The sequence below is a fragment of the Seonamhaeicola sp. ABD4_175 genome, assembly GCF_056160885.1.
In genome coordinates this window covers 240,172-297,842 of the sequence record NZ_JBSWYC010000001.1, presented here as the reverse complement: position 1 = coordinate 297,842, position 57,671 = coordinate 240,172, and the positions used below count along the sequence as shown (strand labels likewise).

The following is a 57,671-nucleotide window of genomic DNA, read 5'->3' as shown; positions in this document are numbered from 1 at the left end:
GCCGATAAAAAAGCACGTTATGACCAATTTGGCCACCAAGCGTTTGAAAACGGCGGCGGCTTTGGCGGTGGCGGCATGAATATGGACGACATCTTTAGCCAATTTGGTGATATTTTTGGAGGTGCCTTTGGTGGCGGATTCTCTGGTTTTGGCGGTGGCGGTGGCCAACGCAGAGTTAAGGGTAGTAACCTTAGAATTAGAGTAAAACTTACTTTAGAAGAAATTGCCAACGGTGTTGAAAAGAAAATTAAAGTAAAACGTAAAATACAAGCACCTGGTACCACATACAAAACATGTTCAACATGTAACGGTACAGGGCAAGTTACACGTATTGCAAACACTATTTTAGGTAGAATGCAAACAGCATCTCCGTGTAATGTTTGTGGTGGCGCAGGACAAGTTATTGACAAAAAACCAGCTGATGCAGATGCACAAGGTTTAAAAATAGTTGAAGAAACCGTAGCCATTAAAATTCCTGCAGGTGTTGTAGAAGGTATGCAATTAAAAGTTTCTGGTAAAGGAAACGAAGCTCCAGGAAATGGAATTGCCGGCGATATTTTAGTGGTTATTGAAGAAGAAACTCACGATAAATTACAACGCGAAGGTGATAATTTACATTATGATTTATATGTAAGTTTCCCCGATGCGGTTTTAGGTACATCAAAAGAAATAGACACTGTAACAGGTAAAGTACGCATTAAAGTTGAAGCAGGAGTACAGTCTGGTAAAATTTTGCGCTTACGCGGAAAAGGTATACCAAGTATAAATGGTTATGGTAAAGGAGATTTATTGGTACATGTAAATGTTTGGACACCTAAAACGCTTAATAAACAACAAAAAGAGTTTTTTGAAAGCATGCGTGAAGACGAGCATTTTGACCCAAAACCCGAAAAATCTGATAAATCTTTCTTTGAAAAAGTTAAAGATATGTTTTCATAAAAAAGCATTACTTTTTTAAGTGAAAACACATTAATTACTGGCATTTAAACCATTAAATTGTAAGTTATATGCCATAATTGTAAAAAAGTATTGAAAAAAGAATTATATTTGGACTATCACTAATTTATATTAGTGGTAATTTTTCTTTTTCATAGCAATTTTTTTCCCATCCTTAATTTTTTTAAGGGTGGGTTTTGTTTTTTTTAGCCATTAATTTCTTCTTTTTATAACAGTTATTACCAAAACTGTTATACAAACTTTTTATATTTACAATCTATCACTACAGATAAATAAAATATGAGTAACTTATTAGAAGTTAACCAAGTTTCAAAAAGTTTTGGAGATTATAAAGCACTCAATAACGTATCGCTTAATGTGCCAAAAGGTAGTATTTTTGGTCTGTTAGGGCCCAATGGTGCAGGTAAAACAACGCTAATTCGTATTATAAACCAAATTACCATGCCCGATGCAGGAGTGGTACATTTAGATGGTGTTCCATTAAACCCTTCGCATATTAAAGATATTGGTTATTTACCTGAAGAACGTGGTTTATATAAATCTATGAAAGTAGGTGAGCAAGCCTTGTATTTAGCGCAATTAAAAGGTTTGAGTAAAACTGAAGCTAAAAACCGATTAAAATATTGGTTTGATAGACTAGAAATTGGCGATTGGTGGAACAAAAAAATTCAAGAACTATCAAAAGGAATGGCACAAAAAATACAGTTTGTTGTAACCGTATTGCATAATCCTAAATTATTAATTTTTGATGAACCTTTTTCTGGCTTCGACCCCATAAATGCAAATTTAATTAAAGACGAAATTTTAAATTTAAGAGATAACGGAGCCACCGTTATTTTTTCAACACACCGTATGGAATCTGTTGAAGAGTTATGTGATGATATAGCACTTATAAACAAATCTAACAAGCTAATTGAAGGCAAGCTCATTGATATTAAAAGGCAGTATAAAACCAATACCTTTGAGGTAGGTTTAGAAGCCGAAAATAAAGAAAATTTAAAAACTTTATTAGCTGAAAAGTTTAGTGTTTCAAACGCAAATTTTAAATCTTTAAACGATGATTTAAAGCTTAATATTAAACTTTCTGAAAATGAAAAAGCCCAAGATTTAATAGCCTTTTTAAATAACCAAGCGTACATTAATCATTTTGTTGAGGTTATACCTAGCGCTAATGATATTTTTATTCAAACGGTACAGAATAATAGTTAAAAAATGAATCATTTACCACTAATAATAAAGCGTGAATATTTAACCAAGGTTAAAAATAAATCATTTATTGTAATGACTATTTTAAGTCCTATAATAATGATTGCGCTAATTGCTGTAATTGCCTATTTAACCAATTTAAATAATGAGAAAGTTAAAACCATTTCAGTGTTAGATGAGTCTGGTTTGGTAAAAGAAATATTTCAAAATACAACCCAAACACATTATGATGTTTTAGAAAATGTGTCTCTAGCAGTTGCAAAAGAAATTGTAAGCACTACATCAAACTACGGCTTGCTTCATATTGAAAAAATAAACAGTTTAAATGAAGTTTCAAAACATATAAAATTTTATTCTGAAGAGTCGCCTTCGCTTTCAGTTATTTCAGATTTAGAACGAAAACTAGAAAAAAAGTTAACCAATTTAAAATTACAAGAAGCAGGTTTAAATGTGGCGCAAATTGAAGCTTCAAAAGTACGCATTGATATTGGGCAAGAAAATTTCACGGGCCAAGAATCATCAAAAATTGATAGTGTTATTAAGCTTGTTTTTGGTTGTGCTGCAGGTTATTTACTTTTTATGTTTATTATAATTTATGGTAACATGATAATGCGTAGCGTTATTGAAGAAAAAACTAGCAGAATTATAGAGGTTATTATTTCTTCTGTAAAACCAGTACAGTTAATGTTAGGTAAAATTATAGGTACATCATTAGCAGGTATTACGCAGTTTGTAATTTGGGTTGTTTTTGGCGGTGTTTTAATGACAATAGTATCATTAGTTTTAGGTATAAATTTAATGGAAGCTACTCCGCAGCAAGAAATTGCAGCAATGGCAGCACAAAGTAGTGATGTTGAGTTTTATTTTGAATCGTTTAAACAAGCCTTAAGCCATATGCCATTAATAAATTTAATTGTGGCATTTGTGTTTTTCTTTATAGGTGGCTATCTGTTATACAGTTCTTTATATGCCGCCATTGGTGCAGCAGTTGATAATGAAACAGATACCCAACAGTTTATGCTACCTATTTTAATGCCGTTAATTTTGGCGGTTTATATTGGTATTTTTACGGTAATTGAAGATCCGCATGGAACCGTATCAACTGTTTTTTCGTATATTCCATTAACATCACCGGTAGTTATGCTTATGCGTATACCTTTTGGTGTACCTATATGGCAACAGTTGTTAGCATTACTAATTTTAATAGGTTCGTTTATGCTCACTGTTTGGTTTGCAGCAAAAATATATAGGGTTGGTATTTTAATGTACGGTAAAAAACCAAGTTATAAAGAGTTAATTAAATGGCTTAAATATTAAATATGCCTCAAAGTTTAGAACATATTGAAGAGTCTATTGCACAAAGTTCATTATGGACTTCCATTAAAAAATTTTTAAATTTACATATAGATTTCACCGATAAAATAAGTGTTTCTATTCTAGATTTCTTAGTAGTAATAACTGCTATTTTTTTAACAACCATTGTTTTGCGTGTGTTGTTAAGGCTTATAACAAGAAATCTTCCGCAAGATGATAAAACTAAATTTAATGTAGTTTACGGTTATTTTAGGTGGCTTATTTACATTGTTATTTTATTAATTACGTTACATTCTGTAGGTGTTAATGTTACAGCGGTATTTGCAGCTTCGGCAGCCTTGTTAATTGGTATTGGTTTGGCTTTGCAAACCTTATTTCAAGATATAATTTCGGGTGTTTTTATATTAATAGACCAAAGCGTTCATGTAGGCGACATTATTGAAATTGATGGCAAAATAGGGCGTGTTGAAGAAATAAAATTACGCACAACCAGAGCTGTTACTATAGATAATAAAGTACTTGTTATTCCAAATCATTTGTATTTAGAAAACAGTTTGTTTAACTGGACACAAAATGGTACAACAACCCGAGAATCTGTAAGTGTTGGTGTTGCTTATGGTAGTGATGTACAACTGGTTAAAAAATTGTTGTTGCAAGCTGCAAGCACACATCCTGATGTAATTAGTGAACCAGAACCAAGTGTTATTTTTGCCGATTTTGGTGATAGCGCCCTAAATTTTAAACTAGTTTTTACGTTAAACGATAGTTTTAAAGCTACATTTCCAAAAAGTGATATTCGTTTTGAAATTGATAAATTGTTTAGAGAGCACAATATTAGCATACCGTTTCCGCAAAGAGATATTCATATTATTAACAAATAAAATCAATATTATTTTTCACAACATAAAAAAATTATCAAAGCAATCTGGCATAGTAACTATGTTTCTGTGTTTGTGTTTTCAATTATGCAACGCCCAATTAACAGATTTGGCACGTTTAGAGTATTCTTTTATACCTAAAAGTAAATCGCCCAATCAATACACAAAAATTAAAGCGTTATTTAATTATCCTATAAAATTAAAACCGCATACCTACTTAGTTTTAGGGGCAGAATACAATAATATTTTTTTAAATATTGAAGCAGATTACCCTTTTGATACTTCGGCATTAAACACCATTCATATTATAGATTTAAACATAGGATACACTTTTAAATGGAATGATAATTGGCGTTTGGGCATTAAATTTAATCCTAGAATTGCCTCAAATTTAGAACAGTCCTTAACATCCAATGATTTTTTTATAAATGGAGGTGTTTACACGGTTAATGATCGTTTAAAAGACCAAACACTTAAACGCCCATATAGGTTGGTATTGGGTTTAACGTATAATGCCACTACAGGCTTGCCATTTCCGTTACCATTTGTTAGTTATTACAGAGAAATTAATAACCATTGGAGCTTTAATTTGGGCGTACCAAAATCTAATTTAAAATATGCCATAAATACTCAAAATAAAGTGCAAACTTTTGTAGGTTTAGATGGGTATTTGGCACATTTACAAGGTGGTATAAATGTAAATGGTGAAATTGCAAACAACGTGTCTCTCTCTGTAATTGTGGGTGGTTTAGGTTATGAATATTTGTTTACAAAACATTTGGTAGGGTATTTGTATACAGGTTATACATTTAGATTAAATAATGTATTACGAAACAATAATAGAGATGAAATTTTTAAATTAGACGACGTAAATGCGTTTTATTTAAGAACGGGGCTCAAATTTAAAATATAATTATGCCAAAAATATTAATAATTGAAGACGAAGCCGCTATTAGGCGAGTATTAGTTAAAATACTATCTGAAGAAAGCGATACTTATACGGTTGAAGAGGCCGAAGACGGTTTAGTAGGTATTGAAAAAGTAAAAAATGACGATTATGATTTAATACTTTGTGATATTAAAATGCCTAAAATGGATGGTGTTGAAGTATTAGAAGCCGTAAAAAAAATAAAACCGGAAATTCCTATGGTTATGATTTCTGGTCATGGCGATTTAGATACCGCTGTAAATACCATGCGTTTAGGAGCTTTTGATTATATTTCGAAACCGCCTGATTTAAACAGATTATTAAATACTGTACGCAATGCTTTAGATAGAAAAGAACTTGTTGTTGAAAATAAAATTCTAAAGAAAAAAGTTAGCAAAAAATACGAAATGGTTGGTGAAAGTGCTGCAATTTCTCAAATTAAAGAAATTATAGAAAAAGTAGCACCAACTGATGCGCGCGTTTTAATTACAGGTCCCAACGGAACAGGTAAAGAAATTGTGGCGCATTGGTTACACGAAAAAAGTGATAGAGCCAAAGCTAACATGATAGAAGTAAATTGCGCAGCAATACCAAGTGAACTTATTGAAAGTGAGTTGTTTGGTCATGTTAAAGGCGCTTTTACTAGTGCAAATAAAGACAGAGCTGGTAAGTTTGAAGCAGCAAATGGAGGTACTATTTTTTTAGATGAAATAGGCGATATGAGCCTATCGGCTCAAGCAAAAGTACTTAGAGCATTACAAGAAAATAAAATACAGCGCGTTGGTAGTGATAAAGATATTAAGGTGAATGTGCGTGTTATTGCAGCTACCAATAAAGATTTAAAAAAGGAAATTGCCGATGGTAAATTTCGTGAAGATTTATACCACAGGTTAGCCGTTATTTTAATTAAAGTGCCTGCTTTAAATGATAGACGTGATGATATTCCGTTGTTAATAAACCACTTTACAGATAAAATTGCAGGCGAGCAAGGTACTGCTAAAAAAACATTTTCAGATAAGGCTATTAAATTACTACAAGATTATGACTGGACGGGTAATATACGTGAATTACGTAACGTTATTGAGCGTTTAATAATTCTTGGTGGCAGTCAAGTAAGCGAAGAAGATGTAAAGCTTTTTGCTGCTAAATAAATAATTATTTAAACATCATCCTATAATTTTTATAGGATGATGTTTTTTTAAATATCGTTTAATTCGGCCAAATAATTCTGTGTTACTTTTTTAGTGTTTTCAATAAAATAGGCCTTAATATCTTCGGTGTTTTTTTGTAGTAATTCTGCGTTATTTACACTATTAATACTAAGTGAAGTATTACTGCCAAAAGCTTTTAAAAGGTTGTTGTAAGTTTCAATATTAACAGTAAGTGCCTTATGGTATTTGTTAATAAGCGCTTCTTTTTCTAATGTGGCAGCTTTTGCTTTTTGAGCCTCTAATTGCTTAGTTATTTCGGCTTCTTTTTGTTTTAAAGTCAAACGTTGTTGCTCTAAACGTTGTTGTTCAGCTTGTAAATCATCAATAGCACCTGTAGCATTACTGTTTGTAGTAACTGCGGTAGTTTCTTCAACATAATTATTAGCTGTAAATTGGTTTAAAGCCGTAATGCTATTTTGTGCAATTTCCTTGGCTCTTTTTACAAAAAAGCGGCCATCTTCAAAAGTTTCTTGGTTTTCAACCTTTTCAAGTAAATCTGCAGCATCAATAGCTAAATTATAAGCACTTTCACAACCACAATTTTTTAGGTTTGTTTGGGCTTTTATAAAAGATTTTAATGATCTATCGGCATAATATTTTAAATGGTCTATGTTGTTAGACTCATAAGAATCTTTCACATTTGAATACGCATAAATTAAATTAGAGTCGGCTTCGGCACAGTAATCTTGCGCTATCAGTATATTAAAAGCAAAAAAGCTTAATAGAAAAAAGGTAGTTTTTTTCATCTTCAATTTGGGGTTAATTAGTAATTGTAGGTGTTTCAAAAATATCAAAAACATATTTAATGCGCTTGCATTTCATCGAAATTATGGTTTTACTATATTTATAAAGAATTTAAACGTTAATTTATGGAAGCATACAAGGTAACTTCAAACGTTACATTAAAAAATAGACCAACTAAAGTAGTAATTGATGATGCAGAAAAAGAACTTAGAAAGGTTAGAAAAAAATTAGGTAAATTACAAGATACACTTTATGCGCATGGTAAATATGCCGTTTTAGTGTGTTTGCAAGGTATGGATACCGCCGGAAAAGATAGCTTAATACGCGAAGTTTTTAAAGATTTTAATGCTCGTGGCGTAGTGGTACACAGTTTTAAAACGCCCACTAGTTTAGAGCTTAAACATGATTATTTGTGGCGCCATTACATTGCCTTACCTGCTAGAGGTAAATTTGGGGTTTTTAACCGTACGCATTATGAAAATGTGTTGGTTACAAAAGTGCACCCAGAATATATTTTAGGTGAAAATATACCGCATATTAATAGTGTTGATGATATTGATGAAAATTTTTGGGATACCCGCTTTCAACAGATAAATGATTTTGAAAAACACATAGCGCAAAATGGTACTATTATTTTTAAATTCTTTTTACACCTATCAAAAAGTGAACAAAAACACCGGTTGTTAAGGCGTTTAAATAAACCCGAAAAAAATTGGAAGTTCTCACCCGGAGATTTGGAAGAACGTAAACTATGGGACCACTACCAAGAGTGTTATGAAACCGCAATTAACAAAACATCAAAACCACATGCGCCATGGTACACAATTCCTGCCGATGATAAACCAACAGCAAGACTAATAGTAGCGCAAACGTTATTAGATACCTTAAAAACTTATACCGATATTAAAGAACCCGAAATTGGTGATGATGTTAAAAACAATATTGAATATTACAAACAACAATTACAAAATGAATAAACATATATTACTGTTTTTAATAGCGCTTTTTTTTATTGGTACAACGGGTTTTTCGCAAAGCGAAACACAAAAATTACCGTTTTATGAAATAGATGAGTATCCTGAAACTTACAATGATAATTTATTAGTAGCGCGAATGATTGATGGTTTAGGTTTTAGGTATTATTGGGCTACCGAAGGTTTAACACCTGAAGATTTAGCTTATAAACCAAGTGAAAGCGGACGTACAGCACAGGAAACAATTGTTCATTTATACGGACTTTCAAAATTTGTAAGAAATAGTGTTTTAGAAGATAATAAAGATGAAACTGAAATTACTTCAGATTTTGAAGCATTACGAAAACAAACACTGCACAATTTAAAAATAGTATCTGATGTGTTTAAAAATGCTAAAGAACCGTTTAAGTTTGAAGAAACTTCAGTGCCTTTTTGGAATATTATTAATGGCCCAGTTGCAGATGCTTTATGGCATTGTGGACAAGTAGTTATGTTGCGCAGAGCTTCTGGAAATCCGTTTAATTCTAAAGTAAGCGTTTTTAGCGGTAAAGTTAGAGAGTAATTATAAATAACTTAACCACCATTTTTGTTTGTTATTAGCTTTGTAAATCATGTATTTTTTACTTGGAAAATAAAGCAGTACAATTACGGCAACCCAAACCAAGTAAACCACAAATAATGAGTAGCCATAGTTAGCTAATTTAGCATTCATAAAAACATCTTTAGTTAAAATCATGTTCTGCCAATTTCCGCCAAAAATAATGATACCTAAAATAGCCAACACGTGAATTAATAAAACGTGTAAGAAGTAATAAAATAGCGGTACACGGCCAAATACTAACAGAAAATTAGTTATTTTGTTTTTTATGTTTTCAATAGCGTATAAAAATAAAATAGCTGGACCCATTGTAATAAGTAAATAGGCTAATGATGGCGGATATTTAGTGACTTTGAAAAACGACATTATTGTTTTGGCTGTAGTGTTTTGCGTGGTCCATGGTGTTAAATCTCCATAAACGTTTAATCCGCGTAATATGAAGAATGCTATAATTGCCGAAAATCCAATAATTACTAAATATTTTTTTCTAAGTTTTGGGTTAATATTCGTTTTGTATAACGTACCAAAACAATAGCCCAAACTTATTAACCCAAACCACGGAATTATAGGATATGCAAAGGCGTAAAACCTGTTTCCAATTAATAAAAATTGCTGTTGGTGCAAAATGTACCAAACAATAGACTTAAAACTACTGCCTTCTGTGGTAATGCTATCTAAGGCATTATGCCCAATAACCAAAATAGCACCTATGGCCAATATGTATTTAATAGGTAAATACACTGTTACAGATAATAAAATCATGCATAAACCAATAGCCCAAATTACTTGTAGAATTATAAAACCATAAGTAACATCAAATTTCCAAAGAAAATTATTTACAAAAACAGCTAGAAAAATAAGCCAAAAACCACGTGTAATTAAAAATTTAAACAATTGATTTTTGGTTTTTTTTTGTCCGTACAAAAAAGCCGAAGTTCCAGCTAAAAAAATAAAAACGGGTGCGCAATAATGGGTTATAAACCTGGTGAAAAACAGAAAGGGCGTTGTGGTTTCTAAATTTGTAGGGTCGGAAAAAAAAGAGCCATAATGAAAATAATCTCTAACATGGTCTAAGGCCATTAAAACCATTACAAGTCCTCTTAAAATATCTATAGATTCAATTCTATATGTCTTTAGTTTTTCCATATAATTAATTTATCTATTGAAATATAGTGTTTTATAAATAAAAAATGCCCAACAAATGTTGAGCAATTTTTAACTAAGATTTAAACATGATTTATTTAACCAATTCTTTTTTATTTTTTGGCGCAAAATCTACTTCAATTTGATTTCGCGTAATATCTTCAAACGTTTCTCTTTTTCTAATTAAATGTGCTTTGTTATTGTACCATAAAACTTCGGCTGGTCTTAACCTTGAGTTGTAGTTGCTTGCCATAGAAAAACAGTAAGCACCTGCATTTTTAAAACAAAGTACATCACCTTCATTAATTTCATTGATACGGCGGTTGCTACCAAAGGTATCGGTTTCACAAATGTAACCAACAACAGTGTAAAAACGTTCTTTTCCGTTAGGGTTAGAAATATTTACAATATCATGGTGCGAACCGTAAAACATTGGGCGAATTAAGTGGTTTAAACCAGAATCTATTTGTGCAAAAACTGTTGAGGTTGTTTGCTTAACTGCGTTAACTTTTACTAAAAAGCTTCCGGCTTCACTAACTAAAAACTTACCAGGTTCAAAAGCTAAGGTTAAATCTTTACCATATTCTTTACAAAAGTCATTAAACCTTGCGCTTAATTTTTTACCTAATTCTTCAATATTAGTTTCAATATCACCTGCTTTATAGGGTACTTTAAAGCCAGAGCCAAAATCAATAAAATCTAAATTTTTAAATTGTTTGGCAGTTTCAAATAAAATTTCGCTAGCGTATAAAAATACTTCAATATCTAAAATATCACTACCGGTATGCATGTGAATACCGTTAATAGTCATTTTAGTATTTTCAACTATACGTAAAATATGTGGTATTTGGTGAATTGAAATTCCGAATTTAGAATCTATATGACCTACAGAAATGTTGCTATTTCCACCAGCCATAACATGAGGATTTATACGAATACAAACCGGTGTTTTAGGGTATTTAGTACCAAATTGTTCTAATATTGAAAGGTTATCAATATTAATTTTTACACCAAGTTTTGCCGCAGCTTCAATTTCATCTAAAGAAACACCATTTGGTGTGTAAATAATTTGATCTGGGCTAAAACCGGCAGCCAAACCTAATTTTACTTCTTGTATAGAAACGGTATCAATGCCAGAACCTAAGCTGTTTAAAAGTTTTAAAATAGAAATGTTAGACAGTGCTTTTACCGCATAACTAATTTTTAAACTTTTAACACTTTTAAATGCGTTTGTAAGCCTTTTGTACTGATTTTCAATTTTTTCAGCATCATAAACATACACTGGGCTACCAAAATCTTGCGCTATTTTAAGCAATTGATTTTCCGTCATAATTCTAAATTTTTGCCAAAGATATTTTATTCAACCGAAAAAAAAATAAATAACTAAAAAATTATTAAAATTAAACATTGTGTTAATTATTTAACATGTTAAAAATAAAATACGTTTTAGTAATCAAATATTAGGGTAAGTTATAGCTATTATTTACATTTGCTTTTCTTAAAAACATTGAGCAAATTATGAATCTACACGAATATCAAGGCAAAGAGATTTTAAGCAGTTTTGGCGTACGTATCCAACGTGGTATAGTTGCCCAAAATGCTCAGGAAGCAGTAACTGCAGCAAAACAATTAACCGATGAAACCGGAACCAGTTGGCACGTAATAAAAGCACAAGTGCATGCTGGCGGGCGTGGTAAAGGTGGCGGTGTAAAACTTGCTAAAAATTTAGAAGAAGTTGAAGCATTAGCCGGCCAAATAATAGGCATGAACCTAATTACACCACAAACATCTGCTGAAGGAAAAAAAGTACACCAAGTATTAGTTGCTGAAGATGTTTATTATCCAGGAGAAAGCGAAACAGAAGAGTATTACATGTCTGTTTTACTAAATAGAGGAACCGGTAGAAACATGATTATGTATTCTACAGAAGGAGGAATGGATATTGAAACAGTTGCCGAAGAAACACCACATTTAATTTTTACTGAAGAAGTTGATCCTGCTGTTGGTTTATTGCCATTTCAAGCAAGACGTATAGCCTTTAATTTAGGTTTAAGCGGTACTGCTTTTAAAGAAATGACCAAATTTGTTATGGCTCTTTATACAGCTTATGTAAAATCTGATTCTTCTTTATTTGAAATAAATCCAGTATTAAAAACTAGCGACGATAAAATTCTAGCGGTTGATGCTAAAGTAACTATTGATGATAACGCACTATATCGCCATAAAGACTACGAAGCTTTAAGAGATTTACGTGAAGAAAACCCAATAGAAGTTGAAGCTAAAGAAGTTGGTTTAAACTATGTAGATTTAGATGGTAACGTAGGGTGTATGGTTAACGGTGCTGGTTTAGCAATGGGAACTATGGATTTAATTAAACAAGCTGGTGGAGAACCTGCTAACTTTTTAGATGTTGGTGGAACTGCCGATGCTGCACGTGTTGAAGCGGCGTTTAAAATAATATTAAAAGACCCTGCAGTAAAAGCTATTTTAATAAACATTTTTGGAGGTATTGTACGTTGTGATCGTGTGGCACAAGGTGTTATTGATGCTTACAAAAATATGGGTAACATTGAAGTACCAATTATTGTACGTTTACAAGGAACAAATGCAGATATTGCCAAAGAATTAATTGATAACTCAGGTTTAGCGGTTTTAAGTGCTACAGAGTTTCAAGAAGCTGCAGATAAAGTACAAGAAGTTTTAGCATAAGCAACAAACTTTTTAAAAATATAACAAAAAGAGCAACTGTATAAGTTGCTCTTTTTTTATGTATGCATTTCATCGATTTTTAATTTTAAGCGTCTCTAAATTGACGTTTTACGGGAATACCGTAGAGTTCTTTTTTTTAAATACACAATATTTTCTGTTTTAAGGTATTGTTAATTATTGTAATGTGTTGGTATTCAATTGTTTGTTGCATGTAAAAAGTATTGTGGTTACTAAAGCTTGTTTATGTTTAAGTGCTTATTTTGTAGTTGAGTAGTTTAGGTGTTTAGTTGAAACTTATAAAATACACGATTAACAGTATGTTGTTTTTCGATAAGCTACAATATAAATTGGATAACAACTTTATTCTTATTCTTAAATTTATATTGTAATTAATTAATCCCTACAGAAAATGATAAATAGAGTTGAAAAATTAAGTCTGCTCTCCGAAATGATTGCTTTTGCAAAGTATGACAAGGATATACAAGAATTAGAATATAATTTTTTACTAGGTGTAGCTAAGCAATTAGATATTTCAAGAGAAGATTTTGAGTATTTAATAGAACACCCAATAAACTATACGCATTTAAAATCACATAGTGAGCGCATTGTACAGTTTCACAGATTAGTGTTACTAATGAATATAGAACAGGAGGAAGGTGAAGAAACCAGAAAAGGTGTAATAAAACTATATAATTTTGGTTTACGCATGGGTTTAAGCCATGAGTCTATATCAAAAGTGTTATACTTAATGGAAAGTTTTCCTAATAAAATTGTACCACCAGATGTATTAATAGATATTTTTAAAACACAGTATAATTAAATAATCTGCTAAGTATTTTAATTATATTTTAAAACTAAAGATTGGTTTTTAAAAAAGCTAAAAGGTTACACTTTTAGCTTTTCTAGTTTTTCTTGGTAAGCTTTTATTTCATCGCGTAGTTTAGCAGCCACAATAAAATCTAAAGCTTTGGCGGCCGCTTCCATTTGTTTTCGTTTTTCTTTTATTTTTTTCTCTAATTGTGGCTTACTTAAATATTCACTTTCTGGTTCTGCAGCTTTAAGCGCATCCATTTCATATTTATAAGTGCTAACAGAGTTTTTAGCCAACACATTATCTAAACTTTTATTTAAAGCTCTTGGTTTTACATTGTTTTTTGTATTGTAAGCAATTTGTTTTTCGCGTCTGTAATTAGTTTCATCAATAGTTTTTTGCATACTATTGGTAATTTTATCTGCATACATAATAGCTTTACCGTTAATGTTTCTAGCAGCTCTACCAACAGTTTGGGTTAAAGATCTTGTTGAACGTAAAAAGCCTTCTTTATCAGCATCTAAAATGGCTACTAAAGAAACTTCAGGTAAATCTAAACCTTCACGCAAAAGGTTTACACCAACTAAAACATCAAATAGGCCTTTGCGTAAATCTTGCATAATTTCTACACGTTCTAAGGTGTCAACATCACTGTGTATGTAACGGCATCTAATTTGAATGCGTTCTAAATATTTAGTTAATTCTTCGGCCATACGTTTGGTGAGTGTTGTTACCAATGTACGCTCATCTTTTTCAACACGTTGCTGGATTTCTTCAATTAAGTCATCAATTTGGTTTAGGCTGGGCCTAACTTCAATTATGGGGTCTAATAAGCCGGTTGGCCTTATAACTTGTTCTACATAAATACCTTCGGTTTTTTGCAACTCATAATCAGCGGGTGTTGCAGATACGTAGATAACTTGATTTTGAAGCGCTTCAAACTCTTCAAATTTTAACGGACGATTATCCATTGCAGCTGGTAGCCTAAAACCATATTCAACTAAATTTTCTTTTCGGCTTCTATCGCCACCATACATGGCATGCACTTGCGAAATGGTTACATGGCTTTCATCAACAACCATTAAATAATCATCAGGAAAATAGTCTAATAAGCAGAAAGGACGGGTTCCGGGAGCACGACCATCAAGATAGCGTGAGTAGTTTTCTATACCAGAACAATACCCAAGTTCACGAATCATTTCTAAATCAAACTCTGTACGTTCTTTTAAGCGTTTCGCTTCTAAGTGTTTGCCAATTTCTTTAAAATAATCGTGTTGTTTTACTAAATCATCCTGAATATCTTTTATGGCATTTTGAAGTACTTCAGGTGATGTTACAAACATATTTGCCGGATAAATATTTAAACGGTCATATTTTTCTAAAACTTGATTTGTTTGTATGTTAAAAGCTTCAATTTCTTCAATTTCATCACCAAAAAAGTGTATTCTAAACGCATTATCTGCGTAACTAGGAAAAATATCTACAGTATCACCTTTTATTCTGAAATTTCCGTGGTTAAAATCGCTTTCGGTTCTAGAGTATAAACTTTGTACTAAACGGTGCAATAGTTTGGTTCTAGAAATTTCTTGATCACGTTCTATTGAAATTACATTTTTTTGAAATTCTATGGGGTTACCAATACCGTATAAACATGACACTGATGCTACCACTAAAACATCACGCCTGCCCGAAAGTAATGATGATGTGGTGCTTAATCGCATTTTTTCAATTTCTTCGTTTATAGAAAGATCTTTTTCAATGTATACACCCGAAACCGGTATGTAAGCTTCTGGTTGGTAATAATCATAATAAGATACAAAATACTCAACGGCATTGTTTGGGAAAAACTGTTTAAACTCAGAGTATAACTGTGCTGCCAAAGTTTTGTTATGAGCCAAAACTAGGGTGGGGCGCTGCACTTCTTGTATAACATTGGCAACGGTAAATGTTTTACCAGAACCAGTTACACCTAAAAGCGTTTGGTATTTATCTTTATTTAATATGCCATCTTTTAATTGTTTAATGGCAGATGGCTGATCTCCTGTTGGAGCAAATTCAGATTCAATTTTAAACTGCATAATACAAAATTACGCAAAATAACTGTGCTTATCGTTTTAAAGTAAAATGACCTGAAAAAACTCTGCCATCTTCTAAAAATACTTTAAACCAATAATCATCGGTTGGTAAGATATTGCCTCTAGAGGTGCCATCCCAACCTTCCTCAAGTGTTGAAATTTGTTTTAGAAGTTTACCGTATCTATCAAAAATTAAAATAGTACTATTGCTTTGAAAGGTGTCATTAACGCCAATAATTTTCCACTCGTCATTAAAACCATCATTATTTGGTGTGAAAAATTTCATGTAACCAAGCACCGAAATATCTAAAGTTATATATCCGCAACCATTTTTATCATTCACATAAATGGTATAAAAACCAGGTTTTACATTATTAAATTCTGGTTGATCTTGGTAAACTAAAATTGATGAACCTGTTTCAACTAAAGCAAATTCATAATTACCTTGGCCTAAATTTGAGGTATTTATTGTAACGCTATTATTATTTTCTGTAAAGTCTATAATTGAAACATCACTTTTAGTAATGGTTGCTAATTCTGAGGCATTTACAAAAATATCTCTAGTTCTGCTACAGCCTGTACCATCGGTTTTTGTTAGCGTAACATGGTAAGTTCCCGGAGTTGAAACCTCAATGGTTGGTGTGGTTTGTGGCAATAATTGGTTGTTTATTGTGCCGTCTAAACTGGTCCAACGCCATTCATAAGTGAATGTTTCAGTTATGTTGGCTTCAATAGGATCTAAAATAACAGTAAATGCAGGGTTTGAAGTACAAACAATAAGCGGAGAGTCTACTAAAAAGTCTGGTAATGGGTTTACAGTAAGTTGTATAGTTGTAGCGCTAAAGCAGCTAGTGTTTACAGGGTTTACAACTCTAGCAGCAATAGTTTGGCTACCCGAAATTAATGGATTTGGTAATGTTGGACTATTGGTTATAAAAACACCGTTTTCATCTTCATAATCAAAAAATATGTTCATGTTGGTTTGAGTGCCTAAAATAACACTGGCAAAACCCGATGTGTCAAAAGCATAAAGCCCGTCATAATCAAAATCGCCTGCAGAGCCATCACAAACGGTAATTGGTGCAATAGGGTCTGCAATTACGGGTTGTACATCAACAATAAAATCTATTGTAGTTTCATCAAAACAAGCGCCATCAGGATCTTGTGTTGCGTTGTTTGTTACACGAACTGTTATGGTTTGTGTTTCGGTTAAAAAGAAAGGTTGAATTGGACTGGTTACTGTTGAGCCATCACTGTACTGTAACGGATTTCCAGAGGCGTCAAAATAAGATATGGTTACACTGGCAGGGTCTTGTCCGTTTAGTATTTCTGCTTCAAGATTTGAGGTGTCAAATGGATGATTTATAACAGTATCTGTGGTATCAAAATCGCATGCTCTATTAAAAACAACAGGGTTTGCCACGGGTAATGTTTCAACAATTAAAAGGTTTGTAAGTTCTTCTAAACCTAAGCAATTATTGCCTAAATTACTTTTAACACGCACCCAAATGGTTTGCATGTTGGGTGAAATTGTGTTTTGGTGGTTAGAAATATCTGCAATTTCATTAATTTCTAATTCGGCATCTTGTTGTGATTCATAAAAATGAACAGTTACGTTAAATGTTGAGAATATGGTGTTTGAGATATAGTCTCTAATTTGTGAAAAATCAAATGTTGCAATACCGTCTCGATCATCAACGCCATCATCACATTGATAAATTGAATTAGGGTTGTAGGTGCTTAAAGCTACACTAGACGGACTTACATTTAATGTTAGCGGTACTGCCCTGAAGCAACCATTAGGGTTTTCAACTCTAATCCAAACGGTTTCAGGTGTAAATCCTGGTGCATCTTGGTAGCTTTCAGGTGTAGTAATAGGGTTTGTTGCGTTTTGCGCATCGGTTTGATTTGTGAAGTATGAAAATGTTAAATTTTCGACTACATGATTTGGGTTTATTTCATTTTTAATACTTTCTAAAGTTAAATTGAAAAACGCTTGACCATCATTTGAAGCATCATCACATTGTGTGTAAGGGTTTGGTGTGTTTGCGTTTGGTAACTCATAAACTTCAACATTAAAAGTAGTATCAGTAAAGCATGCTATATTGGCATTGTTGGTAACCCTAACAAAAATGGTTTGGCTATTGGGCGTCATGTTATTATAGCTGTTAGGATTTGTAATTTCAACAAAATGTCCGGCATCTATAAAATAGGTTACAGTAAAATCTGTTGCACTTTGACCATTTAAAATTTCGGTTTCTTTTTGTGTTAAATCGAAGGTTTTTAAGCCATCAGCATCTGTGCCAACAGAAGTATCATCACATTCTTGAAGTGGTGAAACATTAAGTGATGGAAACGCACTTTCATATACTTCTAAATTAAAACTGCTTGTAGCAAAACAATTTACATTGCTATTGTTTTCAACACGAGCATAAATAGTAGTGTTTCCGCTTTCAAACGGACTTGAAATGGCGTTTGTATTACTATCTGCATCTGCTTGCGTTTCATGATATGTAATTGTAAAGTTTGGGTTTGTGTTAATACTGTTGTTTTGCAACGTTAAATCAAAAGGCATAGTACCGTTATTATCATCATCACACAATTGCATATTGGCGGCTGTATTGGCCACAGGAAGTTGGCTTACAGTTATAGTAATATCGGTTGTGTAAATACCACAACTATTACCAGTTCTGTTTAAAAACGCTCTAAAAATATAGTTGTTTATAGTTAAGGGCGCATTGGTAATATTTAAATTGAATGTACTTACGCCAGAAAATGTAGCGTTGTTAACTAAGGCATTCCAAGTGGTACCATTATCGGTTGAGAACTCCCATTGAATAGTTTCGGCATCAGCAGAAACTAATGGAATTGTGAAGTTTGAATTTTCACAAATTACAGCAGCCGATAAGTGATTGTCAATTGTAATAGGAGCAAAGTCTAAATAATCAGCATTTGGTAATGTATAACCATCTGATGCGCTTGTAACCAATCCGTTAGTGTTAACAGTTACGGCAACGTCTCCTAAAAAATCGTCGTTATTAGCATCAGAAAAGCCAGCTTCAATAACATCGCTACAACCATCACCATCACTATCGGCATCAATGTATGAAAATATGGTATCTGCATCAAAATCATCTAAAGTATAACCAATGGTATTGCTATCGGGTGAAGTTTCGGCAGCATCTGCCCAACCATTAATGCCGTATGTTGGACCATCTTCAACACCATCTAAATTAGTATCAGATAGTGTGCCTAATTGGCCTGTTTCAATTAAATCTGAAATACCATCGTTATCACTATCTAAATCGTAAAAATCCATAACACCATCATTATCGGTGTCAATAGGAGCCGGAAAAAAGTCAAAAACATCATCAAGCCCGTCATTATTAGCATCGTTTCCAGATAGTGTTACAATAGAGCCAGAGCGTTCAATAATATCAGGAATTCCGTCATTATCACTATCTAAATCTAAAGCATCTATAACGCCATCATTATCGTTATCATTTTTAAAACAAGTAAGCGAAATATTTGCTGCAAACGTAGAGGCTGTATTTATATTTTGAAGTTGATGTTTGAAAGTAAAACCGTTAACACTATTGGCAAAAAATTGAAAAGGTGTATTGCCATTTGGTGAAGGATTTATTCTGAAATGAATTTCAGAGCCCGAAAGTTGTGTAACGCCCGTTTCAAAAAGGCCATCAAAATTTGAATCTATTAAAAGACGATTGTCCGGATCTACAATGGTTATATTTTTATTGGCTGGTGCTATGCTTACAATAAATATTTCACCATCGGTTGGTGTGTTTGTTATTGAAGATTCTGTGAGTTTAACATTAACAGGTTCAGTGAAATTTAGGGTGTAATTACCTTCGGCATTGGCAGCATTACCAACGGTGCTTGTAAAATTACCAGCGTTATCACCTATAAGCATGTTGGTATTGCCAGAGCTGCTTGTGCTTGTATAAGTGCCATTGGCAATGCTGTTGTTTGTTGTATTGTTTTGAAATACTAAAATAGGATTGTTGGTGTTTTGAATGTTTAGTGTTACATTACCTCTAGACTCTACGCAGTTTTCAATACCATCGTTATCATTATCAACATCTAAATTGTCAATAATGCCATCATTATCAACATCATCAGGACAAATACTTACAGGTACTTCAACCGACTCTAAAATATCACCTGTACATGTTATTTCACCAATAAGTTTGTATTTTCCGGGTACTGTTGGTGTAATTGTTGGCACGTTAGATGATACTATTTGAAAGCCAGAACCATCATCAAACCACCATTCAAAACTATCAAAACTTTGTGTGTTTGCAGCTTCTAAAGTAATGTTTGGTATACAATTGCCAAGCGTTGCAAATTGGGCATCAAAATTAATTTCTGGGTTTGTTGGAAAACCAGAATAAAAACTGCCCGAAGTGGCAGCGCCATTTACATTAAAGTAGGCAACGTACAGTTCATCATCTCCTTGTACAGATACATTACCTGTTAACCCTGTTACTTTATAGGTAACATAATCTGGCTTACCGGTAACTGCACTTGGACCAATTGTTGAAAAATTTGATAGCGGTAAATTATTTACCGTAACTGTTGCGCCCGCTTTTGTTACTATTGATACACCACCACTAAAATTGATGTTTCCAATTTCATCAATATTAGCAATATTGTTAATGTTACCTCTTGTTTCGCAGCTTAATGGCGGCACAAAAAACATGCCTTGGTTAGCTTCATTAGAAGCGCCAATGCCTTGATACATAAAGGTATCGTTTGAAGTTTCTACGTATAAATTATCATTTGCGGTAAAGTTATTACCTTCAATTACATAATATTCGCCAGCATTAATTGTGGCAATTGGTGCATTACCGTTTATGCTTATAGATGTGTTGTTGGTATGCGCTACAACCAAAACGTTTTCATAAGCGTTTAAACCATCACCTTTTACAAATATGTACTCATTTCCAATTTTTGATAAACCAGCAATTTGGTCAATACCATAATCACGTCCGCCTCCGGCATCAAAACTTCCGTTTGTAGAACCGCAATTAACCACAATAGGTTTATCGGCAGTTACAAGGCAACCAATTAAACCGTCCATTAGGTTGTTTGCAGTAGGGCCATTTTCAAAAACATTAATAGCTAAAACATAACTTTCACCTTCATTTAAATTAATATTTACAGGTAAAGTGCCTGTGTAGTTTTTTATAATAATTCCTGCCGGAAGATCATCAAAAGTAACGTTTGTGTCATCTTCAGTAGCCATAACAGAAGCAAAACTTAGGTAGTTATCTTGCGGGTTGGCGCTTGTGTATGTTCCTATTCTAAAAGTAGTGTCTGGTGCAGAGAGTCCTTTACTAACTAATGCACCTGCTTGCGCGCCACCACCAGCGCTCATTCTAATAGACACATAAATTGGTGCTTCAGCTTCAATGATATAGCCTTTATTATTAAATACCGTACTTGTGGTGTTTGAAGCCACGAACAGTTGTGTTAAACCATTGCCAATGTTAACTGTTTGCGGATTAGCGTTTGATACGGTTCCTGAAATATGACTTGTAGTTGGTTGCCCTACAGGAATTATGGTGTATGGTACTAAAGAGTTTGTTGGTGTTGAAATGTAAATGAACTGCCCTTCAGGGTTTGCATTTCCAAATGCAGCACTTGTTAGTGGCGGAATATAATGCGTTTTACTTAATTGCGAATATGTATGTGAAGTACAAAACAGCACTAGTAAAATTAGCAAGTTTCTTAACAAAATAGAGCTTTGTTGCATTATAAATATGGTGGTTTAGTTGTTGATTGTTAACTAGTTTTATAAAAAAACTAACGTCTAAAATAAACGATTTAATTTATTTTAGACGTTACAATGTTGTAAAGGTTTAAAACTTTTAGATAAAAAGTAATAAAAGTAGAATGATTTGAATGTTTTGTTAGCGTTTTAATGCAAAATGTCCTTTTACAGTGAAAGCTTCACCTTCGTGTAAAACATCGGCCGAAAACCAATAATCATCGGCAGGCATGTTATTTCCGTTAAAAGTTCCATCCCAACCCACCGATGTATGCGGTAGTGTTTTTATGAGTTTTCCGTGGCGGTTGTAAATATATACAATGGTTCCAGGTATTTCTTCAATACCAACAATATGCCATGTGTCATTAAAACTATCATTATTTGGTGTGAAATATTTAGGCACATCAATAACCACTACTGTTCTTGTAGCATCTGTACAACCGTTTAAATCTCTAATAGTAACAAGATGCGGACCGTAAGAAACGTTTTCAAAAATATTAGATGTTTGTGGTTCGGCATCATCTAAAATATAAACATAGTCTCCAATGCCACTAACATTAACAGTTATACTATTGGGGTCTGCAAAATTAACTGTTGTGGTAAAGTTAATATCTGCTTCTTGTGATTCTATTACAGAAAAGGGGTGCGTGTATTCACAATCATCGCCAATAATATTTGGGGTTGTTACGGTAACCCAATAATTGCCAATTTGTGACGGGTTGGTTAATATTATTTGTGGTGTTGTTGCACCAGTAGACCATTGATAAGTGTCTGAATTGTTACCAGTGTAGGCATCAATTACAAGTGGTAGGTTATCTAAGCACAATGGAACAATATCATCAATAGGAATTATAGGTAACGGATTAACGCGTGTTGAAAAGTTGGTAACATCAAAACAACCTGTTGCATTATCTTCAACTCTGGCGTAAATAATTTCGCCGTTAAAAGCAGCATGCAAAATGTTTAAAGGGTTTTCGTTGTTTTGGGCATCAGTATTTGATGAGAAATAAGTAACCGTGTAATCATTACCGTTTTGAGAGCCTAAAATAGTGTTTGCTGTAGTTGAAAGATTAAATTCAAAAAAGCCATCAAAATCGTCATCACAGGCTACTAAACCTGGTGTTGTATTTGCAACTGGGTTAGGGTTTACTTGTAAATTAAACGATGTTACAATTACGCACCCTGTGTTTACATTTGAAACTCTTACATATATAGTTTGAAAACTAGATGCGTAATTGTAATTTGTGTTTAAGGGATTTGTGTTTGCTGTAGCATCAGGTTCACTCTCGTGATATGAAATGTTTATCAGGTTTACATCATTAACAATTAATGGGTTGACTTGTAATAAATCATAAAAATTTGAGCCGTTATCACAAATCTCAATGGTGCCAACGTTGTTTGTATTTGGTGGCAAGTTAACTACTAATTCTTGCGAAATAACGCTATAACAGCCTGTTAAACTATTAACTACTTTAATGAATACGGTTTGTGAAGCAGAATTAAAGCTTGTTGGGTTTGTAATGGCGTTGGTGTTATCAAACCCGTCATTAGGGTTAATGTCATCAAAATTTTCAAAATAATAAACCTCTAAATCATCGGTAATTCTATCGCGCATTTCATAATCTGCTTCTTCTAAATTAAAGGCTGTAATACCGTCATAATCTGCATCACATTCAACTAAAGGACCTGAAACTTCAGAAATATCAGGTGCAGCAATTATATTCATGCCTAAGGGCTCAACAACATGACATAAAGAATCTTCGCTTTCAATTCTTATATAAATTGTTTGCGGATTTTGAGTGTTTGTATAGTTGTTGCCTAACGGATTTATATTTGTATCGGCATCATTAAATGTTGTGTGAAATGATATGTTTAAATTATCAGGTGAACCCGATGCAATTTCAGTGCGTTTTGCGTCTAAATCAAAAATATGAATACCATCATTTGAAATATCATCACACACTAAAAAATCTACAATTGGGTTATAAATGGGTTCCGGTGATACTTGAATGGTCATTGATGAGGTTGCAAAACAAGTACCAGCATCAGCAGTTAAATTTTCAACTCTAATATAAATAGTTTGTGGGCTAGAGGTATTTTGGTAAACGTTATTTTTATCAATAGCATTGGCTAAATTGCCGTTTAAAGCATCGTTTTCATTTTCAAAGTAATACACTTCTTTACCTGTTTGCCCATTGAGTACATTTACATCCATATCAGATAAAATAAAATCTGCAACGGTGGTGCCTGTTTCTTCACAAATTTGAAAATCTAAATCACTAGGTATTACAGGTAATGTGTTAACATAAACATCAATATTTGTTATGTTGAAACAACCTGATACGGCGTACTCTAAACGTGTGTAAATAGTTTGTGTTTCAGCATTAAAATTAGTGGGGTTTGTAATGGCATTTGTGTTATTTAAAGCATCATTTTCAGTGGTGAAAAAATGAATGTCAATACCACTGGTGTTTGATATCATTTCGGGTATTTTATCTTCTAAATTAATGGTGAAAAAACCATCTTGATCATTATCGCAAATAACAAAAGGCGATGGCGGTGTTGTGTCTGGAGCAACTACTACTTCAATATCAAAAGGATTTACTGTAGAACAGCCAGAATTATCATTTTCAATTCTAGCGTATAGAGTTTCAACCGCATTGGTGTTAGTATAAAAATCTGGTAACGCATTTGTGTTGTTTTCAGCATCTGTATTTGAGCTAAAATAGGTAACCGTAAAATTGGTGTTGTTATTGGTTATCATGTTATCTAGCGAATGTAAATCTATGCTAACAATACCATCACCATCAGTATCACAATAGGGGATTGGGTCTACCGATTCAAACAATAAAATAGGATTTACTAATAAGGTTATTTCGGCATTATCAACGCAACCAGAGTTTGTGTCTTCTAACCTAATGTAAAGCGTTGTAGGGCTTACTGCAGGATAAGGAGATCCTTTATCAATAGCATTGGTGTTATTGTTTAAATTGTCTTCGGTTTCAAAAAACGTAACGTTTATTGGGTTTGGTAAATCGTTGTTTATAAATGTTTCAACAATATTAAGGTTGAAATTTAGTGTATCATTTTGGTCGTCATTAACATCACAAAGGGCAAAATCGCCTGTGTCTGTACCTGTTAGTAGTAAATTTGTATGCGCTTCAATAAGTGTTATAGAGGCGCAACCGGTATTATTATCTTCAACCCTAACATAAATATTACTATAACCGGGTTCGCCTGCAGGATTGGTGTAATCATAATTAGTTGGGTCTGCAATAGGGTTTGTATCTGTTTCAGCATCTGTAAAACTTTCATGATAAGAAACAGTAACATTGGTTAAACCACCTAAAATATCGTTAATAGCTTGTGTTAAATCAAAATTTGCACTACCATCACGTTCAGGGTCACAAGCATCAAGAAACTGAGTATCTCTATTAATTATAGGGCTTGTAGTCATGTTAACTGTTAAGGTTGTAGTGTTAAAACAACCGGTGTTAACATTTACAATTCTAACATATACAGTATCTGTGGGTGTGTTGGTATTTACATAAGAACCCGGAATGGGGTTGCTACCTGTTGATGCATCTAAAGCATTGTAATGGTATGAAACCATGAAATTGCTATTGCCACCAGATATTTCAGTGTCTTTAACTGTTAAATCAATTACTGTATAACCATCGGGTGTGTCATCACTATCACAAACTTCTAAAGGTGTTGGTGGTGTAGCGTTTGGAGCTTCGTTTACAATTAAATTGAAGGTTGTGTATGCAAAACAATCAGTATCAGTATCATCAATTCTAACATAAATGGCCTGCGGATTTGATGAATTTGAAATTGGGGCATTAATAGCACCAACGTTACTTCGGGCATCGGTTTCAGAAAAGTGATATGAAAATGTGTAATTTGTAAAAGGAATGTTTGCAATTAATTCAGCGTTTTTTGTTGATAAATCAAAAGTTTCAGTGCCATCACCACTACTATCATCACATAACTGATAATCTGTAATAGCATCAATAGGTTCTTCGCTGTTTAAAACTATGTTTATATCATCTTCTTCAATACAATTATTGGCATTTAATAGCACGCTAACTTCAACTCTGTAGTTTCCATCTTGTATGGCGTTAAGTGTTGGGTTTGTTTCGCCAGCTATTTCGGTATTGTTTAAAAACCATCGGTATGTTGCCGATGCGTTATCAATATCGGCATCTAAAATTACAGAACTTGCACAGGTTTCAATATCTTCACCTAAATCTAAAATTTCAAAACTATTACCTTCAATAAACACAGCCGAATCAAAGGTGCCGTCACGCTGGTCTGCAATAATTAATTTTACGTGATATTGTACGTAAGGCACAATAGTTTCGGCAGCTGTAAGTACCGTTGTTCTTCCGTTATAATTGGTGTCTCCGGCGTTGTAAACATCAAAATATTGTTCGTTTTCTGGCGGACAAACACCAAATATTTCATTGTGAACTGTGGTAGAATTTACAGGTTGATTAGTGCCAGGAACTACCGCTATATTTCGGTACGGATTGCTTGTGCCTGCTTCTCTAATTAAGAACACAAAATTGTCTGAAATTTGGCAGGGATTTATATCAAAATACTCTTCAGAAGCATATAAATAATTAAATTGAAATTGACTTGATGTTGATGTAAAATCAAACTCAATAGAAGTAGCATTTAGTGTGTTGTTTATACCCAAAGCGGTTTCAATATCTGGGTCTGTGCCCCAAGTGGTTGAACCCTCGCTAAGGGTTGGTGTACGCGGGCTGTTACCACCAGAATTTGCGCTACCTGTAGAAAGCATTATACCGTTTTCAAAAGGAAAATTTGAAGCACCACGTTCAAAATACGCATAGCTAGGAAACCCAGATGCACTACCGTTTACAGATGATGATATGTTGGTAATTTCAACACAACCATCAACAAAATTATCTTCTATTAATTCTTGAACTCCAACAGAGCTATCTACAGATATTTGCTGTGAAAAAACCAAACTGCAACCGCAGATAAAGGTTAAAAAGAATATATATGGAAATTTCATAGCTGTAGGTTTTTTTCAATCAATTTTTTTGGGCTACATATAACTAATTTTGAGGAAGTTATATAGTGGCGAAAATTATATCTTTTTCAGATGAAACGCAAAGAAAACACGATTAAATGCATTAATTTTTGTTAATAGGTTGTTAAACTAATTTTTTAGAGTAAAATGATTTTTAAAAATTCTACCATCTTGTAACGTTATAGAAAACCAATAATCATCGGCAGGTAATTTATTGCCGTTAAAATAGCCATCCCAACCATTACTTAATGGGTTTAATTCTTTTACAAGCTTGCCATACCTATCAAAAATTTGAATTTTAGTATTAGTCTGAAACATATCATTTACGCCATAAATTTGCCATGTATCGTTTTTTCCATCGTTATTAGGTGTAAAAAATTTTGGAAAACCTATAACGCTTACTTTTTGTGGTGGTGTTGCGCCACAGTTATTTTTGGTGTCAATTACAGAAACAGTATAAATACCAGGTTTAATGTTCTCAAAAATATTACTGCTTTGGTAGGGTGCGTAAACTACGTTGTTTTCATCTAACAACCTATATTCATAATCACCTTCACCAGAAACAACAACGGTTATGGTATTGTTTTCAGCGGCATCTTTTACATTTATAGCATCAATAGTGGCTATGTTAGAAGGCAGCACTGTTACAATTCTAGTTTTTGAACACATATTGTTGTTAGTTACAGTAACTTCATATTCTCCTGGTTGGTTAATATCTATGCTATAACTGTTTTCTCCAGTAGACCATTGGTATGTGTAATTACTTTTGTTATCAACCAAAAGACCTGCGTTAATGCTAATTGTTTTTGGGTATGTGTTTAGGCAGTAATGCGTTGTAAATTCAGTTTCAATATTAGGTAAAGTATTAACAACTAGTTGTAGTTGGCTAATGCCATAGCAGTTATTGCTGTTTTCTGTTCGGGCATAAATTGTTTGGTTATAGGCAATGGTATTTGTGAAATTATTGCTAAGTGCATTTATTTCTAAAAGAGCATCATTGTACGTTGTGTAAAAAGTAATGTTTAACCCTGTTGGAAGCCCGTTAATAATGGCATTTTCAGCATTTTTTAGGTTGAAGTTGTAAAAGCCATCTTCTAAACCATCATCATCACAAACTGTAAGCTTAGTGTTGTTTGCATCAGTAATGCTAACGCTTATGGTAAGTTCAGAAAGGCTAAAACACTGTGTTTTTTCATCAATAACTTCAACAAAAATGGTTTGCGGATTTGATGTGTTTTTAAAATTAGCGCCATCAACTTGGTTAGTTCTGGCTGCATCAGTAAAAAACTTTGTAGTGACTAAAGTGTTTCCGCCAGTAATATTAGGTATTGCTTGGTTTAAATTAAAGTGCGTTATACCGTCTTTAACTCCGTCTTCATCACATTGTAATAAATTATGATTGAAAGCCGAAGGATTTGCATTTATTAAAACAAAGGCATCGCCTTCAATAGCACAATCGCCATTATTGGGGTCAATGTACACTTTATAATAGCCAGATTCTGAAACTTCTAAATCAAAATCAGTTTCAGGCAAAGGTGTGTTGTTAAACGTCCAGGAATAAGTAGCTCCGGGAATTTCAGTTGCCGTTAAAGTATAAGTATCACCATCACAAAGATTGAGGTTTGTAGCGCTTTCGCCGTTTTTAATTATGTCAATTTGTTTGTTGAAAAAAGAAGCAATAAAAGGCGGTAAACCTTGCGAAGATTTATTTGCACCTAAGTTTACAGCATTGTGTTGATATACACTACCCGTGCCAGCAATATTAGGATTATTTATAACACCTAAATAAGCTAATCCTTTAGAGTAAGTGGCGCTTAAAGCACGGTAAATTTTTCCGTTAGGACCTAACTGTAAGCCGCCACGGTATAAATTTCTATCATCTAAAATTACTTGTGAGGCTTGAATATCTGGCGCTGTTAAATTGAATTGTGCTAATACAGAAGTATGATTTTCAGGTTCTTCATTTCTGGCTTGGTTATTAAAATCGAAAAAATTATTGTAGGCGTGCACATATAAAAGTTCACTGTTTGGTGAGAATTCAACGCCATAGGGAAATGGACTTTCACTACTATTTATAGATAAATATTTAAGATTAGAGGCTTTACCAGTAAATGCATCAAAATCAAAAATTTGTAAACCGTCAACGGTATTGGCAGCAGCCATTTTTGTGCCATCGGGAGATAATTTTAAATATCCGCGCCTGTCTTGAATGGCCATTGAAAAGGTAGATTTAACAGATGTTGTATTAACACCAGCGGCACTTACTTCAAAGGCATGAAATGTATTGTAGAAATTAGGTGAGCCATCTTCTGAAGCTAATGTAATTACCCATATAGATTTTGTTATGCAGTCTTTTAAAACTGCTGTTAGCTTTTCGGAACAATGCTTTAATAAATTGATGTTTTTTTGCGTAACAGCACCTAAACCACCATTTAGTGAAATATCTACAGTTGAGTAATTAAAGCCATTATCAGGGTCAGTTCCAATAGTTGTATCTACCGTGAAAATATAATAAATATTGAGGTCGTTAGGTTTAGGAACAATAATAGCAGATTGCGTGCTAGAATTATCACCAAACAACCCAAAGCCATTTTGCATAGCTACGTGGTTTTTATTCCAAACCGTAGTGCCATCGGTATAAAAAAGTAAATTTCCAGAGTCGTCTGATATTGATGAGCAACCCTCATTAGTAAATAACATACCGTTATTTACTGCTGTTAAATTATTGTTTGCTAAGTTAAATTGAACACCGGCACCGTAACCAAAGTACCAATTAGCAGCTTGCCTTTGAGCAAACACACTCATTGTGCAAAACAAGAAAAAAAGGATTAAATAATTATTTTTCATTAGAGATAGCAAGTGCTACCAAATATATTATAAATCGCGCTTTTTTAATAATCTATACGATAAAAAGATAAATAAGGCTGTCCAAGCTAAAACTATAAGTATTTCGTAAGAATGTGCTCCATAATCATAAGCTAAATTAGCTTTATCAGGAAATTTTGTCATGGCAATTCTTTGGAAAGGTTGGTCTATGAGTTTGTACATAGATTTTAACGGGAAAAAGTTTTGAATTTTCTCAGCTATATTGGTGTCTGATTGCCATGCTAAAAGCCCGAAAATAATCCATTCAACAATAAATAAAATAAACAAAAAAGCAAGTGCAAAAGCAGAGCGTTTAACCAACATGCCCAAGAATAAACACAAGCTAAAAAAGCCAACAAGTTTTACAAAATAGGCTATTATAAATTCGGTTTCTTTTATAATAATAGCAAACTCATTGTAGCTAGAATAATAAAGGCCAATACAAAGCGATATTAAAAAAATTAATAGAGTTGAAACTAATGAAAAGAATACAATGGTATAAAATTTTGAAAGTATAAATTCCTTTTTGCTTAACCCGTCAATTAAGTTTTGTTTTATGGTTTTGTTACTGTATTCATTACCAATCATGCTTACTACAACAATGGCAAAAAAGAATTTGAATTGCGATGAAAAAAACGTGGTTAAATGCCAAATAATTGGAAAGTTAAAAATACCTAATTCACCTAATTCTAAAGTAAAAAAACCAAAAACATTTATTTTGAAAGACGATAAAAGGATTACAAAAAATGGTAAAATAAACGATACAAAAATGAGTATTTTACTGGTTTTATTTAGCAGAAGCTTTTGTAGCTCTAAATGTAATAATCTAAACATGTTATTGGTTTTGTTTGTTGTGGTTGTCAGTTAGTTTTAAAAATTGTTCTTCTAAACTTTCTTTGCGTTGTACTAAATGGGTAAGAATTATACCTTTTTCAAAAAGTAGTTTGTTAAAAGTGTCAGATTTCATGGGTTCTGTTAAAAAAGCAGTTACCAAATCATCTTCAACTTTAATATTACCAAAAGCGTTATGGTTTTCTAATAAGCTAATTAATTCATTTTGGTTGTTGCATTTAAGTTCAAAAAAGCCATGGCTAGAAATCATTTCATCAACACTGCCGGCATATAGTTTTACGCCATTTCTTAAAACAACCACATGCGAGCATACTTTTTCAACTTCATCTAATAAATGTGAAGCCAACAAAATAGTGGTGCCTTGTGCAGCAATTTGTTTAATAATTTCTCTAATTTGATGAATGCCTTGAGGATCTAATCCGTTGGTAGGTTCATCTAAAATTAAAATTTCAGGGTCGTTTAAAAGGGCAGAAGCAATTGCTAAACGTTGTTTCATGCCTAAAGAAAACGCCTTAAATTTGCTGTTTTTGCGGTTTAATAGGCCAACAATTTCAAGTTTTTCGTCAATTTTACTATAATCTACACCTTTAATTTTGCATACAAGTTTTAAGTTTTCATAACCAGACATGTAAGGGTAAAAGTTGGGGCGTTCAATAATAGCGCCTACCTTTTTTAAAGCATCATGGGTTGAGGTGTTACCATCAAACCAATGAAAATTGCCCGATGTTTTATTTACCACATTTAAAACAATGCCTAAAGTGGTAGATTTTCCGCTTCCGTTAGGCCCTAAAATACCGTAAACATTGCCTTTTTTAATGGTGAACGAAAGGTTTTTTACCGCAGTTAATTGTCCAAATTTTTTGGTGAGATTGTTAATTGTAAGAATAGATTCCAAAATAGTAAAACTTTTTTTGCTAGTAACTTAGCAATGGTTAGTTATATGGGTAAGACGAGCCTGTTTATATTTTGTTACACACCTGCAAAAAAACATTTAAAAATGAGTAACTTTACAGGTATGGAGGATTTAAAAATATCAAAAAAGAAACCGTCTTACCCAATTAGCGAAAAACTCAGTAATTATTTGGCTGAGTATAATAGGAATAGCGAAATACCAATTTTTTATGATGATTTATTGCGTTTTCAAGGTTCTATTGTAGTGTATGATAAAGATGATAATGATACGCTTTGGGTACGCGTGTATTATAATGATTATGAAAGAGAAGAAATTGAAATGTCTTTAAAAAAGGTGTATGCCATTTTACATTCTGATGGTAATGAAGAGGCGCATCCATTTTTAAAAGTTGATGCCATAGATTTTTGCACCTTTGGAAACTCAAAACCCTTCAGGATAAAAATTAGAAATATTTTAAATGATAATTTTACTTATTTCTATGTGAAAAAAGCCGATGCCTCGCGTGTTTACGGTTTAGAGTTAGAGCATATGCTTTCACCTTCAAACTTAAATTTTTTGGTGTATAAAAATACGTTAATAGAAGAGCATATTTCTGGCATACCAGGTGATGTTTTTATAAAAACCATGCTGCCAAATTGTAGCAAATCTGAAAAAGCGCAAATAGCTAAAGAATTTGTAAAGTTTAATGAGCGCTGTATGATTAGGCTTTTGGGAGATATGCGCTCATATAATTACGTAATTACACCAACCCATGATTTTGACCATGTTGTTTATAAAATTAGAGCTATAGATTTTGATCAGCAATCATACGAAGGCAAATTTAATATTTACAGGCCGCAGTTTTTTAAAGAAAATTTTGAAATGGTTCAAATGGTTTCGGGCACTTTAAAAAAATTATCAATAAACCAGTACAAAACCGAAGAGCGTTCAATATTAGTAAAGCGTATGAAAAGTTTTAATGATAGAATTGCTCACTTAATTTCGTGCATGACAGAAGATTCTATTTCTAAAGTTGAAAATATAGATATGCTTAAAAAAGATATTTATAATTACTCTAGAGATAAAAAGTTTTTAAAATGTAAGTCTATGGGGCAAATTTTAAAATGCGGATTAGAATTTTTAACAACAAACTATGAGAATGTAAACCCTTTGAAAATAAGGGTTTAGTTCCAGTTTTCGTTAAAGTCTAAATCGTCATAATCGTTCACGTCAAAATCATCTTCAAACTCATTAAAATCATCATCACTATCTGCTTCAAAAACGCGGTCTGGGGCAGTATCTGGTATTTGTCCATGTACAAACATAAGGTTTGGGTAATCTGTACCTTCAACAACATCAACAATTTCAGCAAGTTCAACGTAAAATGTCCACATGCTTAAAAAATCATACACATAAATAAGTTTTGGTTGGGCTTCGTGTACCACATCATTAATAGTGGTTTCATTCATTAAACGGGCGCCACCGTTATCACTTAAATCGAATAATGATATTTCTTCACCTTGGTCCCATTGGTCATTACTTAAGTAAAATGAAGCCATTTCACTACCGTTAAAACCAAACGATTGGGTAATTATATTGTGCAAATCTTCAAGAGAATCTGTTTCTCTAATTTCTAAATCACGAAAAATATCTTCTTCTGTATCGTTATCAAGTATTACTCTAAACCTGTAAATCATTGTGAAAAATTATAGTGCAAAGTTACGCTTTTTTGTATTATTTGCTAAACCTATGCAAAGTAAAAGTAATAGCGCTTAATAAGAAAAATGCACCAACTTGGTGCGCTACACCTAACCACACGGGTACTTGTAATATAATGGTTAAAACGCCTAGTAAAAATTGAAAAAACACAATAGCCAAAAGGCTATTTATAGCTCGGTTTTGTGGTAATGTTAATATTAATTTTCTAGACTTTACGTAAATTGCTATTATTAAAACAACTACTACATAAGCTAAGCAACGGTGTATAAATTGCACACCACTTTTACCTTCAATAAAGTTTTTATATAACGGATTTTGTTCAATGTAAACCGTTGGATGCATAAATTTACCTTCGCTCATCATGGGCCAATGGTTGTGAATAAAACCAGCATCTAAACCAGCTACAAAAGCGCCATAAATTATTTGAATTATAAGAATTATAAAACTAAAACGGATAAAGTTTCTAAAAGCAATATTGATGTCTGTTTTATTAGGATACATTAAATCTAAAGCTACCCAAAAGGTGTAAGCAAACGTTAAAAAAGCAGTTGATAAATGAGCTGCAAGCCTGTAATGACTCACATCTGGGTTGTCAACCAAACCGCTTTTAACCATATACCAACCCAAAAAACCTTGAAATGCTCCCATGCAAAGTAGTATAATGCATTTTTTTATGGTTGGTTTTGTAAGCTGTTTTCTAATTAAAAAATATACAAACGGAATAAAAAATACTAAGCCAATAAAGCGGCCAATAACACGATGTAACCACTCCCAGAAGTAAATATCTTTAAAATCTTGAAGGTTAAAGTGGTTGTTTAATTTTTGAAATTCAGGGTATAGTTTGTATAGATTAAAGGCTTCTTGCCATTCGGTTTCATTCATTGGAGGAATAGTGCCCGAAATTAGTTTGTAATTTGAAATAGATAAACCCGAGTGTGTTAGCCTTGTAATACCGCCAACAACTACCATTACAAATATTAAAAAACAGCCTGTTAATAGCCAATAAATTACCCTTTTGTTGTCTTTTGATTTTGTCACAGTTTTTAAAATTTAGTTTTCTAACTTCTAACTTCTAACTTCTAACTTCTAATCCTAATTTTTTTCCTTTTTCAAGCATTAATTTATGTGCTGCATTGTATTCATTAGGAATATCGCCTTCTAAAATAGCTTCTTTAATAAATTCTTTTATAACACCAATTTCTTTTGAAGGTTTTAAGTTGAAGGTTTTCATAATTTCTTCACCTGAAATAGGTGGTTGAAAATTTCTAACATGGTCACGAGCTTCAACTTCAACAATTTTATCTCTAACTATTTTAAAGTTATTATGGTATTTTTTAAATTTTTTAGGGTTTTTGGTAGTGATATCTGCTTCGCAAAGTGTCATTAAATCTTCAACATAATTGCCTGCATCGAAAACCAAACGCCTAACAGCAGAATCTGTTACAATATCTTGGGCTAATACAATAGGGCGTGAGCTCATGTACACCATTTTTTGAACAAATTTCATTTTATCATTCAATGGCATTTTTAAGCGTTTAAAAAGTTTGTATACCATTTTTGAGCCTTCAAATTCATGCCCGTGAAACGTCCAGCCAATTTTTTTATGAAACTTTTTTGTGGGTGCTTTACCAATATCATGCAAAAGTGCTGCCCAACGTAGCCATACATTTTCAGTATGTTTAGAAATATTATCAACCACTTCTAAGGTGTGATAAAAGTTATCTTTATGGCGCTGGCCTTCAACCTCCTCAACACCTTTTAAGGCGGTAAGTTCTGGTAAAATATAATTTAAAAGTCCTGTTTTTTCTAACAGTAAAAAGCCAATGGATGGTTTTGGGCTTTCAAGTATTTTATTAAGTTCTACAACAATACGTTCTTTGGTTATTATTTTTATTCTTGATGCGTTACGTGTAATGGCCTGTAAACTTTCATGCTCTATGGTGAAATTTAATTGTGTAGCAAACCTTATAGCACGCATCATGCGTAACGGATCATCGCTGTATGTAATATCTGGGTTTAAAGGCGTTTTTATTAATTTTTGAGATAAATGAGATACGCCTTCAAACGGGTCTAACATATCACCAAAATGTGTTTGATTTAAGTTTAAAGCTAAGGCGTTTATGGTAAAATCTCTTCGGTTTTGGTCATCTTTAAGTGTGCCGTTTTCAACAACAGGATTTCGGCTATCTTCAGTGTATGATTCTTTTCTGGCCCCAACAAATTCAACTTCAATATCATCATGCCTGAGCATTGCGGTGCCATAGGTTTTAAAAATTTGTACCTTAGGTTTATTGGGTAGCATTTTAGCTACTTGTTTAGCTAGGTTTATACCACTGCCAATAGCAACAATATCAATATCTTTAGCGTTACCGCGTTGTAATAAATAATCGCGTACAAAGCCACCAATAACGTAAGCTTCAACGTTAAGTGTGCTAGCTGCTTGCGAAATTGTTTTAAATAACGGGTGTTTTAATGCTTCTTTATGGTTCATTTTTATGCCACAAATTCACGTTTGTTTTTTGTGAAACAATACGTTTGTAATTCAATAAAACTTCATGGTTTTGAGAAATAATATTTAAACATTAAAACGCCCAAAAAAAGTGTTTTTTAAGTGTTATAAGTTTGAAATTATTCTCTAATTATTTTAACAACACCATTGTTGCTTAGTTTAATTATTGATGAAGGTTTATTGCAAATTTTTTCTTTTTGCAAATTTACGACATAATCTACGCCATTTAAAATATCAGGGCTTATTTCTTTAAATGATTTTGGTGTTGGTTGCCCACTAATATTTGCAGATGTGGATACTATGGCTCCGTTGAGTTTTCTAGATAACCAATAGCAAAAATCGTCATCAGGAATTCTTATAGCAATACTACCATCTTCAGCTATTAAATTTTGAGCTAAGTTTTGGGCATCATCATAAATAATAGTGGTTGGTTTGTTGGTAATATCAATAATATTTTGGGCGGCAAAAGGTATTTGTTTTACGTGTTTACTAAGCATTCTGTCATCAGCCACCAAACATATTAGTGCTTTGCTATCTTCACGTTGTTTTAAGTTGTATATTTTTTTTACGGCATTAGGGTTTGTAGCGTCGCAACCTATGCCCCAAACAGTATCTGTTGGGTATAAAATAATACCACCTTCTTTTAAAACTTTTAATGCGTTGTTAATTTCGGTTTGCATATAATTTAATCAATAAAATTAATTTTTTGTTTGTGCTTTAAAGATTTAGTTAGAGGAGCACCTGCTAAAAGTGTTAGCCATAATTTCCAATATTTTGGTTTAATTATAGATGTGAAAAAGTATCTTATTATGAAGTAGCTATTTAGTATTTTTTTTGATACCCAACCATAATGTTTTTGGGTGTGGTAAAGTAATGCTATTTTTTGTTCAATTTTTATAGCAATGTTTCTGTTTATACTGGCACTTTTGTAGTGTATATATTCGGTTTTAGGTACTAAATAATTATATTTTTTTAATTTTTTTAAAAGTCTTAAACTAATGTCAGATTCTTCATAATATAAAAATAAATTATTATCAAACCCGCCAACAGTATTAAAATCTTGTGCGTTTATAAACATAAAAGAACCTTGTACATAGTTTACCTTAACTGGGTTTTTGTATGTTTTTTTTCTGTTTAAATATGTTTTGGGGAATAAAAACTCTAGCGTTGCACGTTTTAAAATTTCGCGTTGTAATGATGAAAAATGATCAATTGTGGCTCTAAATTTTTTGTGTTCATCAAGCATTTGAGGAGAACAAATAGCCGCATCGGGTGTAGATTCCATAAACTTTTTAAGCACGCCTAAGCAATTTGGTGAAACCTGTAAAGTATCATTGTTTATAAATGCATAGTATTTACAGTTTTTAGCATGTTGAACACCAAGCATATTTCCGCCTCCAAAGCCAGTGTTGAATTTACTTCTAACAAGCGTTATAATAGATGAGTTTAATGCGTTTAGTTGTGCTTTTAAAGCGTTGTAGTCTTCTATTTTTGAATTATTATCAATTATTACAACTTCAAAGGTTAGTTGTGTATCATTATGAGATTCTAAAATAGATTTAACGGCATTATAGGTGAATTGAGATGTGTTGTAATTTATAATTATGCAACTAACATCTATTTTAGTATTGGTTTCCATCTATTTGCAATGTTTTTAAGCGAATATTGTTTTGATATTTCAATATTATGAAGTGACATACTGTTGCTAAACCCCGTATTAATTACATTGTTTAGAGTGCTTACAATGTTGCCTTCATTAAAAATATAACCTACTTTATTTGTAATTATTTCTTTTGGGCCTGAGTGGTTACTAGCAATAGGAATTAGCCCAAGTGACATACCTTCAATAATTATAATGCCAAAAAGTTCTTCCCATGTTTTTGTTTTTTTAGAATTTAAAATTACATATTCATGCGTTTTAAAAACATTTATAAGGCTGGGTTTATCATAAATTGGTTCTAGGTAATTTATGTTATCATATTTGTTGGCAAAATTAATAACATTGTTTTTTAGTTTTCCGTCTCCAACAATAGTAATGCTAGCACTTTGGTTTTGTTTAAAAAAATCTAGAATTTCAATAATACCTTTTTGGGGCAATAACCTGCCAACATAAATAAAACTATTGGCTTTTTTTTGTGTTATTGGGTTGTTATAAAAAGCATTGTTGTTAGAGTGGTATACAACACTTATTTTATTTTCAGCAATGTTATAATTGGTTAAAAGTTCTTGTTTACTTTTATTAGTTACGGCAAAAATGTGTGTTGTTTTATCTTCTAAAAACTGTTTCCAGCAACTAAAGGTTTTTTTTGTGTTTTTTTTGTGTTTTGGATGAAACGTTTTATCCCAACATGTCCATGACGTATGATAATAAACATCATGTTTTTTTAAAAATTTTAAAATATAAATTAATTTATAATCGAAAGGCGCAATACCTAAAACTATTTTTTTATGTTTTGTAAATACTAATGAAATAAAAAAAGCAATATTTTTTAATTGCTTAGTAAATAAACTAAAATTACCTTTAGTAACACTTTTAAAAAGCTTGCTAAAAATTGAAAACTCTCTGTGTTTTAAAGTAATATTATGTTGTTTTAATAAAAAATCTAAAGCTACATAATGCCCTTTTGCACCATTTTTATGAAGAATATATACTACTTTTTCAGACATTATAATAACTACACCTAATTAGGCACAAATATATACAACTTAAATTTATAATTTTACACCAAAGTATTAAACCACAAACATTAGTTATTTTGCAAAAACAAATAAATGCAGACTTTGAGGTAATTGAAGATTTTTTAGATGACATTATTTTAAACTTTAGTACTAAAGGTGAAAATTTTGGAAATCAAGACAGAAACTCTTTAAAACTCTTTAAAGTTGAAGGTGAGCTTTTAAATGTAAAATCGTTTAAAGTACCTAACGCTATAAACCAAGTAGCTTATAAATTTTTTAGAAAAAGTAAAGCACAACGTTCATTTGAATACGCAAATAGGCTTAAAAATTTACAGATTGGTACGCCACAACCCATTGCATTTTATGAGTTTACAACACCTTTTTTGTTTAAAAAAAGTTATTACATAAGTAAACAACAATCTTGCAACTTAACTTATAGAGAATTAACAACCAATTTAAATTATCCAAACCATGAAGCAATTTTACGTGCATTTACAAGGTTTACTTTTAATTTGCACGAAAAAAATATTCATTTTTTAGACCACTCACCAGGTAATACGCTTATAGAAATTAACAACGGAAACTATAAATTTTATTTGGTTGATTTAAACCGAATGGAATTTAAAAAACTAGATTTTGATACACGGGTAAAAAACTTTTCAAAATTAACCATACACAAACACATGATTGAAATTATGAGTGATGAATATGCAAAATGTATTGGTGAAGATTATGAAAAAGTGTTTAATGTTATGTGGCAAACAACCCAAGCATTTCAAGATAAATATCACCGAAAAAAAAGATTGAAAAAGAAGTTGAAGTTTTGGAAAAAAGTTAGCTATTGTTTTTAATAAGCTGCCTAAGTTTGGCGTATTTTAAAAAGCGAGTGTTAGCGGTTTCAACAGAAATAAAAAAGCCATTAAAACCATCTAAAAAACCAAGTTTTAAAATATACGATTGAAAAAATGCCCAAGTTGGGTTTATAATAATTTTATATAAAGGAGCTTTTTTTCCTAGTTTATAATAAGCCTCGGCAGAAATGGTGGTAAACACTTCAACTTTACTGTTTAACTCAGCGTAAGTGTTGTAGTTCCAGTGTAAAATATCACCTTTTAAAAAACCTGTTTTGTTTTTTTTATCGGTTAATGTAATTCTATCATGCGGGTTAATGCCAGCCCATTTGGCCTTTCTTCTATCAAAAACACGTAATTTTTTATCAGGATACCACGTGGTGTGTTTAATCCATTGTCCGCAAAAACAATTAAATCTGTTACTGTAATAACCATCAAAATTCCAATTAGATTTCACCTTTAAAATAGATGTTTGTAGTTTTTCAGAAAGCGCTTCATCGCCATCAAGAGAAACTATGTAGTTGTGTTTTGCCTGGGCAATAGCAAAGTTTTTTTGTTCTATGTAGCCTAAAAATTTCTGTTCAATAAACCTAACCTTATATTTTTGGCAAATAGCTTTTGTTTTATCTGTTGAAAAAGAATCAACTACAATAATTTCATCAACAACAGGTAATAAAGATTTTAGGCATTTTTCAATATTACGTTCTTCGTTAAAAGTTATTATTACTCCAGAAAGCTTTATCATTTCTCAAAAAAATTAAAAGTATAAAAGTACATATTTTACAACCATTGAAAAAAATAACTATGTAGTTAAAACTAATTTTTATGAATTTGAATGCACACTATTTACGTATATTTGCAACTATTAATTTTTTAGAAGAAAACACTTAAAATGTCATTGCCTAAAATTACTGTTATTATTGCTACATACAATAAAACCGATTGGTTAAAAAAAGTTTTATTTGGTTATAGCACACAAACTTACAAAGATTTTGATATTATCATAGCTGATGATGGTTCAACAAATCAAACCAAAACACTTATTGATACATTTAAGCAAAATTACCCAGTAGAAATTACGCACGCATGGCATGAAGATAAAGGATACAGACGCCAAAAAATATTAAACGAGGCCATTGTAATGGCTAAAAACGAGTATATTTTATTTACCGATGGCGATTGTATACCACGAGAAGATTTTGTTGAAACACACGCTAAACATGCTCAAAAAGGTTATTTTTTATCTGGTGGTTATTGTAAACTTCCTATGGATATTAGTGAAGCTATAACAGAAAATGACATAAAAACTAAGCGTTGTTTTGAAGTGTCATGGTTAAAAACCCAAGGCACACTTAATTGGAAAAATAAACTTAAACTATCGGCTAAAAATGGGTATGCCAACCTAATGGATAGTATTACACCAACAGGTGCTACATTTAATAACTGCAACTCTTCTGCATGGAAAACCGATTTAATTGCCATAAATGGTTATGATGAGCGTATGCAATACGGTGGGCCAGACAGAGAATTGGGCGAGCGTTTGGTAAATAATGGTGTTAAAACCAAACAAATTAGATACAAAGCCATTTGTTTGCACTTAGACCACGCCCGTGGTTACAAAACACAAGAATCTTTAGATAGAAACTTAGCTATTAGAGCTAAAGTGAAAAAAGAAAATATAAAATGGACACCTTACGGAATAAAAAAAGAAACTGTTAATTAGTTTTTAAAAAGGTGTTTAATGAATTTTCAAAAAGTGAAGGATCAAACTTAAGGTATAATGCTGTAGCATTATTTTTAAGTAGTTTAGGGTGTTCAATGTTATTATAAACTTCAGGTTTGTAGTCTTTTAAATGAACAGAAACGTGTTTTTTTCCATCGTCAAACATGTTCCAGGCTTCTTTTTTAATCCATGGCGAAAACACAGTAAACGTAGCAATATTTAAAGCTTTTGCCATATTTATAGCACCACCTTCGTTACCAATTAATGCGTTGCAATGGGCTGTTATAGCTAAAAATTGGCGTAAGCTTTTTCCAAATACATTAAAATAAATTTGTTTTTTGGTTTTGGTGTTACACAAATTAAAAACAGCTTTGGCATCATTTATTTGTTTAGGTATGTAATTAAAAAGTAATTGCGCGTTAGGTTGTTGTTTTACAATGTGGTTTATAACCTGTGCCATATACTCAAAAGGATAGGTTTTATTACTACCGCTACCTAAAACACCAATCATGTAAAGTGGTTTTTGTAAATCAATATTACTGTTTATTAAAAATTGTTTTGCTTGTTCTTTTTCGGTGTTAGTTAAGTAAATTTTTGGTTTTATAGGTTGTGAAATGTTAATGTTTAATGCCGATAATAATTGTAGTCTGTTTTCAATGGCTAAACCTGCATTTGTTTTTGTGGTTTTAGCATCTTTATAAGTGTGCGTATAAATAGCAGATGTGTACTTTTTATATTTTGAAATTTTTGTTTTTGCTTTTGAAAGTAAAACAATTAAATTACTAGATAGTTTTGAATATACATCAATAACAACATCATATTTTTCATGTTGTAATTGTTTGGCAAATGAGTATAGTTTTAGCTTACTTTTTTCGTGTTCTGGTGTAAAAAATTTAAAAGCATCAATAAACGGATTATTTTCAACTACCGGATAGGTGTGCGAGTTTATTACATAATGCAGTTCTGCATTTGGATATTGTTGTTTAATAGCTTCAAATAATATACTTGTAGCTAAAACATCACCTATCATTTTTTGTTGAATAATTAAAACCTTCATAGCGCTTTTAAATTACAAATAAAAAATTCCAAACTCCATCTAGTTTCAGGAATTTGGAATTTTAATACATATTGTTTTTCAAATTAAACAGCTACTTCGTTATCACGTAAGGCATCGTTTAATGATGTTTTCTTATCGGTGCTTTCTTTACGTTTTCCAATAATTAAAGCACATGGTACTTGATATTCTCCAGCGGCAAATTTTTTGGTATAACTACCAGGAATTACTACCGATCTTGCAGGTACTTTACCTTTCATTTCAACAGGCTCATTACCGGTAACATCAATAATTTTAGTGCTCATAGTTAAAACAACACCTGCACCTAAAACAGCTTCTTTTTCAACGTGTACACCTTCAACAACAATACAACGTGAGCCAACAAAAACGTTATCTTCAATAATAACAGGAGCAGCTTGTAAAGGCTCTAAAACACCACCAATACCAACACCACCAGACAGGTGTACGTTTTTGCCAATTTGCGCACAACTACCAACGGTAGCCCAAGTATCAACCATGGTACCTTCATCTACATATGCGCCAATATTTACATAACTTGGCATTAAAATAGTGCCAGCAGAAATGTAAGCACCGTGTCTTGCAACAGCATGCGGAACCACACGTATACCTTTTTCGGCATAACCAGTTTTTAAAGGTATTTTATCATGAAATTCTAACGGGCCAGCTTCAATAGTTTCCATTTTTTGAATTGGGAAATAAAGTACCACACCTTTTTTTACCCATTCATTTACTTGCCAACCACCTTCAATAGGTTCTGCAACGCGTAATTTACCTTTGTCAAGTAAATCAATTACAGTTCTAATGGCTGTAGTTGTTCTTTCTTCTTTTAATAAATCTCTATTGTCCCAAGCAGCTTCAATTATTTGTTGTAATTCAGTCATCAGTATTTAAATTTTTGGCTAAAGTACACGATTATTTTTTCAATTAAAAACTACTAAAACACAAATAAAACATTTATTAAGTAAGGCATCGTTTTGTGTGATTAAATATAAATATCGGTCGGTTTTTTTAATAATAAATCAAGCTTTACAAGAAAAAATAGATTAAAACACATAAAATGATAAGCTTTAAATCACTCTGAAAAAGCATGTTTTTAAACCGATATAATGCGCGCTTTAAGGCTTTAAAAAAGTAAAATATGCTTTTAAGTGTTTAAAAGGTCAGTTTAACTACGTATTTAGGGTTTTTTAATCGGTAAAAAACTGCGTTTTATCAGTTAATCGGCTGTTCTGTGCACATTTTCTAATAAACGAATTTTCAGGTTTCTACAACTAATTTTTTGCTTGCAAAGCTTACCCTCAACCTATATTTGAATCAACAAAAACAACAAAACAATGAACAACAAGTTTTACATATTTTTAGTTTTAGTTTTAGGATTCACTTTTGCAAATGCACAAAGCGCTGATAAAACTGCTGTTGAAATTGAGAAAACTGTTGTAGTTTCAAATGAAACTAAAGAGGTTTTAAATAATACTACTAACACTGAAAATGTTTTAATAATTAGTGAAGAAGAATTAAAAGAAACCATAGCGGCTACTGCCAGTGATATAAGAACTTATTTCAACAGAGAAAGAAATGTTGACAACATTAAATTATTATTCCCTAAATTAAATAAGCAAATAAAAGCTTAATCTCTCAATCCCTCAAACTCTCAAACCCTCAAAAGTTTATATATAATAAGTAGGTTAACTATAAAAGGCTGCCATTAAGGTGGTCTTTTTGTTTTAAATAGGCTACTTTTGTTTAAAACAAATACATGGCTAGAATTTTAGCAATAGATTACGGAACAAAAAGAACAGGCATTGCTGTAACCGATGAACTTCAAATTATAGCATCGGGCTTAACAACCGTAAATACCAAAGAGTTAATACCTTTTTTAAAAAAATATATAAGTACAGAAACTGTTGAGCTTTTTTTAATAGGAGAACCAAAACAAATGGATAATACCGCTTCAGAAAGTGAAGTACATATTCAAAAGTTTATAGAAGCTTTATCAAAAGAAATTCCGCAAATTCAAATTAAAAGAGTTGATGAGCGTTTTACATCAAAAATGGCATTTCAAACCATGATTGATAGCGGTTTGAAAAAAAAGCAACGCCAAAACAAAGCACTAGTTGATGAAATTAGTGCCACCCTTATACTACAAAGTTATTTGTATACTAAATAAAATAGTATTTGTACTTTTGCAAAATTATTAGCAATATTAAATTATGATTTTACCAATAGTTGCCTACGGCGACCCCGTTTTAAAAAAGAAAGCTAAAGATATTACCAAAGAGTATCCTAAACTAGATACACTTTTAGAAAATATGTTTGAAACCATGTACGGCGCCTATGGTGTTGGTTTAGCAGCCCCACAAATTGGGTTGCCAATTCGTTTGTTTTTGGTTGATACAGCACCTTTTGCTGAAGATGAAGATTTAACTGCCGAAGAACAAAACCAATTAAAAGATTTTAAAAAAGTATTTATAAATGCTAAAATTTTAGAAGAAGAAGGTGATGAGTGGGCGTTTACTGAAGGCTGCTTAAGTATACCTGATGTTAGAGAAGATGTGTTTAGAAAACCGCAAATTACCATTGAGTATTTTGATGAAAATTTTGAAAAACACACACAGCAGTTTGATGGTTTAATAGCACGCGTTATACAACATGAGTATGACCATATTGAAGGTGTATTATTCACAGATAAACTATCTAGCCTAAAAAAGCGTTTAATAAAAGGAAAACTAAATAACATTTCTAAAGGAAAAATAAATATAGATTATAGAATGCGTTTTCCAGACCAAAAAAAGAAACGATAATATTTGCAATACAGCTATAAACGCATGATATTTGCGCCTTTCAAAAAAATAATATGAGTTTAGAAAAAGTACTTTCAATTTCAGGAAAACCAGGTTTGTATAAGCTAGTAACACAAACCCGCGGTGGTTTTGTAGCAGAATCCTTAATTGATAAAAAACGTTTGTCAATTGGGCTTCAAAACAATGTAAGTGTTTTAAGTGAAATAGCTATTTATACCTTAGCCGAAGAAGTACCTTTAGTAGAGGTTTTTAAAAAAATTAGAGATAAAGAAAACGGCAATCAAACTTCAGTAAAACCAAAAGATAGTAAAGATAAACTAGAAGAATACTTCTTTGATGTTTTACCAGATTATGATGAAGATAGAGTGTATGCCAGTGATATTAAAAAAGTAATACAGTGGTACAACTTACTGCAACAACACGATATGCTTGGGTTGTTAGATGAAGATACTACAACACAAGATGAAGAAGAATAAATATAAACCTCCTTTTTAAAGGAGGTTTTTTTATGCCCAATTGTAAGTTTAGTATTTATAATCTCGACATATATAATACTAACAAAAACAATTTATCTTAAAATGAAATCGCTTTGGTTTTTTGACGATGTAAACCTTTTTAAGGTGTTATGTCCGCATAAATTTAAAGCCTTTAAGGCTCATCATGATTTTGATTGTTATAAAAAACAAGACTATATTTATTTTGAAGAAGACTCTGCCAACAAAGTCTATTTAATAGAAAAAGGCAAGGTGAAAATAGGCTATTATAATGAAGATGGTAATGAAGTTGTAAAAGCCATTTTAACCCGTGGAGAGCTTTTTGGCGAAACCGCCATTTTGGGTGAAGACAAAAGAGCAGAATTTGCACAATCTGTTGATAATACAACCAGTATTTGTCCGGTTGGTGTAGATACCATGCACGGTTTAATGCGAGATAACCAAACCTTCAGTTTAAAAATTTACAAACTCATTGGCTTCAAATTAAAACGTTTAGAAAGGCGTTTACAAATTCTACTATTTAAAGACGCCAAAACAAGGTTAATAGAATTTTTAGATGAATTGTGTACAGATTATGGTTACGATTGTGAAAAAACAGGTGACAAAGTAATACATCACCCATACACACAAAGAGACATTGCCTCGTTAATAGGCACTTCAAGGCCCACATTAAACATACTCTTAAATGAACTTAAAGAGGAAAATATTATAGAATTTGGCCGAAAAGAAATAAGAATTCATAAAAAAACAGCTTAGTGTTAGGTAGCTAACATTTTAAAAACACGTTACAATATACTTTTGAAGTATTAAATAATTTTAAAACATATTGTGATGATAAAAAAAGTATTTCTTGCAGTTTTAGCGCTAAGCATTTTAACTGTTTCATGTAGTGATGATGATAACCCAGTAACAACCTCAAGACTAACACTAGATCTTGACGGATTAGAAGCATTAGGTCCAGATTACGTTTACGAAGGCTGGATAATTGTAGATGGTAACCCTGTATCAACAGGTACATTTTCTTCGGTAAGTTTTCCGCAATCATTTACAGTAAATAGAACGCAGTTAGATGCCGCCACAACATTTGTGTTAAGTATTGAGCCAGCAGTAGATCCAGATCCTGCACCAGCAGCAACAAAAATTTTAGCAGGCGATTTTTCAGGAAGCTCTGCCAATGTAAACTCAAATGGTATTGTAGCTAATTTTGCTTCGGCTACCGGAAAATATATTTTAGCAACACCAACAGATACTGATAATACAAACGAAGAAAGCGGCGTTTGGTTTTTAGATAACACAAGCGGTTCTGCCGTTGCTGGTTTAACTTTGCCAACATTAACCGATGGTTGGAAATACGAAGGATGGGTAGTTATTGATGGTACACCAATTTCAACCGGAACATTTTTAACCGCAAATGCAGCTGATGACAATGCAGCCACATCGCCATATAAAGGTAATGATAACAACGGACCAGCATATCCTGGTGAAGATTATTTGCAAAATGCACCTGCAGGTTTAACATTTCCAACAGATTTAAAAGAAAAAACTATTGTAATTTCTGTTGAACCTAGCCCAGATAATAGCGCTGCACCTTTTACATTAAAACCATTAGCACATGTAGTACCAGCAAATGCCATGAACCACACAACTATTGCAATGGGTGATGGCCCTGTAAAAAGTTTATCAGGTACAGTAAGCAGATAGGTAAATTTATCTATGAGAAAGATGAATTGTTTTTTTTAGATTTGAAGCATGGTTTATTAAAACCATGCTTCTTTTTTTATAGTATTAATAAATTATAGCTTATGGCGTTTAAAAAGCCAAAATATAAAGACTTGATATTTTTAGTAATTGTGGCTCTTTTTTTTATACCACAAACTAGAAAACCTATTCAAGTATTTATAAATAAAGGGTTAGCGCTAATCAGTCCTTCAATAATACATTCTGAAAAACAAAAATCTATACCATCCTACAACTGGAAGTTAAAAGACAAAAATGATGCTATTTTTAATTTTGAAACCACAAAAGGTAAAGTAGTTTTGGTTAATTTTTGGGCCACTTGGTGTCCGCCATGTATTGCAGAAATGCCCAGTATGCAAAAACTTTACAATGATTATAAAGATAAAGTGATTTTTGTTTTTGTTTCAGATGAATCTTTTAATACCGTAAACCCGTTTTTAGAAAAAAATAATTATACTTTTAAGGTTTATCAGCCCGTTACAAATTATAACAATCTTTTTAAGGTAACTAGTATACCTAAAACCTTTTTAATAGATCAAGACGGCAACATAATAATTGAAAAAACTGGTGCTGCAAACTGGAATAGTAATTCAGTTAGAAATACCATTAATAATTTATTAGCAACAAAAAACAAAATATAGTGGATATAGTAGTTTTAGATGGGTATACGTTAAACCCTGGCGATTTAAGTTGGAATGCCATTTCTAAATATGGCAACTTAAAAGTTTATGACAGAACACCGTACAATACACAAAAAATAATAGACGCTATTGGCAATGCACAAATAGTTTATACCAATAAAACGCCATTACCTAAAGCCGTTTTAGAAAATGTACCATGGGTTAAATTTATAGGTGTTTTAGCAACGGGTTACAATGTGGTTGATGTTGAGTTTGCAAAAAATCAAGGTATTATTGTTACTAATGTACCTGCTTATAGTACACAATCTGTAGCGCAATTTACCATGGCTTTAATGTTAGAAATGTGTCATCATGTTGGCAATCATAGTAATGCTGTTTTTAATGGAGATTGGGTAAAGTCTGAAGATTTTTGCTTTTGGAATTCGCCATTAATTGAGTTAAGCGGAAAAACATTAGGTATTATAGGTTTTGGGCAAATAGGGCAAGCAGTTTCTAAAGTAGCACAAGCTTTTGGACTCCATATTTTAGTAAACTCAAGAACTGTTAAACCAGAGTTTGAAAGTGATACTTTACAGTTTACAGATTTAGATACCCTTTTTCAAAAATCTGATATTATAAGCTTACATTGTCCGCTTTTTGAAAGTACAAAAGGCATCATAAATTCAAATAATATTGAAAAAATGAAAGATGGTGTAAAAATTATTAATACAGCAAGAGGCGGTTTAATTGTTGAAAAAGATTTAGTAAAAGCTTTAAATTCAGGCAAAGTTTCTGGTGCAGCTTTAGATGTTGTTTCTGCTGAACCTATGGCAGAGGATAACCCGCTATTAAAAGCTAAAAACTGTATTATAACACCACATATTGCATGGGCGCCAAAAGAAGCACGTGCACGTTTAATGCAAACAACAGTAAATAATTTAGAAGCCTTTTTAAACGGAAATCATGTAAATGTAGTTAATTAGTAATTGATTGTTTTGGTTTAAAATACGTCATTAAAACCAACGGAATTAGTATTATTGAAAACGCATAAACACTATCTTCAACTGGTATAGTAAAAAGCCTGAAGTTTAAATTTTGTGCGTTATTGTACCAAACAACTTCGTTTTTAATAAAGCTTCCAGTTAAAATACCATTCACAATAAAAAAAGGAATAAGCATTACTAAAAATGTTAAATAAAATTTACTAAGTAGTTGGGTATGTTTTTTTACTGCAAAAATTATTAAAATTAATGCTACCGTAAAATTTATTAGTGTATACCATTTGTTGTAGTTGTAAATAATAATTATAGTGAAAATGAGCGCCAAAAAATAACTTACAAGTTTTGTTGTGCCAATTTTAAGCTGCATTTTAGGAAAATAAAATAATAAAGCATAATGTGTAAAAACACAAGCATACGGAATGCAAATAAAAAATAACCACTCTTCAATTGGTAAGTTAAAAAGTGTAATGCCTAAAAAGTAAGTGCTGTTAAAACCCCAGAACCCTTTTGCTGTAAAAGCAATATCCCATGGAATAAAAATAAGCATTGATAAAAACAAGCTTATAAAAAGTGGTTTCCAAAGTTTATAAAATTTTAGTTTTGGATGAAAGCTAAATAAAAATGGAATACTTAAAGAGCCTAAATTTAAGAGTAGGTATAAGTAATTCATTTATAATTTTTAAAGTATTTAAATGGTACTAACAGCATGCCAAAACATTCACCATGTTCTTTACCAAGGTGTTTATGGTGCATTTTATGGGCTCTTCTTACGCCTTTTGCATACCAATTGTTAGCATTTCTAAATAGTTTAAAGCGTTGGTGTATAAAAATATCATGCACAATAAAATAGGCTAAACCATAAGCAAAAATACCAACGCCAATAGGCAAACCAATCCATAAAATATTATACTTCCAAAGTAAAAAGAAACCTATGCTAACTACGGCGTAAAAAATAAAAAAGAAATCGTTTCGTTCAAACCAGCTATTGTGGTCTTTTTTGTGGTGGTCTCTATGTAAACTCCATAAAAAACCATGCATAATATATTTATGGGTAAACCACGCCATAAACTCCATAAAGCAAAAGGTGCTTAAAAAAACTAATATCCACAGAAATGTTTGCATACTTAAAAATTACAATAAATTTAATTGATATTTTACATAACTACGCATTAAAAGTTCAATTTTTTTAGGATTAGAAACTCTAATTCTGGTGTTTTTAATTTGTAATGCAGGTGTTTTTTGTAGTTTTTTGAGCAGCTGACTGTAATATCTGTATGCAGTAAAAACACCAAATTTGGCTTCAATAGGTAATTGTTTTATGCCGCTTAAACCTTTGGCAAAATCTGCTTCAATATCATTAATAATATCTTGTTTAGAAGCTTCACTTAAATTAGCCAAATCTGTATTAGGAAAATAACTTCGGTTTAATTCATCAAAATCAGCTTTTAAATCTCTCAAAAAATTTACTTTTTGAAACGCAGAACCTAAAGCCATGGCACTGTCTTTTAAATCTTGATATTTTTTTTCATCGCCTTTAACAAAAACCTTTAAACACATTAGCCCAACCACATCGGCAGAGCCATAAATGTAATCTTTATATTCTTGGGTTGTAAGGTAGTTTGTTTTGTGCAAATCTAAACGCATACTTTTCATAAAAGCATCAACCAATTTTTTATCAATACTGTATTTATGGTAGGTGTATTGAAAAGCATTTAAAATAGGGTTTAAACTAATTTTTTGGCTTAACGCTTTTTCTAAATCTTCGGCAAAGTCATCAAAAAGTTCTTGTTTGTTATAATCATGAAAAGAATCTACAATTTCATCAGCTAGTCTAACAAAGCCATAAATATTATAAATGTCATTTCTTATAGAATTGGCTAGCATTTTTGTAGCCATAGAAAATGATGTGCTGTATGTTTTAGTAACCGATTTACTGCAGTTGTAAGATACAGTGTCAAATAATTGTTTCATGATAATGGATGGTGTTTAGTTATTAATTCTGATACCAGTTTACCTGAAATTAGTGATGGCGGTACGCCTGGTCCGGGTACTGTTAGTTGCCCTGTAAAGTAAAGGTTGCTAACTTTTTTACTTTTTAATTTAGGCCTTAAAAAAGCAGTTTGCAATAAGGTATTTGCCATACCATAGGCGTTGCCTTTATAAGAATTATAATCGTTAATAAAATCATTTACACAAAATGATTTTTTAAAAATGATATCATCTGAAACTTTTTGAGATGTTAGCTTCTCAAATCTAGTGATTATTTTTGAGAAATAAGTATCTCTTAAAACTCTATTGTCTTCAATTCCAGGTGCTAAAGGAATTAAGAAGATACCAGCTTCTTTATTTTCAGGAGCGGTACTATCATCTGTTTTACTAGGGAAACTAGCGTAAAACAAAGGGTTTTCGGGCCATTTTGGGTTGTCATAAATAGCGTTAGCATGTGTGTCAAAATCTACATCAAAAAATAAAGTATGATGCTCTACATTTTTTAATTTTTTGTTGAAACCTACGTAAAATAGTAAAGATGATGGTGCAAATGTTTTTTTGCTCCAATACGTTTCAGAATATTGTCTGAATGGCTTATCTAAAAGAGTTTCGGTGTGATGGTAATCGGCACCACTTAGTACAATATCGGCTGTGTATTCTATTCCGTTAGACACAATTCCAGTAGTTTTTTTATTACTTACGATAATTTTGTCTACCGGGTTTTCAGTTTTTATTGTAACACCAAGCTCTTTAGCCAATTGCTCCATAGCTAAAATTACTTGGTACATACCTTTTTTAGGGTGAAATGTACCAAGGCCAAAATCGGCATAATTCATAAAGTTGTAAAACGAAGGTGTGTTGCTGGGTTTGGCACCTAAAAATAATACTGGAAACTCTAAAATTTGTACCAGTTTATCATTTTTAAAAGCTTTTCTAACATCACTTTTTACACTACTAAAAAACTGATTTAATCTTTTAATAGTTGTTAATGAAACTAGTTCTAACGGAGACACACCAGGATTGTATACCAAGTCTTTTATAGCAATATTGTAATTGTCTTTTGCTTTGTTTATAAATTTTTTAAGCTGAATAGAGCTGCCTTTTTCAACGGTTTCAAAGGTGGCGCAAATTTTTTCTAAGCTATCTTCAATAGTAACATAATCGTTTTCACCAAAGTAAACACTGTAAGCAGGATTGAGCTTGTCTAAATGATAATAATCGGATGGTTTTTTGTTAAAATCTGCAAAGAAGCGCTCAAAAACATCGGGCATCCAATACCACGTTGGTCCAATATCAAAAGTAAATCCATCTTTTTTGTATTGTCTTGCTCTACCACCAATAGTTTTGTTTTTTTCAAAAATTGTAACGTTGTAACCCGCTTTAGCTAAGTAACAACTTGCCGCTAAAGAGGAAAAACCTGAGCCTAAAATTAAAACTGTTTTTTTCATATCTGTTTAACAAATATAAAAAAAAGTTTAACAAAAGTATGTTTCGTAATTATAAATTAATAATTAAATCTTCAATGTTTTTAAAAAGGAAGGTGTTTTCGGGTAATTCTAAGTTGGTAAGGTTATTAAATTTAGGGCCAAGTAAAAACAACTGGTTGGTAGTGTTTTTTAGCAGTAAGTTATTGAAATCTTCAATGTAACCAGGTATTTTTTCAATTTCTGGGTTTACAGTAAAGTATGTTATAAAGGTAATATCTGTAAAAAATTCTAATACACTTTTCAAACTTTCAGCAGGTACACTTTCACCTAAAAAAATGGTGTGATAGCCTTTGCTTCGTAATTGATAATTTATAAAAAGGAGGCCAATATCATGTATTTCATTATCTGGTAAAAATAAAATATAGGTTTTAGAATCTGGTTTGGGTTCTAAACTCTGTAGCCTTTCAATGTTAAGTAATATTTTTTGTTTTATGTGAACAGATAAAAAATGTTCATGTGCGGGCGTTATGGTATTTGTCTGCCATAGCAGACCAATTTCTGTGAGTAAAGGTCTGAAAACAGTGTAAAATATATCACTGAAGGTTTTGTTTTCAATAAGGTTATTGTATGTGTTGTAAAATAATACTTGATCAAAGTTAATCATGGCTATTTTGAAGGCATTTATAGCATGATCTTCAGCTTTAGAACGCGATGCTATTTCTCTAACTTTTACCGGAATTTCATCATCTGTTAATTTGGCAATTTTAGAAACTTTGTAACCATTATTGTTTAAAAATGAAATATTTAAAAGCTTTTGTAAACTAGTAATGCTATATGTTCTAATGTTTGTATCTGTTCTATTAGGCGCAAGTAAGTTGTAGCGCTTTTCCCAAATTCTAATGGTGTGCGCCTTTATACCCGTTAAGTTTTCCAGGTCCTTAATGCTAAAATTTACTTGTATGTTGTTCATTAATAAATGATAAATGTTAAACAAAAATAATGATTTGTTTCAAGATTTCATAAAAAAAACACATAAAACCATATTTAAGGTTTTTAAAACCATTTGTAATTTTAATAAATAAGAATGGCTTTAAATAAATACCTTTCTTTGCAATGCGTTAAGTATACCGTATTTTTGACATAATTATTCATCATTTTGCACCAATTAAACTATGCATATAAAGGCTTCTTTTTTTAAAGTTATAAGCAGAAAAATATTTTTCTATCTGGTTATTATTTTCCTGTCATTATCTTGTAATAATAAAAAGCAAGAATATGTAGAAGCTAAAAAAGATAGTGTGTTTATTCCTGCAGACTTAATACCAGACGCTCATTTTTTAGGCGATAAAGCTTGTGCTGAATGCCATAAAGACCAAGTGAAAGAATGGAAAGGGTCTCACCATGATAAAGCAATGCAAATTGCTACAGAAACTACTATTTTAGGAGACTTTAATAATGCTACTTTTAAAAGTCAAGGCGTTGTTTCAAAATTCTTTAAAAAAGATGGTGATTATTATGTTAATACCGAAGGGCCAGATGGCAATAATCACGATTATAAAATAGAATACACCTTTGGGTTAACACCATTACAACAGTATATTGTGAAGTTTCCTAACGGACATTACCAGTGCTTAAGAACCGCATGGGATACCGAAAAGGAAGAATGGTTTGATTTGTATCCAGATTTTAAGGTAGTACATTCAGAGTGGTTACATTGGTCTAGAGGTGGTTTAAACTGGAATAATATGTGTGCCGATTGCCACTCTACAAACGTTAGAAAAAATTACACACAGCAAAACCATAGTTATGATACTAAGTTTGCTATTATAAATGTAAATTGTGAAGCATGCCACGGCCCAGGTAAAACTCACGTTGAGCAGGCCAAAAAGCAAGGTGATAAATACGTAGCTACTGATGGTATGTGGATGACAAGCAAAACACAACCCAAAGAATTGGTTGATCAATGCGCCAGATGCCATATGCGAAGAGAGCAATACTCTTCAAACTTTAATTTTGAAGGTACTATGCTAGATCATTACTTTCCGCAAATTTTAACCAATAATTTGTATTATCCAGATGGTCAAATACAAGATGAAGTATATGTGTACGGTTCTTTTGTTCAGAGTAAAATGTATCATAACGATGTTACCTGCACAAACTGCCACAATCCACATTCATTAAACCTTAAATTTGAAGGTAATAATTTGTGTTTGCAATGCCATGAAAAACCAAAGTATGATACGCCATCACATCACTTTCACAAAGTAAATACAGATGGGGCTCAATGTATAAATTGCCATATGGATGGTAAAATTTACATGGGTAATGATTACCGCAGAGATCATAGTTTTAGAATTCCAAGACCAGACCAAAGTTTAAAATACGGTACACCAAATGCTTGTACAAGGTGTCATACAGACAAAACCGATGCTTGGGCTTGGGAGCAATACAAAAAGCAATATGGTGAACCAGATGAAAATCACTTTTCAGATTTATTAGCACCTGGCTTAACTGGTGAAGAAAACGGTTATCATAGTTTAGTAACACTTGCAAAAGACACTATTTACCCAGAGTTGGCAAGAGCATCAGCAGTTAGTGCTATGACAAATTATTACACAGAAGACGTTATAGATAATATGTTAGGGTTTCTAAATGATGATTCTCCAATTGTTAGAGGCGCTACCATTGATGCTTTAAGTGAAATTACTAATAAAGATTATGTTAAATATTTTATTCCGCTACTAAAAGATCCAAAACGCACCGTACGCGTTAAAGCCTTTTTTGCTTTGGCGTATTTAGATGAAATGGAAATTCCCGAAGCATATAAAGACGCTTACAAAAAGGTGAAGAAAGAGTTTGAAGTACATTTAAATGTTACTGCAGATTTTGCTGGCGGACGCGCTAAACGTGGTGGTTATTATCTTAAAAAAGGAGATGTGCCAAATGCCATAAAGTCAATGGAAAGTGCTTTAGAAATTGATGGTTTAAACAATATAATTAGAAGTAATTTAGCAAACTTATACTACCGTAATGGGCAAGTAAAAGAAGCTGAAGAAGCCTTTAAAACCATTATAAAGCAAGAGCCAGAATTTGCACAAACATACTATTCTTACGCCTTGTTATTGGGCGAACAAAACAGAACCCAAGAGGCTGTAAAACAAATGGAATTAGCCATAAACTATATGCCAGAAAACATAAGGTTTTATTACAATTTAAGTTTACTTTATGATAAGTTAAATAACTTTAAAAAAGCCGAAGCTACAGCGGTTAGTGGTTTAAAAAGGGCGCCTCAAAATGCCGATTTACTTTATGTTTTAGCCTATTTATACCAAAAAAGCAATCAAATACCAAAAGCACGAAACATTGCACAAAGGTTGGTGCAGTTATATCCTAACAATCAGCAGTATAGGGCAATGTTAAATCAGTTGCAATAAAAAAATAGTAAAATACGGCTAATTAGCGTTTTTGTTAATTGTACTTGTAATAAAATACTTATTTTTTTGTTTAGGCAGTTACTATCTTTAATAAGAAATAATTGTGAAAACCGAGTAAAATTAATGGTTTTCAGTGCTTTAAATATTTAATATTAAATTTTTAAAAATACTTTTTTTATTTAAAATTTTGTTTTTCATTTGCACCCTAAAGTTTGTATAAATAAACTTTTAGCTGAACAAATTGAAACCTGTTTTTATGTTCGGGCTTTTGAAAATTAGGAAGTCAATCTCAAAAGCTGCTTATGGTGTAAGTAACCGAAATTTAAAGCTAACTTCCGTAGTTAAAGTTATTACTTCACAGTATAGTTTGTGCTTTACACCAAAAGCGCAGTATCAAATTATGGTTTGATTAAAAGTTATTATGTCCACATTTTAAAAGGGTCACAGCTCTTTTGCACTTACATTTTAAAATAACTTTTTTACATTAAAATAATGAATACTAAATACGTTGATTTAATCAACCAAACTTTTGATTTTCCTCAGCCAGAATTTGCTTTGGAAAAAGACAAACTATTTTTTCATGATATAGACTTGAATAAGTTAGTAGAAGCCTACGGTACACCATTAAAGTTTACCTACCTTCCGCAAATATCAAACAACATAAACAGAGCCAAAACATGGTTTGATTCTGCCATAAAAAAATACAATTATAAAGGCGAATACAAATACTGTTATTGCACTAAAAGCTCGCATTTTAAGCATGTTTTAGATGAAGCTTTAAAAAATGATATTCATATTGAAACATCATCAGCTTTTGATATTGATATTGTTGAAAGCCTTAAAGCAAGCGGTAAAATAAAAGACGATACATTTATAATTAGCAACGGTTTTAAAAGATCACAATACATAACCAACATTGCTAGATTAATAAATAATGGTCATAAAAATTGCATACCAATTATTGATAATTACGAAGAAATTGATTTACTAAGTAATGAAATTAACAGTACCTATAATATTGGAATTAGAATAGCTTCTGAAGAAGAACCAAAGTTTGAGTTTTACACCTCAAGGCTTGGTATTGGTTACAAAAGCATTGTGCCGTTTTACAACAAGCAAATAAAAAACAACCCAAAAGTAAAGTTGAAGATGCTGCATTTTTTTATAAATACAGGCATTAGAGATACAGCTTATTATTGGAACGAGCTTTTAAAATGTTTAAAAGTTTACATAAGCCTAAAAAAGGTTTGCCCAAGTTTAGATAGCCTAAATATTGGTGGTGGTTTCCCAATTAAAAACTCGTTAGCTTTTGAGTTTGATTATGAGTACATGATTGATGAAATTATAAATCAAATAAATGTAACATGTGAAGAAGAAGGTGTTGATGTGCCAAATATATTCACAGAATTTGGAAGCTTTACAGTAGGCGAAAGTGGTGGCGCCATTTACGAGGTGCTTTACCAAAAACAACAAAACGATAGAGAAAAATGGAACATGATTAACTCATCGTTTATAACAACATTACCAGATACTTGGGCCATAAATAAAAGATTTATAATGCTGCCAATAAACAGGTGGAACAGCTCTTATGAACGTGTTTTACTAGGCGGATTAACCTGTGATAGTGATGATTATTACAACAGCGAGCAGCACATAAATGCCATTTATTTACCAAAGTATGATAAAGAAAAACCGTTGTATGTAGGCTTTTTTAATACCGGTGCATACCAAGAAACAATAGGTGGTTACGGCGGTTTACAACACTGTTTAATACCAGCGCCAAAACATATTTTAATAGATAGAGATGCGCAAGGTAACATAGTAACAAAACTATACAAAGGCCAACAACAAAGTGAAGATTTGCTTAATATTTTAGGGTACAATAAAACACCTGAAACAAGCGAAACTGAAGCACATGAAAACACAAAATTTAGTACAATTTAGTTAGTAGGTAAAAAATGAAAACCAAAACTTACGCAGGCATACCAGAAGAGTTTGCAAAATTAGAACGTGCGAAAATAGTTCTAATCCCAGTTCCTTATGACGGAACTAGCACATGGCAAAAAGGCGCAGATAAAGGGCCAGATGCTTTTTTAAACGCTTCAGAAAACATGGAGCTTTATGACATTGAAACAGATACCGAGGTTTATAAAGAAGGTATTTATTTAGCAGATGCTGTTACAGAAAATGCATCGCCAGAAAGTATGGTTGAAGCTGTGCACCAAGTAACTAAAAACTATATTAAAAAAAATAAATTTGTAACCATTTTTGGAGGAGAACACTCAATATCAATAGGTACAATTAGAGCATTTAATGAAGTTTACCAAAACTTAACGGTGTTACACATTGATGCGCATGCCGATTTAAGAAAATCTTACGAAGGTACAGCTTGTAACCACGCTTGTGCGGTATATGAAGCTAGCCAAAATACCAACTTAATTCAGGTTGGTATTCGTTCAATGGATGTTAAAGAAAAATCGGTAATGGATTTAGATAAAACATACTTTGCACACGAAATGGCAATTGATGATACTTGGATGGATTCAGCTATTGAACAAATGACAGATAACGTATTTATTACTTTTGATCTTGATGCCTTTGA

General features: G+C 32.1%; 47 protein-coding genes (2 of these 47 only partly in view). 24 read left to right on the top strand and 23 right to left on the bottom strand.

Annotation, left to right across the window (positions count from 1 at the left end; genetic code table 11):
• The 6 genes from dnaJ to ACXAG4_RS01125 all read left to right on the top strand — a co-directional run.
• Positions 1-939, top strand: partial view of a molecular chaperone DnaJ gene (gene dnaJ / locus ACXAG4_RS01150; RefSeq protein ID WP_475294240.1) — the 3' portion only. Its footprint begins 177 nt before the window's first position; the window shows 939 of its 1,116 coding nt (coding positions 178-1,116); its start codon lies beyond the left edge, outside the window; the stop codon is at positions 937-939.
• A 297-nt stretch (positions 940-1,236) separates the two neighbouring features.
• Positions 1,237-2,166, top strand: coding sequence for an ABC transporter ATP-binding protein (locus ACXAG4_RS01145; RefSeq protein ID WP_475294239.1), 930 nt, complete (start codon positions 1,237-1,239; stop codon positions 2,164-2,166).
• A gap of 3 nt (positions 2,167-2,169) precedes the next feature.
• Entirely contained in the window at positions 2,170-3,480 is a 1,311-nt protein-coding gene (locus tag ACXAG4_RS01140) for an ABC transporter permease (protein ID WP_475294238.1), read from the top strand.
• 2 nt (positions 3,481-3,482) lie between these two features.
• The gene (locus tag ACXAG4_RS01135; protein ID WP_475294237.1) at positions 3,483-4,358 is read left to right on the top strand and encodes a mechanosensitive ion channel family protein; all 876 of its coding nucleotides are present in this window, start codon (positions 3,483-3,485) and stop codon (positions 4,356-4,358) included.
• A 70-nt stretch (positions 4,359-4,428) separates the two neighbouring features.
• Positions 4,429-5,268: a DUF6268 family outer membrane beta-barrel protein gene (locus ACXAG4_RS01130; protein WP_475294236.1), complete on the top strand. Its 840-nt coding sequence runs from the start codon at positions 4,429-4,431 to the stop codon at positions 5,266-5,268.
• A 2-nt stretch (positions 5,269-5,270) separates the two neighbouring features.
• A complete protein-coding gene (locus ACXAG4_RS01125; protein WP_475294235.1) occupies positions 5,271-6,434 on the top strand; it encodes a sigma-54-dependent transcriptional regulator in 1,164 nt (387 codons plus the stop codon).
• A 47-nt stretch (positions 6,435-6,481) separates the two neighbouring features.
• Here ACXAG4_RS01125 and ACXAG4_RS01120 read toward each other — a convergent pair whose 3' ends face one another.
• Entirely contained in the window at positions 6,482-7,240 is a 759-nt protein-coding gene (locus ACXAG4_RS01120; protein WP_475294234.1) for a hypothetical protein, read from the bottom strand.
• A gap of 123 nt (positions 7,241-7,363) precedes the next feature.
• Here ACXAG4_RS01120 and ACXAG4_RS01115 point away from each other — a divergent pair, with 123 nt between their 5' ends.
• Together ACXAG4_RS01115 and ACXAG4_RS01110 are read left to right on the top strand one after the other, a co-directional pair.
• The gene (locus ACXAG4_RS01115; RefSeq protein WP_475294233.1) at positions 7,364-8,215 is read left to right on the top strand and encodes a PPK2 family polyphosphate kinase; all 852 of its coding nucleotides are present in this window, start codon (positions 7,364-7,366) and stop codon (positions 8,213-8,215) included.
• Positions 8,208-8,774, top strand: coding sequence for a hypothetical protein (locus ACXAG4_RS01110; protein ID WP_475294232.1), 567 nt, complete (start codon positions 8,208-8,210; stop codon positions 8,772-8,774). The genes ACXAG4_RS01115 and ACXAG4_RS01110 overlap by 8 nt, the downstream gene beginning before the upstream one ends.
• Here the strand turns inward: ACXAG4_RS01110 and ACXAG4_RS01105 are convergent, their stop codons facing one another.
• Both ACXAG4_RS01105 and lysA read right to left on the bottom strand, forming a co-directional pair.
• A complete protein-coding gene (locus ACXAG4_RS01105; protein WP_475294231.1) occupies positions 8,775-9,956 on the bottom strand; it encodes an acetyltransferase domain-containing protein in 1,182 nt (393 codons plus the stop codon).
• 91 nt (positions 9,957-10,047) lie between these two features.
• Positions 10,048-11,283, bottom strand: coding sequence for a diaminopimelate decarboxylase (gene lysA, locus ACXAG4_RS01100; RefSeq protein ID WP_475294230.1), 1,236 nt, complete (start codon positions 11,281-11,283; stop codon positions 10,048-10,050).
• A 188-nt stretch (positions 11,284-11,471) separates the two neighbouring features.
• Between lysA and sucC the strand changes: the two genes are divergently transcribed.
• Together sucC and ACXAG4_RS01090 are read left to right on the top strand one after the other, a co-directional pair.
• Positions 11,472-12,662, top strand: a complete 1,191-nt coding sequence (gene sucC / locus ACXAG4_RS01095) for an ADP-forming succinate--CoA ligase subunit beta (RefSeq protein ID WP_475294229.1) — start codon at positions 11,472-11,474, stop codon at positions 12,660-12,662.
• Positions 12,663-13,071: 409 nt separating this feature from the next.
• Positions 13,072-13,482 carry a TerB family tellurite resistance protein gene (locus tag ACXAG4_RS01090; protein WP_475294228.1) on the top strand — a complete coding sequence of 137 codons (411 nt, stop codon included), beginning with the start codon at positions 13,072-13,074 and terminating at the stop codon, positions 13,480-13,482.
• A gap of 65 nt (positions 13,483-13,547) precedes the next feature.
• Here ACXAG4_RS01090 and uvrB read toward each other — a convergent pair whose 3' ends face one another.
• The 6 genes from uvrB to ACXAG4_RS01060 form a co-directional block, all read right to left on the bottom strand.
• Complete coding sequence (gene uvrB / locus ACXAG4_RS01085; protein ID WP_475294227.1) at positions 13,548-15,551, bottom strand: excinuclease ABC subunit UvrB; 2,004 nt, start codon at positions 15,549-15,551, stop codon at positions 13,548-13,550.
• Between the two features lie 28 nt (positions 15,552-15,579).
• A complete protein-coding gene (locus tag ACXAG4_RS01080; protein WP_475294226.1) occupies positions 15,580-21,324 on the bottom strand; it encodes a T9SS type B sorting domain-containing protein in 5,745 nt (1,914 codons plus the stop codon).
• 157 nt (positions 21,325-21,481) lie between these two features.
• Positions 21,482-26,383: a choice-of-anchor L domain-containing protein gene (locus ACXAG4_RS01075; RefSeq protein ID WP_475294225.1), complete on the bottom strand. Its 4,902-nt coding sequence runs from the start codon at positions 26,381-26,383 to the stop codon at positions 21,482-21,484.
• A gap of 147 nt (positions 26,384-26,530) precedes the next feature.
• Positions 26,531-29,206 carry a T9SS type B sorting domain-containing protein gene (locus ACXAG4_RS01070; protein ID WP_475294224.1) on the bottom strand — a complete coding sequence of 892 codons (2,676 nt, stop codon included), beginning with the start codon at positions 29,204-29,206 and terminating at the stop codon, positions 26,531-26,533.
• Between the two features lie 69 nt (positions 29,207-29,275).
• The gene (locus ACXAG4_RS01065) at positions 29,276-30,100 is read right to left on the bottom strand and encodes an ABC transporter permease (RefSeq protein ID WP_475294223.1); all 825 of its coding nucleotides are present in this window, start codon (positions 30,098-30,100) and stop codon (positions 29,276-29,278) included.
• A 1-nt stretch (position 30,101) separates the two neighbouring features.
• Positions 30,102-31,013 carry an ABC transporter ATP-binding protein gene (locus ACXAG4_RS01060; protein WP_475294222.1) on the bottom strand — a complete coding sequence of 304 codons (912 nt, stop codon included), beginning with the start codon at positions 31,011-31,013 and terminating at the stop codon, positions 30,102-30,104.
• A 102-nt stretch (positions 31,014-31,115) separates the two neighbouring features.
• Here ACXAG4_RS01060 and ACXAG4_RS01055 point away from each other — a divergent pair, with 102 nt between their 5' ends.
• On the top strand, positions 31,116-32,198 hold the full coding sequence (locus tag ACXAG4_RS01055) for a hypothetical protein (protein WP_475294221.1): 1,083 nt from the start codon (positions 31,116-31,118) through the stop codon (positions 32,196-32,198).
• On the opposite strand, the gene ACXAG4_RS01050 is transcribed toward ACXAG4_RS01055, so the two are convergent.
• The 6 genes from ACXAG4_RS01050 to ACXAG4_RS01025 form a co-directional block, all read right to left on the bottom strand.
• Positions 32,195-32,707, bottom strand: coding sequence for an IS1096 element passenger TnpR family protein (locus ACXAG4_RS01050; RefSeq protein WP_475294220.1), 513 nt, complete (start codon positions 32,705-32,707; stop codon positions 32,195-32,197). The two genes, ACXAG4_RS01055 and ACXAG4_RS01050, sit on opposite strands and share 4 nt — an antisense overlap.
• Before the next feature lie 37 nt (positions 32,708-32,744).
• Positions 32,745-33,767, bottom strand: coding sequence for a COX15/CtaA family protein (locus ACXAG4_RS01045; RefSeq protein ID WP_475294219.1), 1,023 nt, complete (start codon positions 33,765-33,767; stop codon positions 32,745-32,747).
• A gap of 34 nt (positions 33,768-33,801) precedes the next feature.
• Complete coding sequence (locus ACXAG4_RS01040; RefSeq protein WP_475294218.1) at positions 33,802-35,220, bottom strand: CCA tRNA nucleotidyltransferase; 1,419 nt, start codon at positions 35,218-35,220, stop codon at positions 33,802-33,804.
• Between the two features lie 137 nt (positions 35,221-35,357).
• Complete coding sequence (locus ACXAG4_RS01035) at positions 35,358-35,918, bottom strand: L-threonylcarbamoyladenylate synthase (RefSeq protein WP_475294217.1); 561 nt, start codon at positions 35,916-35,918, stop codon at positions 35,358-35,360.
• 5 nt (positions 35,919-35,923) lie between these two features.
• Positions 35,924-36,877, bottom strand: coding sequence for a glycosyltransferase (locus ACXAG4_RS01030; protein WP_475294216.1), 954 nt, complete (start codon positions 36,875-36,877; stop codon positions 35,924-35,926).
• Positions 36,856-37,905: a glycosyltransferase gene (locus tag ACXAG4_RS01025; RefSeq protein WP_475294215.1), complete on the bottom strand. Its 1,050-nt coding sequence runs from the start codon at positions 37,903-37,905 to the stop codon at positions 36,856-36,858. The genes ACXAG4_RS01030 and ACXAG4_RS01025 overlap by 22 nt, the downstream gene beginning before the upstream one ends.
• 89 nt (positions 37,906-37,994) lie before the next feature.
• On the opposite strand from ACXAG4_RS01025, the gene ACXAG4_RS01020 reads away from it, so the two are divergent.
• Positions 37,995-38,768, top strand: a complete 774-nt coding sequence (locus ACXAG4_RS01020) for a lipopolysaccharide kinase InaA family protein (protein ID WP_475294214.1) — start codon at positions 37,995-37,997, stop codon at positions 38,766-38,768.
• Here ACXAG4_RS01020 and ACXAG4_RS01015 read toward each other — a convergent pair.
• Positions 38,752-39,513, bottom strand: coding sequence for a glycosyltransferase family 2 protein (locus tag ACXAG4_RS01015; protein WP_475294213.1), 762 nt, complete (start codon positions 39,511-39,513; stop codon positions 38,752-38,754). The two genes, ACXAG4_RS01020 and ACXAG4_RS01015, sit on opposite strands and share 17 nt — an antisense overlap.
• 147 nt (positions 39,514-39,660) lie before the next feature.
• Between ACXAG4_RS01015 and ACXAG4_RS01010 the strand changes: the two genes are divergently transcribed.
• Positions 39,661-40,491, top strand: coding sequence for a glycosyltransferase family 2 protein (locus ACXAG4_RS01010; RefSeq protein ID WP_475294212.1), 831 nt, complete (start codon positions 39,661-39,663; stop codon positions 40,489-40,491).
• Here ACXAG4_RS01010 and ACXAG4_RS01005 read toward each other — a convergent pair.
• Both ACXAG4_RS01005 and ACXAG4_RS01000 read right to left on the bottom strand, forming a co-directional pair.
• A complete protein-coding gene (locus ACXAG4_RS01005; RefSeq protein ID WP_475294211.1) occupies positions 40,484-41,548 on the bottom strand; it encodes a glycosyltransferase family 9 protein in 1,065 nt (354 codons plus the stop codon). The genes ACXAG4_RS01010 and ACXAG4_RS01005 overlap by 8 nt on opposite strands.
• Before the next feature lie 83 nt (positions 41,549-41,631).
• Entirely contained in the window at positions 41,632-42,447 is an 816-nt protein-coding gene (locus ACXAG4_RS01000) for a 2,3,4,5-tetrahydropyridine-2,6-dicarboxylate N-succinyltransferase (RefSeq protein ID WP_147136711.1), read from the bottom strand.
• A 453-nt stretch (positions 42,448-42,900) separates the two neighbouring features.
• Here ACXAG4_RS01000 and ACXAG4_RS00995 point away from each other — a divergent pair, with 453 nt between their 5' ends.
• From ACXAG4_RS00995 to ACXAG4_RS00960, 8 genes are all read left to right on the top strand, one after another.
• Entirely contained in the window at positions 42,901-43,197 is a 297-nt protein-coding gene (locus ACXAG4_RS00995) for a hypothetical protein (RefSeq protein WP_475294210.1), read from the top strand.
• A 125-nt stretch (positions 43,198-43,322) separates the two neighbouring features.
• Complete coding sequence (ruvX, locus tag ACXAG4_RS00990; protein WP_475294209.1) at positions 43,323-43,733, top strand: Holliday junction resolvase RuvX; 411 nt, start codon at positions 43,323-43,325, stop codon at positions 43,731-43,733.
• Between the two features lie 43 nt (positions 43,734-43,776).
• A complete protein-coding gene (def, locus tag ACXAG4_RS00985; protein WP_475294208.1) occupies positions 43,777-44,367 on the top strand; it encodes a peptide deformylase in 591 nt (196 codons plus the stop codon).
• A gap of 53 nt (positions 44,368-44,420) precedes the next feature.
• A complete protein-coding gene (locus ACXAG4_RS00980; protein ID WP_475294207.1) occupies positions 44,421-44,843 on the top strand; it encodes a DUF5606 family protein in 423 nt (140 codons plus the stop codon).
• Positions 44,844-44,945: 102 nt separating this feature from the next.
• Positions 44,946-45,617 (top strand): Crp/Fnr family transcriptional regulator, encoded by a 672-nt coding sequence (locus ACXAG4_RS00975; RefSeq protein ID WP_475294206.1) that lies wholly within the window; start codon positions 44,946-44,948, stop codon positions 45,615-45,617.
• Between the two features lie 75 nt (positions 45,618-45,692).
• Entirely contained in the window at positions 45,693-46,562 is an 870-nt protein-coding gene (locus tag ACXAG4_RS00970; protein WP_475294205.1) for an anti-sigma factor, read from the top strand.
• Between the two features lie 101 nt (positions 46,563-46,663).
• Entirely contained in the window at positions 46,664-47,239 is a 576-nt protein-coding gene (locus ACXAG4_RS00965; protein WP_475294204.1) for a TlpA family protein disulfide reductase, read from the top strand.
• On the top strand, positions 47,239-48,201 hold the full coding sequence (locus ACXAG4_RS00960; protein ID WP_475294203.1) for a D-2-hydroxyacid dehydrogenase: 963 nt from the start codon (positions 47,239-47,241) through the stop codon (positions 48,199-48,201). Before ACXAG4_RS00965 ends, ACXAG4_RS00960 begins: the two co-directional genes overlap by 1 nt.
• Here ACXAG4_RS00960 and ACXAG4_RS00955 read toward each other — a convergent pair.
• Genes ACXAG4_RS00955 through ACXAG4_RS00935 form a run of 5 tightly spaced genes read right to left on the bottom strand, consistent with a single transcriptional unit; the run spans position 48,194 to position 52,605 of the window.
• On the bottom strand, positions 48,194-48,889 hold the full coding sequence (locus ACXAG4_RS00955) for a lycopene cyclase domain-containing protein (RefSeq protein ID WP_475294202.1): 696 nt from the start codon (positions 48,887-48,889) through the stop codon (positions 48,194-48,196). The two genes, ACXAG4_RS00960 and ACXAG4_RS00955, sit on opposite strands and share 8 nt — an antisense overlap.
• Positions 48,886-49,341 (bottom strand): sterol desaturase family protein, encoded by a 456-nt coding sequence (locus ACXAG4_RS00950; protein ID WP_475294201.1) that lies wholly within the window; start codon positions 49,339-49,341, stop codon positions 48,886-48,888. The genes ACXAG4_RS00955 and ACXAG4_RS00950 overlap by 4 nt, the downstream gene beginning before the upstream one ends.
• Positions 49,342-49,350: 9 nt before the next feature.
• Positions 49,351-50,190 (bottom strand): phytoene/squalene synthase family protein, encoded by an 840-nt coding sequence (locus ACXAG4_RS00945; RefSeq protein WP_475294200.1) that lies wholly within the window; start codon positions 50,188-50,190, stop codon positions 49,351-49,353.
• Positions 50,187-51,656 (bottom strand): phytoene desaturase family protein, encoded by a 1,470-nt coding sequence (locus ACXAG4_RS00940; protein WP_475294199.1) that lies wholly within the window; start codon positions 51,654-51,656, stop codon positions 50,187-50,189. The genes ACXAG4_RS00945 and ACXAG4_RS00940 overlap by 4 nt, the downstream gene beginning before the upstream one ends.
• A 49-nt stretch (positions 51,657-51,705) precedes the next feature.
• Positions 51,706-52,605: a MerR family transcriptional regulator gene (locus tag ACXAG4_RS00935; protein ID WP_475294198.1), complete on the bottom strand. Its 900-nt coding sequence runs from the start codon at positions 52,603-52,605 to the stop codon at positions 51,706-51,708.
• A 202-nt stretch (positions 52,606-52,807) separates the two neighbouring features.
• Between ACXAG4_RS00935 and ACXAG4_RS00930 the strand changes: the two genes are divergently transcribed.
• The 3 genes from ACXAG4_RS00930 to speB all read left to right on the top strand — a co-directional run.
• Positions 52,808-55,069, top strand: coding sequence for a tetratricopeptide repeat protein (locus ACXAG4_RS00930; RefSeq protein ID WP_475294197.1), 2,262 nt, complete (start codon positions 52,808-52,810; stop codon positions 55,067-55,069).
• Positions 55,070-55,561: 492 nt separating this feature from the next.
• On the top strand, positions 55,562-57,013 hold the full coding sequence (locus ACXAG4_RS00925) for an arginine decarboxylase (RefSeq protein WP_475294196.1): 1,452 nt from the start codon (positions 55,562-55,564) through the stop codon (positions 57,011-57,013).
• 14 nt (positions 57,014-57,027) lie between these two features.
• Positions 57,028-57,671, top strand: partial view of an agmatinase gene (gene speB, locus ACXAG4_RS00920; protein WP_475294195.1) — the 5' portion only. It continues 301 nt past the right edge of the window; only the first 644 of its 945 coding nucleotides appear in the window; the start codon lies at positions 57,028-57,030; its stop codon lies off the right edge, out of view.

Excerpts from the sequence above, each read along its gene's own strand:
- ACXAG4_RS00965 (WP_475294204.1), top strand. The coding sequence starts at position 46,664 with ATGGCGTTTAAAAAGCCAAAATATAAAGACTTGATATTTTTAGTAATT.
- ACXAG4_RS01050 (WP_475294220.1), bottom strand. The coding sequence starts at position 32,707 with ATGATTTACAGGTTTAGAGTAATACTTGATAACGATACAGAAGAAGAT.
- ACXAG4_RS00955 (WP_475294202.1), bottom strand. The coding sequence starts at position 48,889 with ATGAATTACTTATACCTACTCTTAAATTTAGGCTCTTTAAGTATTCCA.
- ACXAG4_RS00975 (WP_475294206.1), top strand. The coding sequence starts at position 44,946 with ATGAAATCGCTTTGGTTTTTTGACGATGTAAACCTTTTTAAGGTGTTA.
- ACXAG4_RS01135 (WP_475294237.1), top strand. The coding sequence starts at position 3,483 with ATGCCTCAAAGTTTAGAACATATTGAAGAGTCTATTGCACAAAGTTCA.
- ACXAG4_RS01055 (WP_475294221.1), top strand. The coding sequence starts at position 31,116 with ATGAGTAACTTTACAGGTATGGAGGATTTAAAAATATCAAAAAAGAAA.
- ACXAG4_RS00950 (WP_475294201.1), bottom strand. The coding sequence starts at position 49,341 with ATGCAAACATTTCTGTGGATATTAGTTTTTTTAAGCACCTTTTGCTTT.
- ACXAG4_RS01120 (WP_475294234.1), bottom strand. The coding sequence starts at position 7,240 with ATGAAAAAAACTACCTTTTTTCTATTAAGCTTTTTTGCTTTTAATATA.
- ACXAG4_RS00945 (WP_475294200.1), bottom strand. The coding sequence starts at position 50,190 with ATGAAACAATTATTTGACACTGTATCTTACAACTGCAGTAAATCGGTT.
- ACXAG4_RS01070 (WP_475294224.1), bottom strand. The coding sequence starts at position 29,206 with ATGAGTGTGTTTGCTCAAAGGCAAGCTGCTAATTGGTACTTTGGTTAC.
- ACXAG4_RS01125 (WP_475294235.1), top strand. The coding sequence starts at position 5,271 with ATGCCAAAAATATTAATAATTGAAGACGAAGCCGCTATTAGGCGAGTA.
- ACXAG4_RS00995 (WP_475294210.1), top strand. The coding sequence starts at position 42,901 with ATGAACAACAAGTTTTACATATTTTTAGTTTTAGTTTTAGGATTCACT.
- ACXAG4_RS01145 (WP_475294239.1), top strand. The coding sequence starts at position 1,237 with ATGAGTAACTTATTAGAAGTTAACCAAGTTTCAAAAAGTTTTGGAGAT.
- ACXAG4_RS01005 (WP_475294211.1), bottom strand. The coding sequence starts at position 41,548 with ATGAAGGTTTTAATTATTCAACAAAAAATGATAGGTGATGTTTTAGCT.
- ACXAG4_RS01110 (WP_475294232.1), top strand. The coding sequence starts at position 8,208 with ATGAATAAACATATATTACTGTTTTTAATAGCGCTTTTTTTTATTGGT.
- ACXAG4_RS01090 (WP_475294228.1), top strand. The coding sequence starts at position 13,072 with ATGATAAATAGAGTTGAAAAATTAAGTCTGCTCTCCGAAATGATTGCT.
- ACXAG4_RS01030 (WP_475294216.1), bottom strand. The coding sequence starts at position 36,877 with ATGGAAACCAATACTAAAATAGATGTTAGTTGCATAATTATAAATTAC.
- ACXAG4_RS00980 (WP_475294207.1), top strand. The coding sequence starts at position 44,421 with ATGAGTTTAGAAAAAGTACTTTCAATTTCAGGAAAACCAGGTTTGTAT.
- ACXAG4_RS00935 (WP_475294198.1), bottom strand. The coding sequence starts at position 52,605 with ATGAACAACATACAAGTAAATTTTAGCATTAAGGACCTGGAAAACTTA.
- ACXAG4_RS01000 (WP_147136711.1), bottom strand. The coding sequence starts at position 42,447 with ATGACTGAATTACAACAAATAATTGAAGCTGCTTGGGACAATAGAGAT.
- ACXAG4_RS01015 (WP_475294213.1), bottom strand. The coding sequence starts at position 39,513 with ATGATAAAGCTTTCTGGAGTAATAATAACTTTTAACGAAGAACGTAAT.
- ACXAG4_RS01040 (WP_475294218.1), bottom strand. The coding sequence starts at position 35,220 with ATGAACCATAAAGAAGCATTAAAACACCCGTTATTTAAAACAATTTCG.
- ACXAG4_RS01025 (WP_475294215.1), bottom strand. The coding sequence starts at position 37,905 with ATGTCTGAAAAAGTAGTATATATTCTTCATAAAAATGGTGCAAAAGGG.
- ACXAG4_RS01010 (WP_475294212.1), top strand. The coding sequence starts at position 39,661 with ATGTCATTGCCTAAAATTACTGTTATTATTGCTACATACAATAAAACC.
- ACXAG4_RS01080 (WP_475294226.1), bottom strand. The coding sequence starts at position 21,324 with ATGCAACAAAGCTCTATTTTGTTAAGAAACTTGCTAATTTTACTAGTG.
- def (WP_475294208.1), top strand. The coding sequence starts at position 43,777 with ATGATTTTACCAATAGTTGCCTACGGCGACCCCGTTTTAAAAAAGAAA.
- ACXAG4_RS00930 (WP_475294197.1), top strand. The coding sequence starts at position 52,808 with ATGCATATAAAGGCTTCTTTTTTTAAAGTTATAAGCAGAAAAATATTT.
- uvrB (WP_475294227.1), bottom strand. The coding sequence starts at position 15,551 with ATGCAGTTTAAAATTGAATCTGAATTTGCTCCAACAGGAGATCAGCCA.
- ACXAG4_RS01115 (WP_475294233.1), top strand. The coding sequence starts at position 7,364 with ATGGAAGCATACAAGGTAACTTCAAACGTTACATTAAAAAATAGACCA.
- ACXAG4_RS01140 (WP_475294238.1), top strand. The coding sequence starts at position 2,170 with ATGAATCATTTACCACTAATAATAAAGCGTGAATATTTAACCAAGGTT.
- lysA (WP_475294230.1), bottom strand. The coding sequence starts at position 11,283 with ATGACGGAAAATCAATTGCTTAAAATAGCGCAAGATTTTGGTAGCCCA.
- ACXAG4_RS01035 (WP_475294217.1), bottom strand. The coding sequence starts at position 35,918 with ATGCAAACCGAAATTAACAACGCATTAAAAGTTTTAAAAGAAGGTGGT.
- ACXAG4_RS01075 (WP_475294225.1), bottom strand. The coding sequence starts at position 26,383 with ATGAAATTTCCATATATATTCTTTTTAACCTTTATCTGCGGTTGCAGT.
- ACXAG4_RS00940 (WP_475294199.1), bottom strand. The coding sequence starts at position 51,656 with ATGAAAAAAACAGTTTTAATTTTAGGCTCAGGTTTTTCCTCTTTAGCG.
- ACXAG4_RS01065 (WP_475294223.1), bottom strand. The coding sequence starts at position 30,100 with ATGTTTAGATTATTACATTTAGAGCTACAAAAGCTTCTGCTAAATAAA.
- sucC (WP_475294229.1), top strand. The coding sequence starts at position 11,472 with ATGAATCTACACGAATATCAAGGCAAAGAGATTTTAAGCAGTTTTGGC.
- ACXAG4_RS00970 (WP_475294205.1), top strand. The coding sequence starts at position 45,693 with ATGATAAAAAAAGTATTTCTTGCAGTTTTAGCGCTAAGCATTTTAACT.
- ACXAG4_RS01105 (WP_475294231.1), bottom strand. The coding sequence starts at position 9,956 with ATGGAAAAACTAAAGACATATAGAATTGAATCTATAGATATTTTAAGA.
- ACXAG4_RS00925 (WP_475294196.1), top strand. The coding sequence starts at position 55,562 with ATGAATACTAAATACGTTGATTTAATCAACCAAACTTTTGATTTTCCT.
- ruvX (WP_475294209.1), top strand. The coding sequence starts at position 43,323 with ATGGCTAGAATTTTAGCAATAGATTACGGAACAAAAAGAACAGGCATT.